63 protein-coding genes and 1 riboswitch (2 of these 64 cut by a window edge) are annotated in these 54350 nt (G+C 61.1%); of the genes, 20 read left to right on the top strand and 43 right to left on the bottom strand.

What is annotated here, in order from left to right; all coding sequences use genetic code 11:
* Together dapC and fdxA are read right to left on the bottom strand one after the other, a co-directional pair.
* Positions 1-856, bottom strand: the 5' portion of a protein-coding gene (dapC, locus tag RUH64_RS07965) for a succinyldiaminopimelate transaminase (RefSeq protein ID WP_313812677.1). Its footprint begins 260 nt before the window's first position; the window shows 856 of its 1116 coding nt (coding positions 1-856); it begins with the start codon at positions 854-856; its stop codon lies beyond the left edge, outside the window.
* A gap of 11 nt (positions 857-867) precedes the next feature.
* Positions 868-1191, bottom strand: a complete 324-nt coding sequence (fdxA, locus tag RUH64_RS07970; protein ID WP_313812678.1) for a ferredoxin — start codon at positions 1189-1191, stop codon at positions 868-870.
* A gap of 212 nt (positions 1192-1403) precedes the next feature.
* Here fdxA and RUH64_RS07975 point away from each other — a divergent pair, with 212 nt between their 5' ends.
* Both RUH64_RS07975 and RUH64_RS07980 read left to right on the top strand, forming a co-directional pair.
* Complete coding sequence (locus RUH64_RS07975; protein ID WP_313812679.1) at positions 1404-1658, top strand: acetyltransferase; 255 nt, start codon at positions 1404-1406, stop codon at positions 1656-1658.
* A gap of 89 nt (positions 1659-1747) precedes the next feature.
* Positions 1748-2266, top strand: coding sequence for a helix-turn-helix domain-containing protein (locus RUH64_RS07980; RefSeq protein ID WP_313812680.1), 519 nt, complete (start codon positions 1748-1750; stop codon positions 2264-2266).
* 43 nt (positions 2267-2309) lie between these two features.
* On the opposite strand, the gene RUH64_RS07985 is transcribed toward RUH64_RS07980, so the two are convergent.
* The 7 genes from RUH64_RS07985 to thiO all read right to left on the bottom strand — a co-directional run bounded on the left by RUH64_RS07985 (position 2310) and on the right by thiO (position 8680).
* Positions 2310-2744, bottom strand: coding sequence for a hypothetical protein (locus tag RUH64_RS07985; protein ID WP_313812681.1), 435 nt, complete (start codon positions 2742-2744; stop codon positions 2310-2312).
* Entirely contained in the window at positions 2725-4632 is a 1908-nt protein-coding gene (gene typA / locus RUH64_RS07990) for a translational GTPase TypA (protein WP_313812683.1), read from the bottom strand. The genes RUH64_RS07985 and typA overlap by 20 nt, the downstream gene beginning before the upstream one ends.
* A gap of 154 nt (positions 4633-4786) precedes the next feature.
* Positions 4787-5320, bottom strand: a complete 534-nt coding sequence (locus RUH64_RS07995) for a GNAT family N-acetyltransferase (RefSeq protein ID WP_313812685.1) — start codon at positions 5318-5320, stop codon at positions 4787-4789.
* A 4-nt stretch (positions 5321-5324) separates the two neighbouring features.
* Positions 5325-6467: a ThiF family adenylyltransferase gene (locus RUH64_RS08000; RefSeq protein ID WP_313812686.1), complete on the bottom strand. Its 1143-nt coding sequence runs from the start codon at positions 6465-6467 to the stop codon at positions 5325-5327.
* The gene (locus tag RUH64_RS08005; protein ID WP_313812687.1) at positions 6464-7291 is read right to left on the bottom strand and encodes a thiazole synthase; all 828 of its coding nucleotides are present in this window, start codon (positions 7289-7291) and stop codon (positions 6464-6466) included. The genes RUH64_RS08000 and RUH64_RS08005 overlap by 4 nt, the downstream gene beginning before the upstream one ends.
* Position 7292: 1 nt before the next feature.
* Positions 7293-7538 carry a sulfur carrier protein ThiS gene (gene thiS / locus RUH64_RS08010; protein ID WP_313812689.1) on the bottom strand — a complete coding sequence of 82 codons (246 nt, stop codon included), beginning with the start codon at positions 7536-7538 and terminating at the stop codon, positions 7293-7295.
* Positions 7535-8680, bottom strand: a complete 1146-nt coding sequence (gene thiO, locus RUH64_RS08015) for a glycine oxidase ThiO (RefSeq protein ID WP_313812690.1) — start codon at positions 8678-8680, stop codon at positions 7535-7537. Before thiO ends, thiS begins: the two co-directional genes overlap by 4 nt.
* A riboswitch (TPP riboswitch) is annotated at positions 8675-8779 on the bottom strand. It overlaps the preceding gene by 6 nt.
* 81 nt (positions 8780-8860) lie before the next feature.
* Between thiO and RUH64_RS08020 the strand changes: the two genes are divergently transcribed.
* Entirely contained in the window at positions 8861-9826 is a 966-nt protein-coding gene (locus RUH64_RS08020) for a GNAT family N-acetyltransferase (RefSeq protein WP_313812691.1), read from the top strand.
* Positions 9827-9920: 94 nt separating this feature from the next.
* On the opposite strand, the gene RUH64_RS08025 is transcribed toward RUH64_RS08020, so the two are convergent.
* The 5 genes from RUH64_RS08025 to RUH64_RS08045 form a co-directional block, all read right to left on the bottom strand.
* The gene (locus RUH64_RS08025; protein ID WP_313812692.1) at positions 9921-11144 is read right to left on the bottom strand and encodes a mechanosensitive ion channel; all 1224 of its coding nucleotides are present in this window, start codon (positions 11142-11144) and stop codon (positions 9921-9923) included.
* Between the two features lie 186 nt (positions 11145-11330).
* Entirely contained in the window at positions 11331-11762 is a 432-nt protein-coding gene (locus RUH64_RS08030) for an OsmC family protein (protein WP_313812693.1), read from the bottom strand.
* A 4-nt stretch (positions 11763-11766) separates the two neighbouring features.
* A complete protein-coding gene (locus tag RUH64_RS08035) occupies positions 11767-12231 on the bottom strand; it encodes a GNAT family N-acetyltransferase (protein WP_313812694.1) in 465 nt (154 codons plus the stop codon).
* A 90-nt stretch (positions 12232-12321) separates the two neighbouring features.
* Positions 12322-13179 carry an alpha/beta hydrolase gene (locus RUH64_RS08040; RefSeq protein ID WP_313812696.1) on the bottom strand — a complete coding sequence of 286 codons (858 nt, stop codon included), beginning with the start codon at positions 13177-13179 and terminating at the stop codon, positions 12322-12324.
* The gene (locus tag RUH64_RS08045; protein ID WP_313812698.1) at positions 13176-13901 is read right to left on the bottom strand and encodes a lysoplasmalogenase; all 726 of its coding nucleotides are present in this window, start codon (positions 13899-13901) and stop codon (positions 13176-13178) included. The genes RUH64_RS08040 and RUH64_RS08045 overlap by 4 nt, the downstream gene beginning before the upstream one ends.
* Positions 13902-13993: 92 nt before the next feature.
* Here RUH64_RS08045 and RUH64_RS08050 point away from each other — a divergent pair, with 92 nt between their 5' ends.
* Complete coding sequence (locus RUH64_RS08050; RefSeq protein ID WP_313812699.1) at positions 13994-15037, top strand: LLM class flavin-dependent oxidoreductase; 1044 nt, start codon at positions 13994-13996, stop codon at positions 15035-15037.
* Here the strand turns inward: RUH64_RS08050 and RUH64_RS08055 are convergent.
* Positions 15034-15729 carry a VOC family protein gene (locus tag RUH64_RS08055; RefSeq protein WP_313812700.1) on the bottom strand — a complete coding sequence of 232 codons (696 nt, stop codon included), beginning with the start codon at positions 15727-15729 and terminating at the stop codon, positions 15034-15036. The genes RUH64_RS08050 and RUH64_RS08055 overlap by 4 nt on opposite strands.
* A gap of 97 nt (positions 15730-15826) precedes the next feature.
* Between RUH64_RS08055 and RUH64_RS08060 the strand changes: the two genes are divergently transcribed.
* Together RUH64_RS08060 and RUH64_RS08065 are read left to right on the top strand one after the other, a co-directional pair.
* Positions 15827-16723 (top strand): GNAT family N-acetyltransferase, encoded by an 897-nt coding sequence (locus tag RUH64_RS08060; protein ID WP_313812701.1) that lies wholly within the window; start codon positions 15827-15829, stop codon positions 16721-16723.
* A 39-nt stretch (positions 16724-16762) separates the two neighbouring features.
* On the top strand, positions 16763-17260 hold the full coding sequence (locus RUH64_RS08065; protein ID WP_313812702.1) for a DinB family protein: 498 nt from the start codon (positions 16763-16765) through the stop codon (positions 17258-17260).
* On the opposite strand, the gene RUH64_RS08070 is transcribed toward RUH64_RS08065, so the two are convergent.
* The 5 genes from RUH64_RS08070 to RUH64_RS08090 all read right to left on the bottom strand — a co-directional run bounded on the left by RUH64_RS08070 (position 17250) and on the right by RUH64_RS08090 (position 22528).
* A complete protein-coding gene (locus RUH64_RS08070; protein WP_313812704.1) occupies positions 17250-18332 on the bottom strand; it encodes a tellurite resistance/C4-dicarboxylate transporter family protein in 1083 nt (360 codons plus the stop codon). The genes RUH64_RS08065 and RUH64_RS08070 overlap by 11 nt on opposite strands.
* Positions 18333-18354: 22 nt before the next feature.
* A complete protein-coding gene (locus tag RUH64_RS08075; RefSeq protein ID WP_313812706.1) occupies positions 18355-19128 on the bottom strand; it encodes an isocitrate lyase/phosphoenolpyruvate mutase family protein in 774 nt (257 codons plus the stop codon).
* 43 nt (positions 19129-19171) lie between these two features.
* On the bottom strand, positions 19172-19681 hold the full coding sequence (locus tag RUH64_RS08080) for a helix-turn-helix domain-containing protein (RefSeq protein ID WP_313812707.1): 510 nt from the start codon (positions 19679-19681) through the stop codon (positions 19172-19174).
* Positions 19678-21864 carry an MFS transporter gene (locus tag RUH64_RS08085; protein WP_313812708.1) on the bottom strand — a complete coding sequence of 729 codons (2187 nt, stop codon included), beginning with the start codon at positions 21862-21864 and terminating at the stop codon, positions 19678-19680. Before RUH64_RS08085 ends, RUH64_RS08080 begins: the two co-directional genes overlap by 4 nt.
* Positions 21865-22069: 205 nt before the next feature.
* The gene (locus RUH64_RS08090; protein WP_313812709.1) at positions 22070-22528 is read right to left on the bottom strand and encodes an acetyltransferase; all 459 of its coding nucleotides are present in this window, start codon (positions 22526-22528) and stop codon (positions 22070-22072) included.
* A gap of 155 nt (positions 22529-22683) precedes the next feature.
* Here RUH64_RS08090 and RUH64_RS08095 point away from each other — a divergent pair, with 155 nt between their 5' ends.
* The gene (locus tag RUH64_RS08095) at positions 22684-23577 is read left to right on the top strand and encodes an NmrA family NAD(P)-binding protein (protein ID WP_313812711.1); all 894 of its coding nucleotides are present in this window, start codon (positions 22684-22686) and stop codon (positions 23575-23577) included.
* Here RUH64_RS08095 and RUH64_RS08100 read toward each other — a convergent pair.
* From RUH64_RS08100 to RUH64_RS08120, 5 genes are all read right to left on the bottom strand, one after another.
* Positions 23574-24314 (bottom strand): class I SAM-dependent methyltransferase, encoded by a 741-nt coding sequence (locus RUH64_RS08100; RefSeq protein WP_313812713.1) that lies wholly within the window; start codon positions 24312-24314, stop codon positions 23574-23576. The two genes, RUH64_RS08095 and RUH64_RS08100, sit on opposite strands and share 4 nt — an antisense overlap.
* Positions 24311-24829, bottom strand: a complete 519-nt coding sequence (locus RUH64_RS08105) for a 2'-5' RNA ligase (RefSeq protein WP_313812715.1) — start codon at positions 24827-24829, stop codon at positions 24311-24313. Before RUH64_RS08105 ends, RUH64_RS08100 begins: the two co-directional genes overlap by 4 nt.
* Before the next feature lie 65 nt (positions 24830-24894).
* Complete coding sequence (locus tag RUH64_RS08110; protein WP_313812717.1) at positions 24895-25332, bottom strand: protein-tyrosine phosphatase family protein; 438 nt, start codon at positions 25330-25332, stop codon at positions 24895-24897.
* 102 nt (positions 25333-25434) lie between these two features.
* Positions 25435-27306: an alkyl sulfatase dimerization domain-containing protein gene (locus RUH64_RS08115; protein WP_313812719.1), complete on the bottom strand. Its 1872-nt coding sequence runs from the start codon at positions 27304-27306 to the stop codon at positions 25435-25437.
* A gap of 72 nt (positions 27307-27378) precedes the next feature.
* Positions 27379-28272, bottom strand: a complete 894-nt coding sequence (locus RUH64_RS08120) for a LysR family transcriptional regulator (protein ID WP_313812720.1) — start codon at positions 28270-28272, stop codon at positions 27379-27381.
* 74 nt (positions 28273-28346) lie between these two features.
* Between RUH64_RS08120 and RUH64_RS08125 the strand changes: the two genes are divergently transcribed.
* From RUH64_RS08125 to RUH64_RS08135, 3 genes are all read left to right on the top strand, one after another.
* Positions 28347-28946, top strand: coding sequence for a hypothetical protein (locus RUH64_RS08125; protein WP_313812721.1), 600 nt, complete (start codon positions 28347-28349; stop codon positions 28944-28946).
* Positions 28947-29008: 62 nt separating this feature from the next.
* Complete coding sequence (locus RUH64_RS08130; protein ID WP_313812722.1) at positions 29009-29350, top strand: hypothetical protein; 342 nt, start codon at positions 29009-29011, stop codon at positions 29348-29350.
* A 78-nt stretch (positions 29351-29428) separates the two neighbouring features.
* Complete coding sequence (locus tag RUH64_RS08135) at positions 29429-29656, top strand: hypothetical protein (protein WP_313812725.1); 228 nt, start codon at positions 29429-29431, stop codon at positions 29654-29656.
* Between the two features lie 69 nt (positions 29657-29725).
* Here RUH64_RS08135 and RUH64_RS08140 read toward each other — a convergent pair whose 3' ends face one another.
* Together RUH64_RS08140 and RUH64_RS08145 are read right to left on the bottom strand one after the other, a co-directional pair.
* Positions 29726-30166, bottom strand: a complete 441-nt coding sequence (locus RUH64_RS08140; protein ID WP_313812727.1) for a YtoQ family protein — start codon at positions 30164-30166, stop codon at positions 29726-29728.
* A gap of 121 nt (positions 30167-30287) precedes the next feature.
* Positions 30288-30845: an XRE family transcriptional regulator gene (locus tag RUH64_RS08145; RefSeq protein ID WP_313812729.1), complete on the bottom strand. Its 558-nt coding sequence runs from the start codon at positions 30843-30845 to the stop codon at positions 30288-30290.
* A gap of 83 nt (positions 30846-30928) precedes the next feature.
* Between RUH64_RS08145 and RUH64_RS08150 the strand changes: the two genes are divergently transcribed.
* Entirely contained in the window at positions 30929-32563 is a 1635-nt protein-coding gene (locus tag RUH64_RS08150; protein ID WP_313812731.1) for a bifunctional NAD(P)/FAD-dependent oxidoreductase/class I SAM-dependent methyltransferase, read from the top strand.
* A gap of 164 nt (positions 32564-32727) precedes the next feature.
* A complete protein-coding gene (locus RUH64_RS08155; RefSeq protein ID WP_313812733.1) occupies positions 32728-33216 on the top strand; it encodes an FABP family protein in 489 nt (162 codons plus the stop codon).
* A gap of 23 nt (positions 33217-33239) precedes the next feature.
* On the opposite strand, the gene RUH64_RS08160 is transcribed toward RUH64_RS08155, so the two are convergent.
* On the bottom strand, positions 33240-34226 hold the full coding sequence (locus RUH64_RS08160; protein ID WP_313812735.1) for a helix-turn-helix domain-containing protein: 987 nt from the start codon (positions 34224-34226) through the stop codon (positions 33240-33242).
* 121 nt (positions 34227-34347) lie between these two features.
* Here RUH64_RS08160 and RUH64_RS08165 point away from each other — a divergent pair, with 121 nt between their 5' ends.
* A complete protein-coding gene (locus RUH64_RS08165; protein ID WP_313812737.1) occupies positions 34348-34938 on the top strand; it encodes a cysteine hydrolase family protein in 591 nt (196 codons plus the stop codon).
* 115 nt (positions 34939-35053) lie between these two features.
* Here RUH64_RS08165 and RUH64_RS08170 read toward each other — a convergent pair whose 3' ends face one another.
* Together RUH64_RS08170 and RUH64_RS08175 are read right to left on the bottom strand one after the other, a co-directional pair.
* Complete coding sequence (locus RUH64_RS08170) at positions 35054-35992, bottom strand: DUF1254 domain-containing protein (protein ID WP_313812738.1); 939 nt, start codon at positions 35990-35992, stop codon at positions 35054-35056.
* 212 nt (positions 35993-36204) lie between these two features.
* Positions 36205-37029: a 2-phosphosulfolactate phosphatase gene (locus RUH64_RS08175; RefSeq protein ID WP_313812739.1), complete on the bottom strand. Its 825-nt coding sequence runs from the start codon at positions 37027-37029 to the stop codon at positions 36205-36207.
* A 116-nt stretch (positions 37030-37145) separates the two neighbouring features.
* Here RUH64_RS08175 and RUH64_RS08180 point away from each other — a divergent pair, with 116 nt between their 5' ends.
* Entirely contained in the window at positions 37146-37535 is a 390-nt protein-coding gene (locus RUH64_RS08180) for a VOC family protein (protein WP_313812740.1), read from the top strand.
* A gap of 111 nt (positions 37536-37646) precedes the next feature.
* Here the strand turns inward: RUH64_RS08180 and RUH64_RS08185 are convergent, their stop codons facing one another.
* Both RUH64_RS08185 and RUH64_RS08190 read right to left on the bottom strand, forming a co-directional pair.
* Entirely contained in the window at positions 37647-38045 is a 399-nt protein-coding gene (locus RUH64_RS08185; RefSeq protein WP_313812801.1) for a VOC family protein, read from the bottom strand.
* A gap of 138 nt (positions 38046-38183) precedes the next feature.
* Positions 38184-38600, bottom strand: coding sequence for an ester cyclase (locus RUH64_RS08190; RefSeq protein ID WP_313812741.1), 417 nt, complete (start codon positions 38598-38600; stop codon positions 38184-38186).
* A gap of 62 nt (positions 38601-38662) precedes the next feature.
* On the opposite strand from RUH64_RS08190, the gene RUH64_RS08195 reads away from it, so the two are divergent.
* The gene (locus RUH64_RS08195; protein WP_313812742.1) at positions 38663-39292 is read left to right on the top strand and encodes a TetR/AcrR family transcriptional regulator; all 630 of its coding nucleotides are present in this window, start codon (positions 38663-38665) and stop codon (positions 39290-39292) included.
* An 88-nt stretch (positions 39293-39380) separates the two neighbouring features.
* Here the strand turns inward: RUH64_RS08195 and RUH64_RS08200 are convergent, their stop codons facing one another.
* Genes RUH64_RS08200 through RUH64_RS08210 form a run of 3 tightly spaced genes read right to left on the bottom strand, consistent with a single transcriptional unit; the run spans position 39381 to position 42185 of the window.
* Complete coding sequence (locus RUH64_RS08200; RefSeq protein WP_313812743.1) at positions 39381-39896, bottom strand: ATP-binding protein; 516 nt, start codon at positions 39894-39896, stop codon at positions 39381-39383.
* A 55-nt stretch (positions 39897-39951) separates the two neighbouring features.
* Positions 39952-41037, bottom strand: coding sequence for a redox-regulated ATPase YchF (gene ychF / locus RUH64_RS08205; RefSeq protein ID WP_313812744.1), 1086 nt, complete (start codon positions 41035-41037; stop codon positions 39952-39954).
* Between the two features lie 50 nt (positions 41038-41087).
* Positions 41088-42185 (bottom strand): 4-hydroxy-3-methylbut-2-enyl diphosphate reductase, encoded by a 1098-nt coding sequence (locus tag RUH64_RS08210; protein WP_313812745.1) that lies wholly within the window; start codon positions 42183-42185, stop codon positions 41088-41090.
* Between the two features lie 120 nt (positions 42186-42305).
* On the opposite strand from RUH64_RS08210, the gene xseA reads away from it, so the two are divergent.
* Together xseA and RUH64_RS08220 are read left to right on the top strand one after the other, a co-directional pair.
* The gene (xseA, locus tag RUH64_RS08215; protein WP_313812746.1) at positions 42306-43577 is read left to right on the top strand and encodes an exodeoxyribonuclease VII large subunit; all 1272 of its coding nucleotides are present in this window, start codon (positions 42306-42308) and stop codon (positions 43575-43577) included.
* Positions 43578-43590: 13 nt separating this feature from the next.
* Entirely contained in the window at positions 43591-43818 is a 228-nt protein-coding gene (locus RUH64_RS08220; protein ID WP_313812747.1) for an exodeoxyribonuclease VII small subunit, read from the top strand.
* Here RUH64_RS08220 and RUH64_RS08225 read toward each other — a convergent pair.
* From RUH64_RS08225 to RUH64_RS08240, 4 genes are all read right to left on the bottom strand, one after another.
* Positions 43815-44678, bottom strand: coding sequence for a PPK2 family polyphosphate kinase (locus tag RUH64_RS08225; protein ID WP_313812748.1), 864 nt, complete (start codon positions 44676-44678; stop codon positions 43815-43817). The genes RUH64_RS08220 and RUH64_RS08225 overlap by 4 nt on opposite strands.
* A gap of 138 nt (positions 44679-44816) precedes the next feature.
* Positions 44817-46037, bottom strand: a complete 1221-nt coding sequence (locus RUH64_RS08230; RefSeq protein ID WP_313812749.1) for a pyridoxal phosphate-dependent aminotransferase — start codon at positions 46035-46037, stop codon at positions 44817-44819.
* A 57-nt stretch (positions 46038-46094) separates the two neighbouring features.
* Complete coding sequence (locus tag RUH64_RS08235; protein WP_313812750.1) at positions 46095-47012, bottom strand: glycine betaine ABC transporter substrate-binding protein; 918 nt, start codon at positions 47010-47012, stop codon at positions 46095-46097.
* Between the two features lie 74 nt (positions 47013-47086).
* Positions 47087-47554: an NUDIX domain-containing protein gene (locus tag RUH64_RS08240; RefSeq protein WP_313812751.1), complete on the bottom strand. Its 468-nt coding sequence runs from the start codon at positions 47552-47554 to the stop codon at positions 47087-47089.
* Positions 47555-47647: 93 nt separating this feature from the next.
* Between RUH64_RS08240 and RUH64_RS08245 the strand changes: the two genes are divergently transcribed.
* On the top strand, positions 47648-48148 hold the full coding sequence (locus RUH64_RS08245) for an Lrp/AsnC family transcriptional regulator (protein ID WP_313812752.1): 501 nt from the start codon (positions 47648-47650) through the stop codon (positions 48146-48148).
* A 61-nt stretch (positions 48149-48209) separates the two neighbouring features.
* Here the strand turns inward: RUH64_RS08245 and RUH64_RS08250 are convergent, their stop codons facing one another.
* Together RUH64_RS08250 and RUH64_RS08255 are read right to left on the bottom strand one after the other, a co-directional pair.
* Positions 48210-49013 carry a hypothetical protein gene (locus RUH64_RS08250; RefSeq protein WP_313812753.1) on the bottom strand — a complete coding sequence of 268 codons (804 nt, stop codon included), beginning with the start codon at positions 49011-49013 and terminating at the stop codon, positions 48210-48212.
* Between the two features lie 178 nt (positions 49014-49191).
* On the bottom strand, positions 49192-49818 hold the full coding sequence (locus RUH64_RS08255; RefSeq protein ID WP_313812754.1) for a GNAT family protein: 627 nt from the start codon (positions 49816-49818) through the stop codon (positions 49192-49194).
* Between the two features lie 41 nt (positions 49819-49859).
* Between RUH64_RS08255 and RUH64_RS08260 the strand changes: the two genes are divergently transcribed.
* The gene (locus tag RUH64_RS08260; RefSeq protein ID WP_313812755.1) at positions 49860-50462 is read left to right on the top strand and encodes a 5-formyltetrahydrofolate cyclo-ligase; all 603 of its coding nucleotides are present in this window, start codon (positions 49860-49862) and stop codon (positions 50460-50462) included.
* 59 nt (positions 50463-50521) lie between these two features.
* The gene (locus RUH64_RS08265; RefSeq protein WP_313812756.1) at positions 50522-51217 is read left to right on the top strand and encodes an RcpC/CpaB family pilus assembly protein; all 696 of its coding nucleotides are present in this window, start codon (positions 50522-50524) and stop codon (positions 51215-51217) included.
* Between the two features lie 3 nt (positions 51218-51220).
* Here RUH64_RS08265 and RUH64_RS08270 read toward each other — a convergent pair whose 3' ends face one another.
* Together RUH64_RS08270 and RUH64_RS08275 are read right to left on the bottom strand one after the other, a co-directional pair.
* Entirely contained in the window at positions 51221-51511 is a 291-nt protein-coding gene (locus RUH64_RS08270; RefSeq protein ID WP_313812757.1) for a hypothetical protein, read from the bottom strand.
* A protein-coding gene (locus RUH64_RS08275; protein ID WP_313812758.1) for a DNA helicase crosses the window boundary here: on the bottom strand, positions 51495-54350 show its 3' portion. The gene runs 1164 nt beyond the window's last position; the window shows 2856 of its 4020 coding nt (coding positions 1165-4020); its start codon lies off the right edge, out of view — the gene reads right to left on this strand; the stop codon is at positions 51495-51497. The genes RUH64_RS08270 and RUH64_RS08275 overlap by 17 nt, the downstream gene beginning before the upstream one ends.

Consider the following 54350-nt stretch of genomic DNA (forward strand, 5'->3'; position numbering starts at 1 on the left):
CCCGATAAATCTCATACTGGGTGGTGACGTGTTCGTCATCGTTCAGCGCCACGACCATCGCGTGTTGGATGGGGCCGGGGACAATCATGCCTGCGTGCTTGCGGCTGTTGACCAGTGTCGGCATGAGATTTGGTGCACCTGCGACGAAGGCGGCGCGGTAGCCGGCAAGGTTCGACTGCTTTGAGAGCGAGTACAGCGCAAAGAGGTTATCGAGATTTCCGCCGTTGACCCGTGGGTCGAGAACGCTCGGGATCTGGGACTGATACTCGTCCCAGCCGAGTTCGGCATAGCATTCATCGGACGCGACCACGGCGCCAAGCTCGCGGGCGGTGTCAACGATCTGCCGCAGCTGCTCGACGCTGCGCACCTTGCCGGTGGGGTTGCCCGGGGAATTGACCCAGATGAGTTTGACCCTAGAGCGTTCTTCGTTGCTCAGGGTTTCCAGATCATCGGTCGCAATAGGGGTAGCACCAACCAGCTGGGCACCGATGTCATAGGTCGGGTAGGCGATGGTTGGCCGTACCACGATGTCCCCCGGTCCGATTCCGAGGAACAGCGGCAGCCAGGCCACCATTTCCTTGGAACCCACCGTGGGCATCACGTCTTCAAGGCCAAGGCCCGTCACATTGCGACGGCGGGCGAACCAGTCAACAATTGCCTGCCGCACTTCCTTGGTTCCCTGAGTGGTGGGGTAACCGTGAGAGTTGGCGGCCTGGAACAGAGCATCCTGGATGATCTGCGGAGTGTCATCGATCGGGGTGCCGATCGAGAGATCCACGACCCCTCCTGGGTGCTTTGCTGCAAGCTCGCGATAAGGTGCGAGCTGGTTCCAGGGGTAGTCGGGGAGCTCAAGCATGTGTAATAAACCTAGCCTTGGTTCTGAGGTGGCAAGGCAGCGACAAATGGGTGGTCGTTGCCGGTATTACCAATCTTAGCGGCGCCGCCGGGCGAACCAAGTTCGTCGAAAAATTCTACGTTGGCCTTGTAATAGTCAGCCCACTCATCTGGCACATCGTCTTCGTAGTAGATCGCTTCTACCGGGCACACCGGTTCGCAGGCACCGCAGTCAACGCACTCATCTGGGTGAATGTAGAGCGAACGGTCGCCTTCGTAGATGCAATCAACCGGGCATTCTTCGACGCACGCCTTGTCTTTCACGTCGACGCACGGCTGAGCGATGATGTAAGTCACGGGAGCTGCGACCTTTCCTTGCACATTGTGGTTTCAACTAAAGCCCGTTGGATCCCAATATGCTCATTGAATCCTTTACAAGCTCAAAGTACAGTCTAGTCCTGTTGCTAGGACTTCCAAGGTCCTTCATGACAGCTGTGACGTAACCGACCATTCACATTTCGATTATTGTCACTTCAGATGAATTCTTTTTACAGAAATATGACTAGGGCATGCTGAATTTCAATGATTTATCACCTGGTGACCGTATTGTTCTCCGCTTTCGCTTGAGCGAATCGACGTCGTCCGGTGCCACGCTCAGCGATGCCATCGGATATGTCGTCGAGGTGGCAGACGAAGATATCAGCGTGGAAACTCGACATGGAATTGTCAAGATTCAGCGCTCGTTGATCACCCATGCCAAGCGCGTGCCGCCGGCTCCCCCGCGGCGTGGCTCGCGGCTGACGTCACAGTCGGACCAAGGGTAATCGCCCCGAAATATATTCGCTATCAATGAGTGTCCGACATGTGATTTGAAACTACCAATCACTGAGTGTTTTTCGCGTATGCTGGCACTATGCCAACCGATGAACTCGTTCAAGCCCGTGCACGCGCCCTCAGCTCGCCGCTGAGACTGCGAATTCTCCGCCTGTGCTTGCATGAGTCACGGACCAATAAGGAAATTGCGGATATTCTCGACCTAAATCCCGCCACTTCCCTGCATCATGTGCGCACCTTGGTCAACAGCGGTTTTCTCGAAGCCGAAGAGCCGCGCCGCGGCAATCGGGGCGCCAAAGAAGTTCCCTACCGCAGCACAAAACTCTCTTGGGGTACCCGCATTCCCGATGCTGCCCCCATGCTGGTGGATACATTCCTGCAGGAAATCGATGGGCTGGCGCCGCAGGAAATGCAAATCGTCCGAGTCGGGCTCAAGCTCAGCGAGGCATCGCAGAAGGAAATGATGGGGCGCCTGCGCGAGGTCATCGAAGATTACGCAATGCGCGATCCCGAGGAGAACGGGGTGCCGACCTCGTTGTTCCTTGCCCACCACCTCGACCTGACGGGCAACGACCGCCAGGAAGAACAAAGCGAATAACCAAAAAATATGGTGTCCTTCGGTTTGAAGGACACCATATTTTTTATGCTTTGCGGTTTCTGCGTCGCATTACGCGCAGTGCAGTGACCAGCGCGATCACCGCAGGAACAACCATTCCGTACATCCATAGCAGGGATGCAAGGGTGGGTCCCGGCAGGTACTGGAAGTACGCCGGGCTGAGAATCAGCTGGTCATACCCGAGGTAGGAGATCACTCCGACCGTAACGTAGCAGCCGATGAAGGCGATGGCTCCGGACCAGATCTTCCCTGAGGAGATCGCCGCCCAGTACACCAGCAGTCCCAGCAACAGCCATGCCACGGCAACGCCCCAAATAATCGGAACGTCGCCGATGTAGAACAGCGATGCGTGAATGCTGGTGCCGAAAAGTCCCGCCGCCAAGGCGGCAACCACACCGCGCAATACTGCGCCGAGGTTGCCGCCCTGAGAAGTTCGCTGATTAGGCGCGGGCGCGGGCACGGGTTGCCTTGGCGCGGTCGTTCGCGTTCAGCAGCACCTTGCGGATGCGGATAGCCTCCGGGGTGACCTCAACGCACTCGTCTTCGCGCGCGAATTCGAGGGACTCTTCGAGGGTCAGGGTCTGCGGTGGGGTCAGGTTCTCGAAGCTATCCGAGGAAGCAGCACGCATGTTGGTGAGCTTCTTTTCCTTGGTGATGTTCACGTCCATGTCATCTGCACGCGAGTTCTCGCCGACGATCATGCCCTCGTAGACCTCTTCGGTGGGCTTCACGAAGAAGCTCATGCGCTCCTGCAGGTTGATCATCGCGAATGGGGTGACGACGCCTGCGCGGTCGGCAACGATCGAACCGTTGATGCGGTATTCGATCGGGCCGGCCCATGGCTCGTAGCCTTCGGCCAGCGAAGCGGCAATGCCGGCGCCACGGGTTTCGGTCATGAAGCGGGTGCGGAAACCGATCAGGCCGCGGGCGGGAACCATGAATTCCATGCGAACCCAGCCGGTGCCGTGGTTTGCCATGTTGGTCATGCGGCCCTTGCGCGATGCCATCAGCTGGGTGATGGCGCCCAGGTACTCGTCAGGCACGTCGATGGTCATATGCTCCATTGGCTCATGCACCTTGCCGTCGACCATCTTGGTCACAACCTGCGGCTTGCCCACGGTCAGCTCGAAGCCTTCGCGGCGCATCTGCTCAACGAGGATCGCCAGGGCCAGTTCGCCACGGCCCTGAACCTCCCAGGCGTCGGGACGCTCGGTTGGCAGCACGTTCAGCGACACGTTGCCGATCAGTTCCTTGTCAAGGCGGTCCTTGACCTGGCGTGCGGTGACCTTGGCGCCCTTGACCTTGCCTGCCAGCGGCGAGGTGTTGATACCAATGGTCATGGAGATTGCCGGTGGGTCAACGGTGATCAGCGGCAGCGGCTTCGGGTTCTCCAAGTCGGTGAGGGTTTCACCGATCATGATGTCTTCGATGCCTGCAACTGCGACGATCTCGCCCGCGCCCGCTTCTTCAGCTGGAACGCGCTGCAGACCCTTGGTGGCCAGCAGTTCGGTGATCTTGACCTGCTTCAGGGTGCCGTCCTGGCGGGCCCAGGCAACCTGCTGGCCCTTGCGCAGGGTGCCGTTGAAGATGCGCAGCAGCGCCAGACGGCCGAGGAATGGCGATGCGTCGAGGTTGGTCACGTGGGCCTGCAGAACTTCACCCTCGGTGAAGGTCGGGGCTGGGACGTGCTTGATGATGGTTTCGAACAGCGGCTCGAGGTCTTCGTTGTCCGGCAGCTGGCCGTCGCCTGGCTGGTTCATCGAAGCGTAGCCGGCCTTGCCCGAGGCGAAGACGACAGGAACGTTCAAGATGGCGTCCAGGTCCAGATCTGGTGCTTCATCGGCCAGGTCGGAGGCCAAGCCCAGGAGCAGGTCCATGGAATCGGAGATAACCCCGTCGATGCGGGCATCGGCGCGGTCGGTCTTGTTGACAACGATGATCACCGGCAGGTTGGCAGCCAGCGCCTTGCGCAGCACGAAGCGGGTCTGCGGTAGCGGGCCCTCGGAGGCGTCGACCAGCAGGACAACACCGTCGACCATCGACAGGCCGCGCTCGACCTCGCCGCCGAAGTCAGCGTGGCCTGGGGTGTCGATGACGTTGATGGTCATCTTCTTGCCGTTGGCTGCTGGACCTTCGTAGAACACGGTGGTGTTCTTGGCCAGGATGGTGATGCCCTTTTCGCGTTCCAGCTCGCCGGAGTCCATCACGCGGTCTTCGGTTTCACCGTGGCTGTCGAAAGCGCCGGTCTGCTGAAGCATTGCGTTGACCAGGGTGGTCTTGCCGTGGTCAACGTGCGCAACGATGGCTACGTTGCGCAGTTCGTCGCGGCTCGTGATGTTATCTGACATGCGTGAAGGCTCACTTCTGCTCGAGTTAAGGGTCTACGGAGTCGGGGCCGATCACGACCCAACGTTCTATTTTACGCCCTATGGAATGTACAACTGTTGATCTGTGGCAAAACATACAGAAAAAAGCATCTGTAAGTCCGGTGAACGCGCGAAATTAGCTGGTGGGAACCCAGAATCTCAGTTCTTCGACGCCCTCGGCGTTTCGCACCGACGGCAGCCGCGGGTCGAGGACTCCCCCGCAGCCCAGGATGGTTGCTTTCGACCCTTCATTATCAGCATGGCAGGTGATCAGCGCCTTGGCCACCCCGGCGGCCGCGAGCTCTTGCAGGCCGTAGCGGCACAGCGCCGAGGCGACGCCCCTGCGGCGGGAATCGGGCAGCACCCCGTAGCCGATGTGCCCTCCCACATGCTCAAGGGATTCGTTCAGTTCGTAGCGCACCGATACCCGGCCGAGAATATAACCGTGTTCTACGGCGACGAAGAAGCCGGTGCGCACCCAGCCGTCGGGCAGGTGTTCCCCGCGGCGCCAGGAGGACATCCGGCAGGTGTAGTCTTCCCAGCTTTCTCCGTTGCTCGTCCAGAACAAGAACTGGAAGTCCTCTTCCAGCATTTCTTGGTGTGCATCCAGCGCCTGCTGTTCGTCGGCGCTGTTTAGTTCGCGGAATTCAAGGTCCTCGTGGCGGATCATCTCCCTAGTATGTCAGCTGCTCGCCGCGAATCTCGCCGTACCAGCTGACGGTGCCGCCCTCCAGGTTCAGCACCTTCACGCTGGAGTCGGCCCGAGCCAAGACCGCGGCGGCCTTCAACGAACGGACTCCTGACTTGCAGGCGATGACCACCTTGCCCGGCGCAGGCTCCCCGATCGCCGCCCAGCTCTGCTCCAGCACCCGCTGCAGCGGAACGTGGATGCTGCCCGGGATGGCTGCCAGGGCCCGTTCCCAGTCTTCGCGCACATCGAGCACCAGCACCTCGGCTGATTCGCGCAGCGCTTCGAGCTGCACCGCGTCGATCTGCTCGATGACAGGGCCCACCGCGCAGGACACCGGCTGGTAGTCGCCCAGCTCGGTGACCGGCTCTCGCTGCGGGTCGCGCTCAAAGCCGAGCGTACGCGCGGTGGCATTCAGCGCATCGTAAAGCCAGAGCCGTCCCGAGAGCGTCTGCCCCACCCCGGTGATCAGCTTCAGCGCCTCGGTGGCCATGAGCGATCCGACCACACCGCACAGGGCGCCGAAGACCCCGCCCTCGGCGCAGCTTGGCACCGAGTCGGCATCCGGGATGTCCGGGAACAGGTCGCGCAGCATCGGGCCGGTGCGCGGATCGAAGACCGAGACCTGGCCGGAGAATTGGAAGAGCGTGCCCCATACCAGCGGGGTGCCGGTGATTTCCGCTGCATCGTTGGACAGGTAGCGGGTGGCGAAGTTGTCGCTGCCGTCGATCACCAGGTCGTACCCGGAGAACAGCTGCACCGCGTTCTGCGCGGACAGCCGCTGGTTGATGGCGATGACCTGCACCGAGTCGTTCAGGTCGGCGGCGAGTCGGGTCACCGAGTCGACCTTGCGCGCCCCGACGTCGCGCTGCCGGTGCATGCTCTGGCGCTGCAGATTCGAGAGTTCCACGGTGTCGTCGTCCATCACCGCGAGCGTTCCCACGCCGGCAGCCACCAGGTAGTTGGCGATGGGGCTGCCCAGCCCTCCGGCGCCGATGACAAGCACCTTGGCGTTGGCGATGCGGCGCTGGCCGCTGGGACCGACCCCGGGCAGCGTCAGGTGCCGGGAGTAGCGGGCCAGCTGGGCGCCGGTCAGCTCCGCCCCGGGTTCAACCAGCGGGGTGCTCATGAGAAGTCACCCACCAGCGTCTTCATGAGCCCTTCGCTCGGGGAGGAGGCCAGGGCCATGTCGCGTACCGGGATGCGCCCGGCCAGACGGGCGGCGCGGCCTGCACGCACCGCGTCGCGCATGGCAGCGGCCATTAACGGTGCGTTGTGGGCGCGGGTCACGGCGCTGGCAAGCAGCACCGCATCGCAGCCGAGTTCCATGGCCTTGGCGGCGTCGGAGGCGGTGCCCACCCCGGCGTCGAGGATCACCGGCACCGTGGCGCGCGAGACGATGGTGGCGATGTTGTGCGGGTTCAGGATGCCCATCCCTGAGCCGATCGGCGCACCGGCCGGCATGACGGCGGCGACCCCGGCGTCCTGCAGCCGCAGCGCCAGCGCCGGATCGTCATTGGTGTAGGCGAAGACCTCGAAACCGTCGGCCACCAGCTGCTCGGCGGCGGCGAACAGCTCCAACGGGTCCGGCAGCAGGGTGTGCTCGTCGGCGATGACCTCAAGCTTGACCCAGTTGGTTTCCAGCGCCTCGCGGGCAAGCTGCGCGGTGAGCACCGCGTCGCGGGCGGTGAAGCAGCCGGCGGTGTTCGGCAGCGGGGCGACGTTGTTGCGCGCCAGCAATTCGTAGACGCTGCCCCCGGTGGATGCTGCCCCGGCGCCGAAGTGGCGGATGGAAACGGTGGTCAGTTCCGTACCGGAGCCGACCAGCGCGGTTTCTAGGGTTGCCAGCGAGGTGGCCCCGCCGGTGCCGAGGATCAGGCGGGAGCCGAAGCTGCGCCCTGCCACCTCGAACGGGTCGTTGGCGGCGGACAGTTCGTGGATGGTGTCGCTCATATTAGCCTCCCTGGGCTGCGGTGACGAGTTCAATGCTGCAGCCCTCGGCCAGTTCCTTGGCCGCCCAGCCGCTGCGCGGTACGACGGCCCCGTTGACCGCGGCGGCGATGCCCAGCTTGCTGCCGTCGGCCGCCTGGCCCGCATCGTTCAGTTCCTTGCCGATGTGCCCGGCGATGATCTGGCGCAGCGTGGTGCCCTCGGGCACCTGCGTGGGCTGCGAGTTGAAGTTGATTGCGATGGTGTTCATCGGTGCATCTCCAGAAAGGTTGGTGTCGATGGTTCGTTCTCGGTGCCCGGTGCGGTGAACCGCGCGGGATCCACCGCCCTGGCGTGGGCTGCATTGTGGTCGGCGTTCTGCACCAGGTCTGCGGTGAGCGCGGATCCGAAGGGGGCCAGCAGTACTCCGTGGCGGGAGTAGCCGGTGGAGAGCACCAGCCCCTCGTCCACCCGTCCGATCAGCGGACGGTCATCGGGGGTGCCGGGCCGAGCCCGGGCAATAACCTCATTGAGCGAGCAGTCCACGATGCCCGGGACCAGGCGCTTCGCGTTGTCCAACAGCTTGTGCATCTGGCCGATGTTGACCGCCGGGTTCTCGTCTTCGCGGCTGCTGGCCCCGAGCACGATGCTGCCGTCCCTGCGCGGCACCAGGTAGACCGGTTCGCGATGCACGATGCCACGGATGGTGTGGCTGATCAGCGGGAAACGGTCGGGCCCCTGCATGCGCAGGATGTCGCCGTAGACCGGGCGCAGCGGCAGCGCCGGTGCCCCGTGCACCTGTTGCAGCCCGGTGGCGAGCACGATCTGATCACCCTCGACGATGCGCCCGCTGCTGGTTTTCACCGCCCGGGTCGCACCGTTGCTGAAGATCAGTTCCTCGACTTCTTCGGCGATGATTCGATCGGCGAAGTAGCCTGCAAGGATTGCGGTGACCGAGCGCGGGTCGATCTGGTGGTCGTCCGCGCACAGCACGGCGCCGGAGATGTTGCTGGCTAGGGCCGGTTCCAGGCGGCGAGCGGCGCTGGGCAGCAGCACCTGTGCGCTGAACCCCAGGGAGTTCTGCAGCTGCACCAGATCGTGCAGGGCTTCTCGGTCTGCTGGTTCGGCGGCGACGACCAGAGTGGAGTTGCGGATGTAGTCCGGGCGCCGGCCGGTGTGCTCTTCGATGCGCTGCACGAACTGCGGGTAGCGTTCGTTGGAGGTGCCGAGCAGCTCGTGGAGCGCTCCCTGGCCCCAGGTGGTTTCCGCGGCGGGGGCGAGCATGCCAGCGGCGGCGCGGCTGGCGCCGTGGCCGCTGCCGGGATCAATCAGGGTGACTTCACACCCACGGGTGTCCAGTTCAAATGCTGTGGCTAGGCCGATGATTCCGGCCCCGACAATGACAACGTGCATCGAGCACATCCTTCCTACGGCGGCATGACCCGCATCAGGTGTGGCGGTCGGCTCGGTGCCCTCTCAGCCTGGTCTCTTCAGGCTCCCGCGGAGGTTCAAGCGATTATAGGCATGAGCTGCGGCACAAAAGCCAGCCGAGGCGCTTTTACCGCGTCATCTTTGGTGTAGTAGGTTGCTGACATGGAGAAAAGCACCATCGCAGGAGATTTGTCGCCCAGCTCCGAGCTGGGGCTGTTAATCATCGAGCATGAGCAGCGGCTGCTGCGCACCCAGACGCGCGCGAACAGCACCGAGCTTGAGTTGCTGCTCCACGAGCGATTTGAAGAAATCGGCAAGTCGGGCAGGCACTTTGACAGGCAACAGATCATCGAAGCCCTCGCCCTCGATCCGGTGATTGATTCAGGCGATAAGTCGCCCCATCCGGGATTGGCCGATCCCCGGTTGCTGCAGTTAAGCGAGTCCTGGGTCCTGTTGCGTTATCGACTGGTCACAGACCCTTCAACGCGCCGCTGCTCACTGTGGGTCAAGGAGTCGAATCGCTGGCAGCTCTACTTCCATCAAGGCACCACAAGCCCAGGTTTCCCGGCCCTCGCTGCCGCAGCTGCCGCTCCCGCTGCCTCCAGCCACGGCGCCTACTTGCGCCCACTGCATCCCAGCGACGCGCCGGCGCTCCTGGAGGCTTTTGACTCTGCGCCGGATATGCTGCGCCAGGGCGAGGTGACGACATTGGAACAAGCCCGTAGCTACGTGCAGCTGCTGCTCGCAGATTCCCCCGAGCAACTGCCCCTGGCCCTATGCATCGAGGGTCAGCTGGTGGGGCTGGTCTGCGCCCGGGTTGATCGCCGCAATAGGAATGCGTGGGTTTGGTACTGGCTGCATGCGGCGTTTCGCGGCCGCGGCCTGACCGTTCGGGCTGTCCGCGCTCTGGCAGCACTGCTCTTTGAACGCCAAGGCATCCAGCGCCTCGAACTGGGATTGCGGGCGAATAATCCGGCGTCGAAAAAGGTCGCGGAAGCTGCAGGATTCCTGCGCGAGGGGGTGGAGCGCGGAAAGTTCCTCATCGACGGCGAGCGCATTGACGTCTTGACCTATTCCCGCCTGGTTAATGATCCAGTCCCCGAGGGGGAGACGCTGAGGGTGATTTAGCCGGCGGCGCCCGAAAACACGACAATGGTGGGCGGCGGTTCCGAAGATCCCGCCGCCCACCATTGGGTCGAACTAGGTGTCCCTATTGATCTGGTTAGAGTCCAGTTGGTGGGGTTGGATTCGATCCGGCTGGCCCGTCAAAGGGCTGGGGGTCGTTGTCCAGTTTTTCCAGCGCCTTGGCCGCCGCGGAACGTCCGCCGAGGCCGAAGGCCAGTGCGGCTGCCAGTGCGGCACCGATGACTACCGCGCCGAAGGCCATGTTGATGATTGAGTCGGCAATGCCCATGTAGCTCAGGCCCATCGCAACGAACAGCGCGATGGCAGAGTAGCGGATGATCTTGGAGGCCAGCGTCTCGCCGAGGAATTTGCCGATGACGTTGGCCACGACGAAGCCTGCTGCGATGATTGCCGCGCCGAAGACGATCTTTCCGCCCAGCCCCAGGACCTCGTTGAGGATGTGGGTGATGGCAGGGAAGTTCAGCATGGACGCCGCCATCACACCGAAGAACAGGACAATGGCGATCTTGACGATGCCGACAATGATCCCCGAAGCGCTCTGGCCCTCGGGGACGATGCCCCATCCGTCAACCACCCGGTCGGTGCCCACCGAGTGCAGGGTGGACTCGAGCAGCTGCCCGACGAACTTGGCGATGAGGAAGCCCACGGCCAGCAGCGCCAGTGCGATGAGCACGTTCGGGATCGCGGTGAAGACTACCTGGAGCATCTGCTCGGCAGGCTGAGAAATCGCGGAGATGCCCAGCACCTGAAGGGCGGCAATGGCCACCACCAAGAGGATCAGTGCAAAGACGATGCTGGCGATGATGTCGACCGTCTTGTTTTGAACCTCCTGGGCCTTGACGGGGTCAGGTTCCTTGTCGCTGGGGGTGATCTTGTAGAACAGCGCACCAAAATTGACTGTGCCCAAACCGGTTTTCAGCAGCTGACGAACGATGTTCGCGATGACATAGCCGATGAAGAAGATGAAGCCGGCGCCGATGACATTCGGCAGGAATGACATCACTCCGGCCAGCATGCTCTGCACCGGTGTGAGCACCTCTGACAGCGCGAAGACCTGCAGGACTGCCACCAAGCCGAAGAGCCAAACGATCAGGCCGGCGACCTTGCCTAGGGATTGGCCGATCTGTTCTCCGTCGTTGCCCTGCTTCTGCAGGAATTTCACCCTTGAAACCAGCTTGGCAGCCGCCCAACGAACCAGTCGGGCAATGAGCCAGGTGATGAGGAGGATGATCAGCGCGATGACAATTTTCTGTAGCATCGACGCCCAATCGATATTGCCTAAAACGTTCTCAGACTGCATTGCTGCTCCTTTAACGTAGGGACAATTCCGACACTACGATGTGCATACGTAGCTGACTAGAGGTTAATTACCCCTTTCAGCCAACTGACAGTTTTTGCCACCAATGAATTTCTCGGCGTATGATTCCGCCAAAAAGGCAGGCACCGCCAGAGAATTCTCTGACGGTGCCTGCCTTTTACGGTGAGTCTATTTGTTGACTTCGCTGGTGACCTTGGCGCCAAGCTCCACGGTGCGAGAGACTGTGCAGTATTTGTCGTGCGAGAGCTTCACGATGCGCTCGACCATGCTTGCCGCCTTGCGGCCCTCTTCAGTGTCGGGGAATTTCAGGTCGAAGCCGAGGTGGATATCCTCCATGCGGCTGGCCCCGTCTTCGGTGAGCTTGTAACCGGAAGCGGCGACCTCGAACTTTTCCGGTTCGCTCTTGCGCGTGGTGGCAACGTCAACGTCGATGGACGAGCAGCCGGCAATTGCTGCCAACAGGAGTTCTACCGGAGAAAGCAGACCTTCGCCCTGTCCGAATTCAATGCTTGCACCACTGTCGAGGCTGGTAGCCAGGTATTTGCGGGATTCGGTGCGCTCGACTTTAACTTCGCGCAGTGCGCGGGTATTTTCACTCATGAATCTATCGTGCCACGTCGCGGGCGCCGCTTGGTACGTGCCGCAGATCGATGCGGACCGGGTCTCTGCCTGGGTCCTTGGCAGGGTCTTTCTCAAATCCGTGGTCGGTGAAGAACTCAAGTGTTTCTCGGCTTTGTCCATTGATTTGTACGCACAGACCCGGCGCCAGTTCGAGCATGTCCTTCAAAAGCCTGCTGCCGATGCCCTGGTGCCTGTCATGGTGGACCACCCATAACAGCTGGATCCTTTCGGGGCTAAAGGCAGAGAATCCGACGATCCGGTCGCCTATTTCAGCGATGCGGACACGGACCTGCAGTGTGTACACGGCTTCCAGCGCGGCAGCCACCGCGTCGATATCTGCAGCCGAGAGAAGGTCCCGGCCACCTTCCACCGAATTTCTCCAGACATCCAAGAGTTCCGGAACCTCATCAATGCTGCTCCAGTCGCGAAGAACAAGCAGATCTTCCATTGCCACTCCTTCAGACCATTCATGACAGCATGCCATTATTCGAAATTTATCGCCGATGCTTGACACGGCACAAGCACGGATTGGTAACAACTAGATGCCAGAGTCGGCCACGTCCTGAGCGTATTCAACGACGCCGGCGGCCCACGCGGCGAGAGCCTGGTGCGTGGCTTCGGGTGCGTCGAGATGCAGGTTGTGTCCTGCCTTGACCAGCACCCGGTAGTCGGCCTTCGGATAACGCCTCAGCAACTGCAGCTGGTCCTGAAAGCCGCAGATATGGTCCAGTTGACCGCAGAGAATCAGCGCTGGAATATCTGCGACGCCAGCTCGCTGCACCGGCGGCGGTTCGAGATAGTAGCGCTTCGATAATTTAGCCAGCGCCCGTAGGTTGGCGCTGCGAATTCCCGGAAGCGCAAAGTCTTTGAAGCTGATCCAGTTTTCGAAATTCTGCACGACCGACATCTCCCGATAGGCAACAGCATCCTCGGCTGACAGCCGGTTCCAGAGCCCGGCATCGCTGGATGCAATCTGTCGTGCGGGGAGGTTGCGTTCCTTGCTATTTGGAAACACCACCGGTGCAATCAATGCCAGGCCAAGGATCTGCCCGGGGAACCTGTCGGCCATTTCTTGAGCCAGTACACCGCCCATGGAATTACCCAACAGCGCGAACCTCCGCCCCTCGGCGATCCTGCGGATGCTGTTTTCCAGCCACTGGGCATACTCGGGCAATCCCCCGGCTCCCGACAGCGGGGGCGTCGTTCCCATCCCCGGCAGGTCAAGGTAGATGCGTTCAAAACCGCGGCCGCGGTCAAACACCGGATCCAAGGGCAGCAGCAGGCGGTGGTCCACCCCCTGCCCATGAATCATGAACACCAGTACCCCATCACCGGTCGCAAGCTTTACCTCGGGCGCCTGATACCGGTTCAGATCCATATGCTCCGCGCTCTTCATTGTTCGCTCCCCGCCAGAAACTGTTCGTCCCGATCCTTGTTCACGATGCCGATGACCAAAAGAAGCTGCCCCACAACATAGGTCAGCATGATCCACAATCCTCCCAGATAGATTTCGACGTCGGTAAAGGAACGAAGGGCAATCAACGAATCGGAGAGCAGGAAGACCGCCCCGCCGAGACCGCCCACCACACCCAGCCCGGTGGAGAGCACCGCCATGCTCACCAGCGCCAGCCCGTACACGATGATCGGCACCAGCAGTGCACCTGCCCCGCCGGCACAAAATGCAACCAAGGCCAAGAACACAGCGGCATAAGGAATCAGCCACAGCGGACGTGTGAGAACCGATGAACCCGCCCAGCGCAGCAGCAGCGCAATGTAGAAAATCTGGGCGATCAGGAAACAGCCGACCATCGCCAAGAAACCTGCGTCCCCTTCAAGGAAGCGGGGAACAGTATCGCCCATCCAAGAGCAAAGAAGCACCGTCACCGTCAACACGATGCTGCGGCTGCGCTTGCGCGGAACCGAGACCAACACGAAGGCAATCATCCACGGCACCAGCAGGACCTGGGTCATCTGGCTCATCAACCGGTCGGGGGCAGTGATCTGCGCAAAGAAGTGCAGCAGGCTCACGATGCCCAGCCCCAGCAAACACGCCCTCCCGGCTTTACTGAGTCCTTGATGCATCTTTCCCCTGATCTCCGAGTGAAACCGCTGTGACATGCTTCGTTATATTTCATGCCGAATTGCCTCGGCACGGGGCTACGATGGGCCTAGCCTCAGACCGAACGAAAACTCACACACAAGGATTGAGTATGCCACTGTCGGGATCGCCGCTGCGCAAACTGGGATTTTTGACCATCGGATTATTCGACCCGAATAATCCGGCGCCGGGACATGCCAACACCCTGGAGATCATCGAACTCGGCGAACAGCTTGGTTTCGACAGCGCCTGGCTGCGCCACCGCCATCTTCAATTCGGCATCTCATCGCCCATCGCAGTCATGGCCGCCGCCAGTCAACGCACCACCCGTATCGAATTAGGCACCGCCGTCACTCCCCTAGGATGGGAAAACCCACTGCGCCTTGCCGAAGATCTGGCAACCGTCGACCTGCTCTCGGGAGGACGCATCAACTCGGGCATCAGCGTCGGAACACCGATGAACTTCGATACGGTCAAGGATGAACTCTACCCCGACACCGCCGACCTAGAAGACTTCAGCTTTGAGCGCGCCGAACGCCTTGCCCGCTATATCGCCGGTGAAAAGATCCGAGAATTTTCAGGCAAACAAGGCGTGGTTGAAGAGTTCTCGGCCCGCGTCGAACCGCACTCCCCCGGCCTGCGCGAACGCCTCTGGTACGGAGCCGGTAGCCTGTCCTCGGCGCGCCGTGCAGGCGAACATGGATTCAACCTGCTGACCAGCTCGGTGCTCTTCGCCGATCCCGAAGACAGCAATCCGCACTTCGGCCTCGCCCAACAAGCACAAATCCTTGCCTTCAAGGAAGCAGCGGCGCTCAACGGACACCGCCAACCCCGGGTATCCCAGGGCCTGGTGGTCATCCCCACCGACTCGGCGAGCGCCGAGCAGGTCCGCCGCTACAAGGACTATGTCCAGCTGCGGACCGGGCGGACCACAGCGCCCCAGGGGCCGCACGGCATGCTCTTCGCCAGGGATCTGATCGGCACCAGCGAACAAATCGCCGAACAGCTCTATTCACACGCCGGATTCCAAGAAGTGGACGAGGTAGCGTTTGCCCTGCCGTTTAGCTTTGAACACCAGGACTATTTGCAGATCCTGCACGATATTGCGCAGAAGCTCGGCCCTGCCCTGGGCTGGAAACCTGCCTCCGCGTCCTAGCTCGACGGGGCGGGAAGGATGCAGAACTCGTTGCCCGAAGGGTCCTGAAACACCTTCCACGGTAGCTGGCCCCACTCAGTTTCCAGCTCGTGGCCACCGTTGGCCTCGACCAGCGCATAGATCTGCGCGGGATCGTCGTCAGCTTCAAGGCGCAGATCAAGGTGCATGGAATTCTTCACGCCCGCGGGCTTCGGCTTCTCTTCCTGATAAAACGCCAGCACCGGGCTGTTCACGCTCAGTTGCATCAGGATAGAGGTGCTCAGATTGTCCACCGGCTTCCAACCAGTCAACAACGACCAAAACTGCGCGTCGCGATGCGGATCCGCCGACTGTAGCTCCATGGCTTCAAGCCGTGCAACATCCTCACGATACTCGGGACCCTCGATGTCCGCCCTGAAAAGATGCCCGCCCGGATCCTCGAAGGTCTGTACATTCAGGCCGGGAGCAACCAATCGTGCTTCGCGGAACAACTCCTGCCGTCCGCGCAGCAGCAGCCTGAGCCGGCCAGTGCGCTCGGGAATCTGCTCCACCGTGGGGAAGCACAGGTCAAGAGCGAAGTCTGGGTCGAACCTCGCCCGGGTTTCATAACCGTGCTCCGAGTCGGTCAACTGGGTGCAGCCCAACAGCCTCTCGAAAAACTGCCCGTAGTCCCTGGGCCGCACAGCATCAAAAACAATATTCTCCAGGTACATGCGCTTCACCCTACCGGCAAATACCGCCCAACTGAATAATCCCTGCGACCTGTCGCCCGCCCTTGAGACTGTCCGTGCCAAATGTTTGAATGGCCAAATGGGACTGCAAATGATCACCCCCACCGCAAGCGATGTACCACGGGCCGCCCAGGAACTAGCCAGTTGGCAGGCAGACGGGCTGCCGGTACAGCTTCACCCAGGAGATCTTGGCTGGTATTCACTGCGCGGCCTCGACGCCACCGCACAAAGCCTGCGGCTGTGGGTCAAAGACCGAAGGATCGTGGCCCTTGGCCTGTTGGACGGCCCGAGCCTGCTCCGTCTGGGAATCAACCCGGCCCTACGCGAGGATGAAAAACTCGCCGCCCAAATTGCCTCGGACCTCAACTCCGTAGCGCGCCGTATCTTCACCACGAAAACCGTCTCCGTGGAGGCTCGCGGCGCTCGCCGGCTGGGCAGACTGCTCTTGGAGAGCGGCTGGACGGCCGGCGAGCAATGGACGCCGCTGCGGCGCAGCCTAGCCTCTGAGATTCAGGTGCCCTTGCTGCGCGTCACGGCGATCGATTCCAGCAAGGCCCGCGACTGGGTGGCGGTGCATGCAAGCGCCTTCCGCGGCGGGCATGCCTCGGGGCAGGAATTGGATCTGCTGGAAGAAAGCTGGCTCAGGATGGCGGGCAACCCGCTGTATGCCGAGGGCCAGTGCCTGCTCGGCTACAACGGCCGCGGTATTCCCGTGGCCGTGGCTGCCGTGTGGTCTGCTGGCCCCGGCGCCCCGGGGCTACTTGAACCCATCGGCGTTCACGCGGAGCACCGCGGCCATGGCTACGGTCAGGCGATCACGCTGGCGGCCGCCGCCCAGCTGCGCAGCATGGGCGCTTCCAGCGCAGTGGTGGGGACGCCGAGTGATAACTCCACCGCCGTGGGCGCCTATGTGTCGGCGGGGTTCACCGCAGATGCGCCGGTCGCCGATTTCGACCTCCAGCGGACCACGACCTAGGGCTGACATACCCTGCTGACGTGGAGCACAATGGGCTACATGAATATCAATGAGATTCTCAGCGGCATGGCCCACCGTCCCATCGATGCTGCGCACAACTTGCGTCCGCTCACGGTTCAGGAGTTGAACGCGCACCCGGGCGAGCACCCGAATTCAATTGCGTGGCTACTGTGGCATACCGGTCGCGAGGTGGACGTGCAGTTGGCTCAGCTGCGCGATGAGCCGCAGTTGTGGGAATCCTACAGGGACCGTTTCAACCTCGGGGAGTTGGGCGACTCGGTGGGCTACGGCCATACCTCCGATCAGGCGCGGCAGATCGTCGTCGATGACCAACAGCTGCTGGTCGAGTATGTCGATGCCTCGCTCAATGCGCTGGAAGATTATGTTGCGACGCTCAGCGTTGAGGAGTTCGAGCAGGTAGTCGACAGGAGGTGGGAGCCGCCGGTGACCCGTGCGGTGCGCCTGGTTTCGATCGTCGATGACGCCACGGCGCATGTAGCCCAGGCGGCCTACGCCGCAGGAGCGCTCAAGAACTAGCAGTTCTGCCGCGCCACCACACCAGGAACACGTGGCGCAGCATTGCGACAAAGACGATGCACCAGACGATCAACGCCACCACCAGCGCGCCATGGCCCACCGCCTCCACCACGGGAAGCTGGTCCACCCGTCCCAGGTTGATCGACGCGACGGAGAACATCCCCAGCGGGAAGACGATGGACCATAAGGTGGGCACGTATTTCAGCGGCACCTTATGCACCAGGTGCCGCCAGATGCCGGCACCGATGAGCATGGGGATCAACCAGACGCAGAAGCTCCAAAACATCGCCACGGTGGCGGCGATCAACAGCCTCGTCGCGTCGATCATCGGCGTGGATTCCATTTCCACGATCTTGCTGCCTGCCACCACCGCGATGGCCATGGCTCCCATGGACACCCAGTAGGGAGGCTCGAATTCCTTGGGGGTGATGCCGAAGTGCACCACGCGCAGCAACACCAGAACGGCGATTCCCACATATAGGGCCACGCCCACCGACCATGACATGACCGCCAACAGGCCGATCAGGTATTTTCCGGAGGTGACATAGGGCTGGATGACGCTCATGCCGATGGCCACCGACTGGCTGGACACCGCCCAAATGAACCAGGTGCCGTTGGTTCTGGCCAGGATCGGCCTGCCGTCGCGGGTCATGAGCACCTGCCAGGGCAGCAGGTAGCCGAAGACGAACCACAGGGTCGCGGCGAAGAGCACCAACGGGAAACTCAGGTCCATCCACCCGCCGGCGCCGAGCCGCACCGCCAGCACGCCCGTGCCTGCCACCACGGTGAAATAGGCGAAGGCGATATCCGGTGCGCGCAGGTCGGCAAGCATTGCCTCCCGGTAGGCGATGGCACGCCAGATATACAGCACCCACAACAGCACATAGCTGATGGCGGCGATGGCCAGCAACACCAGTGAGATCGCTTCCTGGCCCACGTCGTGCAACCCCACCGAGATGATTCCGGTGCCCATGACCAGGGCGAAGTAGCCCGGTGAAAGGTGCTCCAGCTCGCGCCGCAGCCCGGTATTTTCAATGTTCGGGCCCGGTTCTGCTGGTTTCGGCTGGTTCATGCCCCTAGCCTATGACCGCTGCCTAGGCTGGGGAAAGCCAGCTGACCAGCTGGTTAGCAGAAACTTCAGCCAGCCACTTCTGCCACAGCGGGCCGAAGCTGACCCTGCGCACCCCGAGCTGCTTCAGGGCCGGCAGGTCTCCGGCTCCGTGGCCGGTGACGGGGTGGGCCGTGACATTCACCGGCACATTCACCGCCTGCACCACCGCCGCCACCTGGTCGGCGCTGTTCAGCGCCACCGGATACACGCTGCGGGCACCTGCCTGCTCCATGAGCTTGATCCGCGCGATGGCTTCTTCCAGCGGATCGGCGAACATCGAGGTTCCTGCCTTCACCGCATCGGTGCGGCCGTTGATGACGAACGGTACGCCCGCCTCGTCGGCGGCTTGGCGGGCCGCGGCAATGTAGTCGGCATGTTCGCTGCGCTCGCGCAGCCTTCCGCCCTCGCCGTGGACCGAGTCTTCGATGTTCGCCCCGCTGGCGCCCGCCTCCAGCAGGCGGTTGATCAGTTCATCTGGGGCAAGGCCGTACCCTGATTCAACATCCACGCTGACCGGAAGACCCACCGCGTCGACGATGCGCCGGGCGATGCCCAGGTATTGGGCGAAATCCATCTTTTCGCCGTCCTGGCTGCCAATGGAATCCGCCACCGGGTGGCTGCCGATGGTCAGCAGGCTGAAGCCCGCCTCGGCTGCAACGTTCGCACTAAAGACATCCCACACCGTGGGCATCACCAGCAGCTTTCCCGATGCATGCTCCTGCGCTAGTTCCTCGGTGCGTGACAACAGACCGGCCATGGGAAGTTCCTCTCAAGAAAGCAGTGTGGGTACTTCCCAAAGCCTAGGGGTTGTCCCGAACGCAGGCAATGGGTTTACCGCCGAGCTGACCTGAATCCTCGATATCCTGCACCAGCTTCAACAGCAGTTTGCCCAGCTGCGCAACGTCCTGCTCATCCCAGGAGCCGAGCAGATCCCGGTACAGGGCAAAGGTGCTGCGCTTGAGCTGCCGGTAGCGCTCCTGCGCCAACTTCGTGGGGAGCACCTGGAATACCCTGGCGTCCTGTGTGGAGCGCTGCAGTTTGATCAGCCCCCAGCTTTTTAGATCGCGCAGCTGGCGGGAGACCACTGACTTGTCCATCTGCGTTTCGGTGACAATGTCGGAGACCGAAAGCATCCGTTCGGGGCTGCGGGCAGCGTTGATCAGCGCCATGCGAAGCACCGTGAATCCGGCGCTGCGCAGCTGCGGGTGGAAGTCGCTGGCCGACTCGGCCATGCGCACCTTGATCAGCGGCCCGAGCCGCGCAAAGGCGATCTGGATGTCATCAAGGGCGCTGGCCGATCTGCGGGTCATGGCCGCTCGGGCTCCGCCGAGGGCTCATCCTTCGGCTGCTCTTCGCCGGCGGCGTCCACCGCTGGCACCGCCTTTTCTTCCTTGTCGGCCTTCAGCTCATCGAGCGCCGCATGCCGCCCCTGAAGGCGCAGTTCCCTGCGGTCCTCGTCCAGGCGCTCCAGGCGCTGTTCAAGTTCCCGCTTTTCACTGTCGGTCACGCGCTCGCTGAGCAGGTTCAAGCGCTCGTCGTAGGCGTCTAGCGCCGCCTTGGCGTGGGTGAACTGGGCTTCGATCTGGGCGTGGGCCTCGCGCGCCTGATCCAGCGCCCCGGAGAGTTCCTCGATCATGACCTTGGCGCGGCCGGCTTCATGCTGGGCGTTCAGCTCCGCCTGGGCAAGGGTCAGCGTGGCTGCCTCGTGGTTGCGCAGCACCTGTTCTGCCAGGTCCCGTTCGTCCATGCGGCGGGCCTTGCGGTTTTCCACCCGGGCGGCTTCAAGTTCCTGCTCGTCCGGAAGGGTGATCGCCCCGGTGGCCACCAGTTCGTTGTAGCCGCTGCCGCCGCGTTCTGCTGGTTCAAGGGCCGAAAGTTCGGCGCCGAGTTCTTCCTCGATCTGCTCCGACGCGGTCTTGCGGGACAGCGGCTTATTGGGCAGCAGGATGGCACAGATCAGGGTGACCACTGCCAGCGGAACCACCAGCAGGAACAGGTAGGCGATGGAATCGCCATAGGCACTTTCAACCACGGTGCGCACCGGTTCACACAGGTCGTTGACCGCTGGAACCTGACCGCTGGTCAACGCCTTGAGGCTGTCCGCGCAGTCGGGGTGGTCGATCAGCAGCTGCGGCGCGCCGGCCGCCTTGTTGATCTTCTCCATGATGGAGCCCATGCCGTCGGACATCTTGGTGGCCACCTGCGTGCCGAGCACCGAACCGAGGATCGACACACCGATGGTGCCGCCCAGCGAACGGAAGAAGGCGATGGCGCCGGAACCGGCACCGAGCATGCGCGGCGGCAGCGAGTTCTGCACCACCAGCACAAGGTTCTGCATCAGCACGCCGGAGCCCAGACCCAGCAGGAACATGCCCAGGTCGACGAACCACAGTTCGGTGTCGTAGCTGATCAAGCTCATCACGTACAGGCCAGCGGTCAGCACGACGCCGCCGCCCACCACGTACTTCTTCCAGCGTCCGGTGCGGGAAATCAGCTGGCCGACGACGATCGCGCCGAGCATCGAGCCGAGCACCATCGGCAGGGTCTGCAGGCCCGAGTGGGTTGGGGTGAAGCCGCGTGCAAGCTGCAGGTACTGACTGAGGAACACCGAGGTGCCGAACATGGTCACGCCCACGGCGATGGAAGCTACAGATGCCAGGGCAAAGGTGCGCTGTGCGAAGAGGCGGATCGGGATGATCGGCTCCTTGGCGAAGTACTCCCAGACAACGGTGGCGATGATCAGGACCGCCGCTGCGGTGGCCATCAGGATGCTCTGGGTCGAGTCCCAGGCAAAGCCACCGGACTCGGGGGTCTTGCCGCCCAGCGAGATCCAGATCAGCAGCAGCGAAATGCCGCTGATAATTAGCACCGAACCGAGGTAGTCGATCTTGGTCGAGCCCTTGATCTGGGTGATGTGCAAGGTCGTCTGGATCAGGATGATGGCCAGGACTGCGAAGGGAACGCAGACATAGAAGCACCATTCCCAGCCCCAGGAGTCGGCGATGACGCCGCCGAGCAGCGGGCCGCCGATCTGGCCGACGGCCATGACCGCGCCCATGATGCCCATGTACTTGCCGCGTTCACGCGGGGAAATGATGTCGGCGATGACCACCTGGCCGAGGGCCATCAGGCCGCCGGTACCCACCGACTGCACCAGACGCCAAGCGATCAGCCAGGTCATGGCGCCCTCGTGGGAATCGCCGCCGATCTGGCTGGAGAAGCCTGCCGCCACGGTGCCGACCACGAAGATGACCAGACCGATCTGCAGCATGAGCTTGCGGTTGAAGATATCCGAGAGCTTGCCCCAGATCGGGGTGGACACAGTCATCGACAGGAAGGCCGCAACCAGCACCCAGGTGTACTGGGTATTGGTGCCGTGCAGGTCGGCGACGATCTCCGGCATTGGAGTCGCAACCACGGTGGAGGAAACCAGCACCGTGAACATTGCGGCCATGATGCCCGAGATGGAAAGCATTACTTGCGATGGTTTCATCGCAGCGGGCTGTTGTGGCCCGGCTTGAATCGGTGGCGCAGAAGTTGACATTACTCAACTATCTAAAAAGTAGTTGAGTCTTGTCAACTTGTTACATAGTTGCACTATGCACTATTCGGAGTGCAAAATCATTACTAATACCCAAGTCAGGGCAATGCGCCCTCCTGACCATCGCACAACCAGGCGTGAATGTGATTTAGGATTCTCAGTTAATTTTCAGGTGCAGCAAGGGGTAAGGTTTACCTGCCGAATCCACATCACTGCGCCCAACCACACTGAATCCCGCATGCTCATAGAATCCCAGCGCCGCAGGATTCTGTTCGTTGACATCTACCGTTCGAACGTTCTCCCGGGAAATCACGTGCTGCAGTAGCGCCGTCCCCACGCCCCGACCGCGCGCCCTGTCGTGCACGAAAAGCATCTCAAGACTTCCCTCGGCCGTCCCTGCAAACCCAACCGGCTCACCGCCATATTCTGCTACCGAGAGGCTGACCTGTGGAAAGTAGTCGGAGGCCAGGTGAGATTCGATCTCATCCCGATCAGCAGGCAGGAGAAAATCGTGGGTTGCGTCGACGGCCGAACGCCAGATGGCAACTAATTGGTTATATTCAATAGGACCTTGGCAAGGTCGAATATTGATTGAAGGTATTGATTTATCGCTCATGCATCAAGACTACAGACATGCGTCAATTCCGTGCCAAAAGCTCCTCAATTCGCCATCGGGTGAAAAGAGTTTTTCAGCGCGCCCCTTTTCCTGCAGAGGGTTTCTCGGAAGACTAGAAATCACCCTGCAAAGTGATCCCAATAGAAGGTGCCGATATGTCGAACAACCCTGAACGCGTGCTGGTTATCGGAGCCACCGGTTACATCGGCCGATTCGTCATTGCCAATCTCAAGTCCCAGGGCTATCGGGTGCGCGCGGTAGTACGCGATCAGCATCGTGCCCAGGAACCCGGCAATTACCATGCGCCCGCCTTGAAAGGACTCGTCGACGAATGGGTCGTCCGCCCATCAAACGATCAGCCGCTGGATCCAAAGACTATGGACTCGGTGGACCGGGTGGTTTCAACACTGGGAGTCACCAGGCAGAAGGCCGATCCCTGGGACATCGATTTTCGCCTTAACCTTCGGTACCTCGACCTCGCCGAGCAGGCCAAGGTGAAGTCGTTTTTGTATGTGGGAGTCGTCAAGGCCGCTAGCGGTACCTCCGCTGTGGCACGGTCCAAACACGCGTTTATTGAGATTCTCCGCCGTTCACCCGTCACTTCGCAGATCATCAATCCTTCAGGCTATTTCTCCGATTTATCTGAAATCTTTGCGATGGCGCAGCATGGGCTTGCCGTGGGATTGGGCGATGGCACAACGCGCCTCTCCCCCATTCACGGGGCCGATCTTGCCGACTTCTGCGTTCAAAAACTCAGCGAAGACCGTGGCGTGTGGGACGTCGGCGGACCCGACGTCTTGACCTACCGCCAGATTGTCGATCTTGCATTCAGCACTCTTGGAAAGAACGAACGCTACCTTCGGCTGCCAGAGTCAATTTCAACGCCGGCAACCTGGGTTGCCGACCGCATCAGCCCGCGCGCGGGGTCGTTGACTCGCTTTTTCCTCGAAGGCCTGCAAACCGATGCCACGGCGCAGCCCTTTGGTTCAAGAAAGCTTGACGACTATTTCGAGCAGCTCGCACACGAGCAGACCCATGGCGCCTCTTAGTTATCGTCAGCTGCAGGACGTGCCTCAAAAATCATGATTCTTTGACTGCCATCGAAATCACTTTGGTCCCAGTCTCCCCACACATTGAGCACCTCGAATCCGGCCTCTCGAAGGTCTGCGATCACCTGCCTTTCGCCTCGAAAGCTCAGCACAGACTCTTGGACTACGACTTCGCCGGTCTTCAGAAACTGATTTTTGACGCGAAGCCGGACCTGGCCTTCCCCCAGCTCTTCAACCTCGCACCATTCTTCAATTTCACCGTACTGGGTATTCCGAATTTTCTTGAGCTCCCCTGCCCACCGCTCCCATGCCCGGTCCTGAGGATTACGACTCTCAAACGCCAACAGCGCATCTGGCGCGGCAACGCGCCTTAGGTCTTTCAACGACCTGACCCATTGGCCTTCCGGAATATGTTGGGCAACGTTGCCAGACATCACCATCAGGTCATAACGACCCTGCGGAATAGAGCCTGAATTACCGAGGATCCATCGCACGGCATCGGCACCGGCCCGATGTGCGGCAAAGTCCAACATGGTGGCAGATGGGTCGACGCCGACGACGCAACGTCCCGGCTCTGCAAATGTCACGGTAAGAATTCCGGTGCCGCATCCAAGATCTAAAATTTGCCGTGCGCCCGTTGCTGTGGCAAGCCCCCGATAGTAGTCGTGGTCGGGACCGTCTGGATTATCTTCGTCGTAGAGGTCAACGATTCGCGGATCGTAACCTATATGGCTCATGCCTCGACTCCCGCCTGGGCGAGTACCCTAAGTTCCTTCACCTGTGGGCGCCAGTAGACGGCTCTAACTGCGGTCAGTTCCTTCAAATGGGGCGAGGTCAGCTCGTCCAGCGCACGAATGTAGTCGGGCACAATTTCACGGGGCAAGCGCAGACCCATCGTCAGATGCGGGGTCCAACGTGGTCCCCTCCCCTCAGGGTTCAGTGCGCTGATGTTCCTGGCCGCTATTTCCAACTCGTCTCCAGCCTCCAACAACCAGGCCACCGTCTGCTTCCGTTTCGTTCCGAAGACCACCGTTCCGACCCGAGCCAGGGTGGACGGTATTGCTGCAGGCAGCAGCTGAGATGCGTAATTAACGACTTCCTCAGGCATGGCTGGTGCAAAGGTAATAGAGATGTGTGGTGTTTGCTGCTGATGAGGGAATCCGCGTTCTTCAAGCCGGGCGAAGAGTTCGCGGATCTGGATTTCTTCGCGCTGGGGCAGATGCAAAAGAATGTTCTCCGGCGACCTGCTCATCAAGAGTCTCCCCTGCTGTCTAAAAGTGACTTTCTCAAACTTAGCAAGCAACCTACCTGTTGTTTTCAAGGTTCTAGCAAGGACTCTGCTTTGCGTATCCATCGCTTTTGCTGCCATGTTTCAACTGCATGGTTCCGATAATTCTGCCGCACCCATCTCACCGCATCCTTGGATGGGACTCCGCTTAGCATTGCCAATACCGCCAGCGCGGTGCCTGTGCGTCCTGTACCGCCATGACAGGCAATTTCCACGCGTTCATATGCTGCTCGTTGGTGGGCCTGCTTCAAAATGTCCAGCGCCTGATCGGTGGATGTTGGAAGCCTAAAGTCCTTCCAAGGAATCCAGAGCATCGGCCAATTGCCTACCTGCGGTTCACGCCCGAGGAGGTAGACGCCCAATTCAGGATCCTGACCTACCTCGGGTGACTTGCCCAGGCCGCGTCCGCGCACCCGACGCCCGTCGGGAAATTCGACGATGCCTACCCCTAACTCCCAGCATCCCATGGCACTTGCCCCCTATCCGTCGGCGTACGCAGACAACGTTAATAGCGCAACGCGCCCACCACCGGTGACAGTGATGGGCACGAGGCGTTCAGCGAGAGTCCCTTATGGGGTCACGATGGCAAAGTCTGGGTCCCCTGGTTCAACGACCGAAAGCAGCTTGCCGACAACCGATACGTCGCCGTCAATTTCGATGCCCTCAGACTGGGTATCCCCGCCAGCTAATTGCAGCAGCCGTGGTTTGCTCAGTGACAGGGTCACGTCAACGTCGCCCTTGCCGTCTTCCAAATAGACCAAAGCACCATTGTGCAGTGTCAACCGGAAGCTGCGGTCAAGATCGGTGACGTTGATGCGGATCGCCAGGTCCAGGTCCCACGCCTTCGGGCCGTTGATCTGAATGGCAATGGCGTCAAAGAGCATCTCCGGCGAGAGTTGTGCGACGATGGCTGGAGCATTGGTGACGGTCGGCGTTCCGAACTGTCCGTCGCGCAGCTCCGTGGCGCCGGCAAGGTAGAAGTTGCGCCAGGTGCCGTTTTCGGAACCATAGCCCAACTGCTCCAAGGTATCTGCATACAGCGCACGTGCAGCAGTGTGGTTAGCATCGGTGAACACCGCGTGGTCCAACAGAGTCGCCGCCCAGCGGAAATCGCCCTCATCGAAGGCTTCCTGAGCAACCTCGACAACGCGATCGATACCGCCAATAGCTTTCACATAACGCTTGGCGCCCTCTTCCGGAGTGTGGGCCCACAATCTTGCAGGGTTGCCGTCGAACCAGCCGAGGTAGCGTTGCACAATGGCCTTGACGTTGTGGCTGACCGAACCGTAGTAACCGCGGGCATGCCACGAGTTTTCCAAAGCTGGAGGCAATTGGAAAATTTCTGCTGCTTCGGCGCCGTTGTAGCCCAGGTTGATCAGCCGCAGGGTCTGATCGTGCAGGTAGGCGTAGAGATCGCGCTGCAGGCCAAGGAACTCGCTGATGTTTTCGGCACCCCAGGTCGGCCAATGGTGCGAAGCGAACACCACGTCGGTCTTGTCGCCATAGCGGTCGATCGCCTCGCTGAGGTACTTGGACCAGACGTGTGGGTCGCGGACCACAGCGCCGCGCAGGGTCAACAGGTTGTGCAGCGTGTGGGTAGCGTTCTCAGCCATGCACAATGCCTTGAACTTCGGGAAGTAGAAGTGCATCTCCGACGGTGCTTCTGTACCGGGCGCCATCTGGAACTCGATCTCTACGCCGTCGATGGTGTGGGTCTCGCCGGTGGTGGCGATCAACAGCGTAGGCACGATCAGGCCGATTTCGCCTCCGGCCGAGGTGGTCTGGCCGAGCCCGGCGCCGACTGCACCGTGGGCGCTGCGTTCAAGGGCCGCACCGTACATATAGCCGGCGCGGCGTCCCATCGCGGTGCCTGCATAAACATTTTCGGATACCGCGTGTTCAACGAAGCCTTCCGGTGCGATGATCTGCACCTTGCCTGCATCGACGTCCTCCTGCGAGGTCACGCCGAAGATGCCGCCAAAGTGATCAATGTGTGAGTGGGTGTGGATGACAGCTGCCACCGGGCGCTCGCCACGGTGCTCGCAGTACAGCTTCAGGCCTGCGGCGGCAGTCTCGCTGGAGATCAACGGGTCGATCACAATGATGCCGGTGTCGCCCTCGATGATCGTCATATTCGACAGATCGAAGCCGCGCAGCTGGTAAATGCCTTCAACGACCTCGAAGAGGCCAGCCTTGGCCACGAGCGTTGACTGACGCCATAGGCTTGGGTGCACTGTGTCTGGTGCCTCACCGGTCAGGAACGAGTAGCTGTCGTTGTCCCAAATCACCTTGCCTTCACCATTGTGGATGACATTCGGCGTCAGTTCCGCAATCAACCCTCGCTTGGTATCTTCGAAGTCGCGGGTGTCGTTGAACGGCAAAGCTGCACGGGCAGCTTCTTGCTGAGCGCGGATTGCCGCGGTAGCAGGCTTGTGCATCATCAGAAATCTCCAATCTAGGGTGATGCTTCATTCCTATCGCGCACCACACGCTCCTAGGTGGCGGCTCATCCTTTAGGGGTTAGGGCGATAAATATCGTTTCCCTGGCTTGAAAGCAACTGTAGAAATGCCTTGGCCGAGGGTGATTCGGGCCGGTCCGCAGGCGTTGCCAGGACGAGGTCCCGGGCAATCGCCGGTTCAATCTCAACGCCGACGACGCCGGCGACGTCTTCCAAGGGGCCAGGTGGAACCAGCGCAATACCTAATCCGTGGCTCACAAGTTTAACCAGCTCCGCGATGTCATCGATTTCGCAGCAGATGCGCCGTTGCAGTCCTTCGGCGGCGTACACGGCATCGAGCCGAACCCGCAGCGATGAGTCTGCCCTGAACTCAACGAAGTCTCTAGACTGCAATTGTTCCAGGCTCACCTTCCGCTGCTTCGCCAATGGGTCATCCGAGGCAACGGCCAGCACCAGCGTTTCGCTGCCCAGCGCTTGCATGTGGGCGGTACGCGGATCGAGTGGTCGATCAACTATTGCCAGGTCGAGCTCACCGGTACCGATCGATTCCATCAGCGAATCCACGCTGTCGTGGATCACCGAGATGGTGATCCCCGGATACCGGTGGTGATATTCGACCAGCAACGATGGCAGATCGACGACACCCAAAAACTGGATGCAGCCAATCGTCAGGCTGCCTCGAAGCACTCCCTGCACCGCGTCGACCGCAGCTTGCCCCTCTTCCACGGCTGATAGTGCGCGACGTGCTGCCGGTAGCAACGCCCGTCCCGCTTCTGTCAGTTCTACTCGCCTGCTATTTCGGATGAGCAAGGTGCTGTGAAGCTCCTTTTCAAGGCTCCGAATCGAGGCAGATAAACTGGGCTGGCTCAGGTGTAATTTGGCCGCAGCGCGTGTGAAATGCCTCTCCTCGGCGATAGCGAGGAAATGCAACAGCTGTCTGAGTTCCATGTATAGATCGTATCTATTCAGCCAATCGAAACAAACAGTTGGACTGATGATTTGTTTCCCGGGAATCTTGAATCATGAGTATTCCGCAGAAACCAGAGCCACCCCGCGTTCAACCGACGTCTACTCATGAACAGCGGACAAAGAGCCGTCCCGCAGTTAACCCATTAACACCGCCGCAGAGCTTGGCCGAACGCCGTGGCATTGTCCTAGCAGCAGCTTTCGCCATCGCAGTCTTGGTCACCGCAGTATCGGCAGTACTTCCGCTGAAGAACTTAGCCGATTCGCTCGCGCCAACACCTACATCTTCCCATCAGATCACCGCCAGTGTGATTTCAGAAGAAGTCGCCGACTCTGTAGATGTGACTACGCAAACCATCGAATGGTGGTGGAACGGCCACCGCTTTATAGATCAGCAGCACTTGTACCAGGACCAAGATTCAAGCAATGAAGTCGCGATCGAGATTGACGATGCAGGTCAACGTATCAAGGCACCCATCGCAGATCTCAATGCTTCGGCGCTGACGTTCTTTTTCATCATCGCTTTAGCTGCGATAGCCGTCTGGATTTTGACAACCGTTCGCCGGACCTTGTCTTGGTGGCTCATGAAGTGCCGCTTGGATTCCTGGGCCATCGAGTGGGAACAGTTCAACTCCTCCCGCCCAGAACAGTTATAATCGGCAGTTCGGCCATAGACTGGCCCCACAGATCTGACATTTAGATTACGTGCGAGGAACACATGGCCCAGTTCATTATCTATTTCCATCAGCAGTGGGTTGGCGATCACAGCGAAGAATGGTTCGCCAGCCGCGGCCCGTTGGCGAATGCAGTAGTTGAAGAAGCCAGAGACGCAGGGATCCTAGTATCCGCAGCAGGAGTCGAAGAAGACCTCAACAAAGCGATGACAGCCGATGCGACTAGTGGGTCGCTGGAGTTCAGCGCGGGACTCTTCGCACCCGAGGAGCAGCACCTCGGCGGCTTGATGATCATCGACGTACAGGATGAAGAAACAGCGAAGATCTGGGCAGGAAAAATTGCAGAAGCCTGCGGATGGCCGCAACAGTTGAGGCGACTTTACTAGACCTTGCGGGGAACGTTTAGGACTTGGAATTCTCCCTAATTTGTCAATCTTCGACCCACCCATGGTTAGGCTCCAACCATGGAGCAGATCGAGATGTTTTATTGGCCGGTACCCGATAACGACGTAGACGGTCCCATACTCGCTGCCGAAGATGTTCGCCCGTGGATCGCGCAAGAGTCAGAAGTGTTATCGGTAGTTGACGTGCCTTCCGAAATTCATATCGGCTGGTGGGCCATATTGGAAGATCTATTCGGCGGGCGTACTTACCTTATCGATCACAGCACGGGAGAGCCTGCCGACAAATAAGTCTGCTGCAGGTCCTTGAAAATAAGCTGCCGCCGAAGATTCTCCATCTCGGCGGCAGCTTATTTGGTATTAGGCCTGAAGCACGTAGCGCAGGGTTTCAACCACCTGATCGGTGGTCTTGCACCATCCCTGGGCGTCAGCATCCACTTCCTTCAGCGGGTGCACGATGTCCTCATCATGCAAAGTCACGTATGGCTTGCCCAGCGCCGAGCAGTAGCCTGCGTCAAAGGCTGCATTCCACTGCTTGTACTTGTCGCCGAAGCGAACCACGACGAAATCCGCCTTCTCGATTAGGGTGCGCGTACGAATGGCATTGATCTTGGAAGACTGGTGATCGCGCCAGAACCCGGGGGTGGTCTCGCCCAGGTAATCGCCCGCGGCGTCGCTGGCAGGGTGGTCGGTAACGGGTGCGGTGAAGACAACGTCCAAGCCGGCGGCTTCAGCACCGCGCTGAATCTCTTCGCGCCAGTCGGTATGGATCTCACCGGACAGATAAACATTGAAACTCATGGCTAAGGGCTCCTTAAGTTGAGTCGGACCAACTCGGCAGGTCCTCGAAATTCCCATCCTATTAGCTCGCTCCAGAAGTTCAGCGTTGAGCGGTTCATCGTAACTTAACATTTGGCAAGCACTATTGCTCGCCGTCGTGCCGGTGCACGGTATGCCCGTCTTGGTCGAAGATCATGACCAACTCTGCGGGGCCACCATCGGCGATGAATGCATGAGGAGTCATCGTCGCGAACTCCGCAGCTTCTCCCGCCTTGACGGTGACTTCCCGATCTCCGAGGAAAAGCTTGACCGCACCTTCAAGGACAAAGAACCAATCATGCCCCGGGTGCACCCGCTGCTCCGGCGCAGACGGCGTTGGTTCGAGCCTCACCTTGAGTGCTTTCATGTTGCCTGTGGCTTTGGACAGCATCCAGGTGGTCCGTGATCCTTCTTGGCTCGGCATCGGACGGATGATCACATCTTCGTCACTGTCGTTCTCCAGCAGGGTCTCGACATCGGTGCGCAGGGCACGCGCGAGCGGCAGAAGAACGTCGAGGCTGATTGCTCTTTTACCTGTTTCGATACGGCTGATCGTCGAGGCACTGAGATGGGAACGCTCGGCGAGCTCATCCAGCGACATCGACTGCGTCTGACGCAGGCTGCGCAGGCGAGTACGTACTATTTGCTCGATCTCCGACATGCTTTCTCCTCAATACCAACTGTCATTCTTGCGAATATTGCAAGCCTCTTTGCAGTATATGCCAAGATTGCTATCGTGGAATCATGAACACCACGGACGCCCATTCCCCACATTCACACCATGGCCACCATCCCTCACCCGAGCAGCGAACCATCACCCGACACGTCGATGTAGCGATCATCGGAGGTTCCGCCGCGGGCCTTGCCACAGCCCTGCAGCTATCGCGCCAGCGGCGCTCGGTGATCGTCATCGACTCCGGGGAACCCCGCAATGCGCCGGCGTCGTCGATGCACAGTTATCTGGGCCATGAGGGACTCCCACCCGCAGAATTCTTGCGCATTGCGCGAGCCGAAGTCCGCGCCTATGGCGCCGAGGTGCTCGCGGGTCGAGCTACCAGCGTTTCCCGACAGGCAGAGGGCTTCCAGATCGAGCTGACAGGCGGCCACCGAATTAATGCGCGCCGCGTCGTAGCAGCAACCGGGCTGACCGATGAGCTCCCCGAGATTCCCGGCCTCGCCCAACATTGGGGCTCCTCGGTATTCCACTGCCCGTTCTGCCATGGTTACGAAGTGCGCGACCAACGCATCACCGCACTTGTCACATCCCCCGCTTCACTGCATGCGCTGCCACTGCTGCGCCAGCTCACCGCACAGCTGAGCATCGTGGTCCATCAGGGGGTGCCCGAAGATGACCCCCAGTTGAAGATTCTCGAAGCTGCAGGGGTTCGGGTGCTTCACTCCCGCGTCGAGCAGGTACTCAACAATGAAACCGGTGAACTTCGGGCACTGCAACTGGCCGACGGAACGGAAGTATCAACCGATGCAGTCCTAGCTGGATCGCGTCTGCATGCACGACTCGACGCCTTCGCATCGCTCGGACTCACCGCCAGCGAACACCCCAGCGGTCTGGCAACCTATGTAGAGGCAGATCCGATGACCGGCGAAACTGCCATTCCGGGGCTTTACGCGGTCGGAACGCTGACGGAGCCAATGCTTCAGGTCTTGCCGACGGCGGCAGCCGGAACCCGCGTTGGCGGGATGATCAGTTTCGACCTGGCCAATGAGGACCTCCAGGCAGCAGCACGCCCCGTCGCACACGCTGCTGACTGGGAGGGACGATACAGCGGTGCAGTACAGTGGAGCGGCAATCCGAATGGCTCCCTGGTGGCCGAAGTTGCCGATTTGGCACCGGGCACCGCACTGGATATTGGTGCAGGCGAAGGCGGGGACGCCATCTGGTTGGCCAAGCGCGGATGGACGGTCACCGCGAATGATATCTCGCAGCGGGCGCTCGACCGAATTATCGCCGGTGCGCAGCAGCAGGAAATATCGGTCAAGACCATTCAGGCAGATGCCAATTCGGCCAACCCATTTGGCGGCCGACGCTATGATCTTGTCACTGCTTCCTATGCTTCTATCCCGCGCACGCCGGATGGACGCGGCGTTGCAAACTTCCTGAATGCCGTCGCCCCAGGCGGAGTGCTGCTGATTATTAATCATGATGCGCAGGAGATGAGCGAAGTTCTCGCCACGATGGACCATGAGATATCCCGCCCATTCGACCACGGGGCTTTCGTCTCGACCCAGGATTTCGTAGAGGCGCTGGAAACCTCTCCCGAATGGGAGGTAAACATCAATGAACGCCGAGAGCGTCCGAGTGGAGCGGTGTCGAACCATCACATTCACGACATCGTGCTGCGTGCCCGTCGGGCAAAATAATCAACCACGGGCAGCTTTCGTCGAATCGTTCTGAAGATTTCCCGCTCGTCCCAAGTCCACAGCGTACGTCCCCGGCTTCACTACGAAGCCGGGGACGAATGCAGGACTAGGCTAGGTGACATCGCTGATACCAAGCGCATCGACTAACCATAGGAGCATGTTCCATGGCACTTCACCCTGGACTCGCGGCGTTCGCCGATCTCGTCGGCACCTGGCGAGGTGAAGGACACGGCGAGTACCCGACAATCGCCGCGTTTAACTTCATCGAAGAGGTCACCTTCACCGATGTGGGCAAGCCCTTCCTCCACTACTTGCAACGCACATGGTCGCCCGATGGGGCTCCCATGCACACCGAAACAGGATTCCTTCGTCTCATTGACGAGACGTCGGTGGAATTCATTCTGGCCCAGCCTACCGGCCAAACGGAACTTGCCGAGGGCAATCTAGAGTCCAACCCTGAGGGCTTCATCTGCACGCTCACCTCCCAAATGCAGAATTCGGCGAGCGCGAAGCAGGTCGATGCAACGCAACGACAACTAGAGCTCTCCGGGAATACTCTGACTACCAAGTTCGCTATGGCGGCGGTCGGCATTCCGATGACGCACCATCTGAAGTCGGTTATGTACCGGAAGGATCCGCATCCGGAGTCTTGATCAACGCTGTGCGTGAAAGGCTTTCAGCCAATCCTGAATCTCCGCCGATACTCCCCCGGAGTAACGCCGAGAGCACGCTTGAACGCCCGGCTCATGGTGTCGACCGTTCCAAAACCACACAGCGCCGCGACCTTTCCAAGTGTCTCGTCACCTGCTTCCAGCCGACTGCGTGCGGCTTCCACCCGCGCCGATTCCACGTAGGCTGCCGGCGTTGTTCCCAGCTCATTCTTGAAAACTCTGGTGAGCTGCCGGTCGCTGATATGCAGCGACTCAGCGAGGCGCGCCACCGTCAGCTCCTCAGTTAAGTGTCCTAGGATATAGTGCCGCAGCTCGTCCACCCGTCGGGTGGTTGAGATCGGTTCCAACGGTACGCTGAATTGGCTTTGCCCTCCCGGGCGTTTCAAGTAGACCACCAATTGTCTCGCGACCTTCTGAGCCAGCATCTCGCCGAAGTCATCCGCGACCAGGGCCAGTGCCAGATCGATGCAGGAACTGATGCCTGCGCCGGTCCAGATGTCGCCGTCACGGATGAAGATCGGATCAGAATCCACCTTGATCTGCGGATACTGCTCAGCCAGTTGCGCAGCGGTCGACCAGTGCGTGGTGGCTCTCCTGCCGTCCAGCAGTCCGGCAGCGGCGAGGATGTGGGCGCCCACGCATACCGAAGTCATTCTTCTGGTTCGTTCATAGAGCTTGGCAACGTGTCCGACGATGCCCGGATCTACCAGTGCGGCAACCCGGCCGCCCTCCTCAACCGTCACCGCCCCAGGGACCACGACCGTGTCGATGGCACGCCCCTCGAGTTCTTCGAACGTCACATCCGGCAGGAGCCTCACGCCTGCCGAGGTGGTCACGGGCTCAAGAGTCTGGGCAACCAACAGCACCTCGTACCCGGTCGGCTTGTCCATTTCCCGCTGGAGCAGTGCGAACACCTCTGGAGGTCCGGTGACATCCAAAAGATCCACCTGATCAAAGACCACGATTACTACCAACTTATCGCCCCTGCTCACACCATCCCCTTTTCACAATGTCTGTATTTGCAGGTTATACGACATTGCCGACACCATGCCGGCGTCATAGCGTTAAATTGCCCGCACAGTGGCGGGCTGACACACGAAGAGAAGGCAATTCATGGCACGCACTACCCTGCGCGAACTCAATGGTTTCGATAACACCCCGGCCTCCTTGCAAGACTCAACACTCGTGTTGGTCGACTACCAAAACACCTACACCCAGGGCATCATGGAACTCGAAGGGTGGGAGACGGCGCTCAATGCGGCCGAAGATCTGCTGGCTAGAGCGCGTGTGGCCGGATCGAACATCATCCACATCGTCAATGACGGCGGCGAAGGCACTCCCTATGACATCAAGGCCGAAATCGGACAAATTCATCCAAAGGTAGCGCCCATCGATGGCGAAGAGGTGGTCGTCAAGGGAGCCCCTAATGCCTTCGTCGGCACTGAGCTCGGCGAGCTCATCAATTCAGCGGGCAATACCCACATCGTGATGGCGGGATTCATGACAAATATGTGCGTGCAGTTCACTGCCGAAGGTGCATTCATTGCAGGTAAGAAACCCACAGTAGTCGCCGACGCCTGCGCCACCCGCCCATTGGACAGCGGAGTCGTTCCCGTTTCTGCGCAACAGTTGCACGATGCGGCACTGGCAACCATCGGCGACCTCTACGGCGTTGTCGCCAAGACCGCGGATGAGCTGCGCTAAAGCGCATCAGAACACGACGACCGATATAGAAATTAGTTCTCCAGTGCCTGCCGAGAGATGGCACTGGAGAACTAATTGCCTGTGAGGCGAGTTCCCGACTCGCTAGGAGGGCACTCTAGACAGTCTTTATTTCAGGAATTTGCCATTGCTCGAGCTCCACAAGACGTGGACGGTAAAGTCGAATCAGCAGATTCCACCCTTCGGGCAATTGGATCCTGTTGGCGGTACCATCCGCCCAGTCGCCAAGGCGCACCGTCACCGATCCATCGTCGTTTTTGTCGCCAAATACAGAGTTTACGTTGGTCACGAGATCATCGCCCGGCTCAAAGTACCCTTCGCCGTTGTACACGCTGAGCGACCAGAACGCGTCGGCAGGTACATCCGTAAACGTCATTTCGTATTTTCCCTGTGGCAGGCGAGGGCTGACGTTGATATAGGAGGCTTCAGCGTCGGGCAAACCGCCCCATCCCAAAGCTGTCCCCACTAGATGGCGGATCGGGTCAACGTTCTCCTTTCGACCGAAGCTGCCGGCAAGGCTGCTGACTGTGTTGCCTAGGACCAGCAGAGCATCCCGCACCTCCTGATGCGACCGCTGGTCGTATTCCGGATTCTCGAACGGCTTCTGATTACCGACGTGCAGGAGGAGACCATCTTGTACTGCATGCACGGAATCTAGGTCTGCAGGGTCTGCCGGATCGAAAAGAATGCGTGCGGCAACGACTACATAATCGGTGTCGAATTCTTCTTTGGTCAGCGCATAAGTACCCGGCGAATGGAACACCTGGTTGATGTAGTGGTTCTGATTGATGACCATTACGGAGAGGTATCGCTGTCCCGTTTCGGGGATGGTGAGCTTCGCGCCGTCGGTGACATCAACGATGGCAAACGAGTACAGCGTGTCGCGATTCTGCCGGATGACTGGCTGGCGGTCCAACGGCGCCAATTCGCGATCATGAAAAAATTTGGCTTCGCTGCCCGCAGTTTTCAAGAGTCTGTCGATCATTGTGTTCGACTCGGCACGAGTGAAGTTATCTATTGAGACTGGGATGCCCATGGCAATCCTTTCCTAAAAGAGTCAATGCAGACTGCGAACTACGAGGACCAACGTATATCGTTCGTTCTCAGGTTCTTTCAAAGAATCAGACGTCGGTATTCAAAATGAATATTATGATCATGTAATAATCAGGACGATAATTTACCCACTGGATGAATCCGACATTACTGGCGATACTTGTACCAGTCAACGTCCCACCTATAGACAAAAGTTCAATCGCGCAGAGAATCCTGAAAGGCACCCGAGTCCAATACCGGCACCGTTGGAGAATCGTTCAACGCAGATGCCACCTCGATGTCGACACCGAATCCTATGCCCTGCAGTTCTTTCGCGCTCTCGCACGCGTGCATAAGCTCGCTTAGTAGTGGGCGTCTTGAATCGAAGTAGTCGGCCACTGTCAAAGCCCTGGGACTCATAATCCCTTGGTAACCGTGTCCAGCGAGCTCTGAAAAGATGGCTCCAGCACCGAGGTGGTCCTCTAGCGCAAGACGTAGCGTTCCTTCTTGCGAACATAGCTCGCCTGTGGCAACGATCCCCACCGAGTCGCCATGATTGATACGCTCGGCCAGATAATCAGCAACAGCGGTTGCATTGCGCAGGCACCCCGCGATAACGGAAGCGCCTGAACTCTCAAGTTGATGCGAAATCGTTGATCCATTAGGCGATGGCAGCACAATCCGCGAAGCATACGGGCCAGTTTTTAGTGCATCCGGGGATAGTGTGAGGGCGGTGTTCGTCCCCAGCTCAGTCGCTTCGAGCCGGCCAACGGCCAACACCGCATCATGAGCACGCGCGAATTCTTCGGCCTGTCTCCCCTCCAATGGGAACGGGTACACAGATATTCCCCGCTCGACGGCAACGCAGACCGAAGTCGAAAAGCTTAAGACATCAACGACTACCGCAATATCAGTGTCCAGCGTACGGGCACCCACCACACCCCAACCGAAACGCACCTGATGCCGGGACTGGTCCAATTCTGTATCTGATGACAAGTTCATCGCGTCCTCCTGTCCCGCCGCAACAACGACTTCTCGCATATGTGCAGCCCAATCCAATCAGCACACTCCCAACGGTTCAAGATGGAGGCCAAGGCTGGCAAGGAGCACACGATGAACGGTGTTCGCCGTCGGGTGTCGGGTGTTAGCATCCGACTATGGCCAAATTTCGGACTCCGCAAATTGTCCTATTTACCCGCGACATCGACCGCGCGGCGGCTTTTTATGTCTCCCTCGGCTTCAGTGAGGTGTTCCGCACTCCGAAGTCCGGTACGCCAATTCATATCGATCTCGTGCTCGACGGCTACCGGATCGGACTGGCTACCGAGGTAAGCACTCGTGATGACCATGGTCTCGCTCCCGTTGCTGTCGGCCAACGCGCAGCGGTCATCCTGTGGACCGAAGATGTTCCATCGGCTTACCGGCAACTCATTGAGCTCGGCGCGGTCGCCGTCAAGCAGCCTTCCGCGTGGCTTGATCATCTGCTCATTGCGTGGGTCGAAGATCCCGATGGACATTTAGTTCAGGTGGTGCAGAATGTCGAATGAAGCCAACTTAATTGGCGGTGCCACAGTTAGCTGGCTACCTACTGTGGCGCACAGCCTGCATTTGCTACCTGCAACACGCTCACCCCGATACCTGCAATAATATTCAATCGTTCACTGCGCAGCATCGGGCTTCACCCAAAACGGCGAATAATGGTAGCCGTCGTGATCATCGAACTGGCGCTGGTACATAAATGGGTACTCGTCGGTGTCGCCGATTCGCCCGCCGGCAGAGCGTGCCCGGTCAATGAGTTCGTCCACCGCCTCACGACTTTCCATGTCGAAGGATATAGTGATCTTTGATGGTGTGTCAGGTCCGCCGATCAGCTCCTCAACACCACCGACGCTCGCGTACATCTCACGACTGCCGAGCATGACGTACTGGTTGTCCGCTATTGCGTAGCAGGCGACATCATCATTGGACATTTCGTTATTTTTCGCCCACCCGAGAGCCGTATAGAAAGCGGCAGCTCGCTCGACATTCTGGACTGGGCAGGTAATGAACAAACTCATGATGCCATGATTCTCACTCGATGAATCGATGTCAATGAAGTTATCATTTTCCAGCAAATCGAACCGCCATTTTTGGGCGGAGCCGTACCGCAGTGAAAGCATTAAGTCTTCTGCACCGCTGCGATACGGCTTCAGCCGTCATTCACCGAGCGCTGGCAACACGCCCATTCGCCGCATGGCCCCGAGCTCGTCGCGCACACCCCAGTGCTCGGCAAGCTTCTCGCCCTCGGTCCGGAAGATATGGATGGTTGCCATCTCATACTCGGCTCCGACAGCTTCGGGACCGTGGAATTCGGCTGCTCCAATGCCCCGCGCTACCGCCCGAACCACGATGCGATCTTCGGTGGAAAAGACGTCCTCCAGGGTGTATTTGATTTTCAGCACCTGGGTCACGAAGGTGAGGATCTGTGTGTACCCTTCAAACCCCGGAGGAATGGGAATCGGCGACCCATGGTCGACGAAGTCCTCGGTGACGCACTCCTTGATACATGACAGGTCGCCCGAGTTGATCGCGTCGAAGACTCGCCGAGCGGCTGTCATGGCAATGTTGTCCATGTACCCTATCCTTTCAATAGAACCCGATTCCAATGGAATAAGATTCCAACGAAAGTACGGCTGTGTCAAGACGCAATTATGATCTCTCCAATCGAGCCGAAGCCGCCCGGGAAACTCGTCGCCGCATCCTCGACACTACCTACCGGCTGCTTCTTGAAAAGGGCGCAAAATCCTTGTCGATGTCCGGCTTGGCCAACGCGGCAGGTGTCAGTCCTCAGACGATCTACAACTCGATCGGAGGCAAGGCCGAGGTCATCAAGGCCTGCTATGACATCACCATTGCAGGAGACGACATCGACGCACCGCTGAGTGAACGCCCGGCATTCAGATCAATTTGGGAAACGACTGAATCGCAAGAGTTCTTCCGCCGATATTCCACCTGGGTGAGCACCCTGAGCAATCGGGTGGCTCCACTCCTTGCAGCCCTCGTTCGCCCGGGTCAAAGTGATCCAGGAATCGCCGCGTTCGTGGAAACCATCGAGGCCGAACGCCGCATCGGTTCAACCAATGCAATGAAGCACTACCGGGAACGCTTTGGCCTGCCCGAAGGCCTCACCCTTGAGCAGGCAGTAGACATCACCTGGACGCTGAATTCCCCGGACGTCTACGACCGATTGGTTGGACGCTGCGGCTGGAGCCCCGAAGAATACGAAAGCTGGTTGACTCAGCAACTGGCCGCCGCCCTGCAGTAAAACTGTCACCCTTCCGGTGACGGAGCGCCGAGAATTAACTTTGAGCAGCCCTGTAGTGGTACAGCGAAGTCGAGGGCAAACCTGCCGATTAGCTCACCACTACCATTGGCCCTTCCTCGGGAGTTGGGGGCTCGAATCTGGCGAAGTATTCACTCGCCGTTTCCGCAGTCAGCGGCCAATCATCAGCCCGCCTGCCGTGCCGCTTGCCGATGCGGCTCAGGATGGTTTCCAGATCCGTCGCTAGGTAAACGGTTTCGGGAATGACACCCACAGGGTTGAGCAGGGCGCGGTATTCATCGCGTTGGCGACGGAACCAGAATCCGAAGTCGAGGACTACGTTGTTCCCCTCTCCTACCAACTGCATCAGGCGCCCCTTGAGCTCGGCGGCGACCTGGCGAGCTTCTTCAGAAGTAGGCATCGAAGTGATGCCGCGCTGCCAAAACTCCACCTCGAACGACAATCTCGTCCATCCTTCGAACTCTAGCTTTTTTGCATAGGTTGTCTTGCCTGCACCACCCGGACCGCACATCATTACGACGCGGGAACGCTGAACCTTCGAAGCCACCATCCAACCAACGGTACCCTCCCATTTGGCGACCATCATGCACAAACGCCCCGGCTTCCATAGGGAAACCGGGGCGTCGCCAAAGCATGATGACCTACACGTTGAAGCGGAACTCCACGACGTCGCCGTCCTTCATGATGTAGTCCTTGCCTTCAATGCGAGCCTTGCCGGCAGACTTGGCATTGGCTACCGAACCCGCTGCGACGAGGTCTTCAAAACCGACAACTTCTGCCTTGATGAAGCCACGCTGGAAGTCGGTGTGGATCACGCCCGCCGCCTCCGGTGCGGTGGCACCCTTGCGCACGGTCCAGGCGCGGGATTCCTTCGGGCCAGCGGTCAGGTAGGTCTGCAGGCCCAGGGTATCGAAGCCGACGCGGGCCAGCTTGTCCAGGCCGGACTCCTCGATGCCTGCATCCTCCAGCATCTCCAGTGCTTCGTCCTCTTCCAGCTCGGCCAGTTCGGCCTCGAACTGCGCATCAAGGAAGATTGCCTCGGCGGGGGCAACCAGCTCGGAGAGCTTTGCCTGCATCTCCTTGTCCGCCAGGCCAGCCTCATCGGTGTTGAACACGTAGATGAACGGCTTGGTGGTCATCAGCTGCATTGGGGCCAGCTCGTCCATGTCGATGCCGGCTGCCTTGCCTGCGGCGAACAGGGTCTTGCCCTCTTCGAGCACCTTCTGGGCTGCGAGCAAGTTGTCCATGAAGGACTTCTCTATCTTCTTGCTGCGCAGTTCCTTTTCAAGACGCGGCAGCTGGTTCTCGATGGTCTGCAGGTCAGCGAGGATCAGTTCGGTGGCGATGGTCTCGATGTCCGATTCCGGATCGACCTTGCCGTTCACGTGGATCACGTCGTCGTTCACGAACGCGCGGGTCACCTGGCAGATGGCGTCGGCCTCGCGGATGTTCGCCAGGAACTTGTTGCCCAGGCCTTCACCCTCGGAGGCGCCCTTCACGATGCCTGCGATGTCAACGAAGGACACGGTGGCAGGCAGGATGCGCTCGGAACCGAAGATTCCCGCAAGCACCTTCAGGCGCTCGTCCGGCAGCGGCACGACGCCCACGTTGGGTTCAATGGTTGCGAAGGGGTAGTTGGCCGCCAGTACCTGGGCACGGGTCAGCGCGTTGAACATGGTGGACTTGCCGACGTTGGGCAGTCCGACGATTCCGATAGTAAGAGCCACGGGAGAAAATTCTACCTTTGTTAGGAGGACTAAGTGAAAGTGAAGCTGATTTAGCGCGCCTCGGGGCGGGCGCCGCGTCCGCCCAGGGCACGGTCGTCGTCGCCGGCTTCCTTGAGCTTGCCGCGGATTTCCTTGGGCAGCGAGAAGATGATGTCTTCCTCCGCGGTGGTGACCTCGGCGACGTCGTTGAAGCCGTACTGGGCCAGCAGGTCAACTACCTCGCGCACCAGAACCTCGGGCACCGAGGCTCCGGAGGTCACGCCCACGGTGGCCACGCCCTCGAACCAGGACTCGTCCACCTCGTTGGCGAAGTCCACGCGGTAGGAGGCCTTGGCGCCGTGATCCAGCGCCACCTCCACCAGGCGCACCGAGTTCGAGGAGTTGGCCGAGCCGACCACGATCACCAGATCTGCCTGCGGGGCGATGTTCTTGATCGCTGCCTGGCGGTTGGTGGTGGCATAGCAGATGTCGTCGCTGGGCGGATCCTGCAGGTTAGGGAAGCGCACGCGCAGCCGGCGGACGATCTCCATGGTCTCGTCAACGCTCAGGGTGGTCTGCGAAAGCCAGATCAGCTTGTCCGGATCCTTAACCTGAACGGTGTCGGCCTCTTCGGGGTTGTTCACAATGGTGGTGACCTCCGGCGCTTCGCCGTAGGTGCCTTCCACTTCCTCGTGGCCCTCATGGCCGATCAGCAGGATTTCGTAGTCGTTCTTGGCAAAGCGCACCGCCTCGCGGTGCACCTTGGTGACCAGCGGGCAGGTGGCGTCGATGGTGCGCAGTCCGCGGTCTTCGGCCGACTGCACCACGGCCGGGGAAACGCCGTGGGCGGAGAATACGACCAGCGCACCCTCGGGAACCTCCTCGTTTTCCTCCACGAAGATCGCGCCGCGGGACTCAAGCTCGGAAACCACATGCACATTATGCACAATCTGCTTGCGCACGTAGACCGGCGGGCCGTAGTGCTCCAGCGCCTTCTCCACCGCTACCACCGCACGGTCGACGCCTGCGCAGTAGCCACGCGGAGCTGCCAGCAAGACCTTGCGCTCGGTAACCTCTGGGGAGGCTGCGAAGATCTCTGCAGGGGTGCGTCGAACGCGTGGAATGCGGGGTACCGGCAGGGACACCGGAACGGAAGTGGAAGTAGCCATACCTCCATTCTACGAAGTGCATGCAAGTTAGCCCATGCTCATATGAGCCGAACCACATGCGGCGCCCTGTGAATTCTGCCTCTACCTCGACTGTCGCACCGATGGTGTAGCGTCGCGTGTATGGAAAACCAGCAGCCCGCGTCCTCCCTGCCGCCCACTGCAGCGCAGACCAGCGCCGAGAACCCGTGGCCGCTGCGAGTTCTCTCCGAAAAGCTGAAGATCCACATCGAGAACTCCCCTGTCACCTGGGTCGAAGGCCAACTGCTTGAAGCCAACGTGCGCAACGGCCACGCCTACCTGACCCTGCGCGACGTGGACGTGGACAACTCCTTTTCGGTCACCGTGTGGGCCTCGGTCATGCGCACCCTGGACTCCACTCCGCAGGTGGGCTCCCGCGTGGTGGCACGGGTCAAGCCGAGCTTCTATGCCAAGACCGGAAGGCTCTCGCTGAACGCCTCCGACCTGCGCCCTGTGGGACTGGGCGAACTGCTCGTGCGCCTTGAACGGCTGCGCCAGGCGCTGGGCGCCGAGGGCCTGTTCGATGTGGAGCGCAAGCGCAAGCTTCCGGTGCTGCCCGGCAAGATCGGGCTGATCACCGGGCGCGACTCAGACGCGGAAAAGGACGTGGTGCGCAATGCGACGCTGCGCTGGCCGGCGGTGCAGTTCCGCATCATCAACACCGCGGTGCAGGGCGTGGACGCGGTCCCCCAGGTGATCAATGCACTGCATGAACTGGACGCCGACCCCAGCGTGGAGGTCATCGTGATCGCCCGCGGCGGCGGTGCGCTGGAAGACCTGCTGCCCTTCTCCAACGAAGACCTGGTGCGCGAGGTGGCCGCCGCACACACCCCGGTGGTTTCCGCCATTGGCCACGAGGCGGACCGTCCGATCCTCGACGACGTAGCGGACCTGCGGGCTTCCACCCCCACCGATGCCGCCAAGCGCATCGTGCCGGACCTGAACGAAGAATTCGCCGGGCTCGACGCCGCCCGGCAGCGCCTTGACCGTGCGGTGAACACCATGCTGCAGCGCGAGAGCCAGCTGATTGCCTCGCTGCGCGCCCGCCCGGTGCTGGCAAACCCTCAGGTCATGGTCACTTCCCGCGCCGAAGACCTGGGGCGCTGGCGCGAGCGCGCCACCGCCCTGTTCAGCCATCGGGTGCAGCGCGCCAACGATGAGGTCGGCCATCTGCGGGCACAGATGCGCGCGCTCTCCCCGCAGCAGACCCTCGACCGCGGCTACTCGGTGACCCAGCTGGCCGACGGGCGCGTGCTGCGCGATGTGCGCGAGGTCCAACCGAACGACCAGCTGCGCATCCGCGTCGCTGCAGGCCAGCTGACAGCAGCCGTCCACAACATCTTCCCCGCCGAAACCACAGCACAGAGCAACTAGTTTGGAGCCAAGAATGACTGCCCAGATCCCCCAGGACATTGCCGAACTTTCCTACGAGCAGGCCCGTGAAGAACTGATCAACGTGGTCAACCAGCTGGAGACCGGAGGCGCCCCACTGGAGGCATCGCTGGCGCTTTGGGAACGCGGCGAGGCGCTGGCCGCACACTGCGAAAATTGGCTCGCGGGCGTTTCCCAGCGCCTCGACGACGCACGCGCCAAGCACGAGGGCGAACAGGACTAGCGCGCAGCCTCCAGGCGGGCCCTTTCCGCCGCCACGTCGAACTTCGCCGCCGGCCACTGAGGGTCGATCTCCTGCAGCTGCGCGAGCAGCAGTTCGGCGACGCACAGCCGGGCGCGCCATTTCTGGTCCGCCGGGATGATGTACCACGGCGCCGCATCGTTATCCGTGCGATTGACCGCGATCTGGTAGGCCTTCTGGTACTCATCCCAGAGCAGCCGGTCTTCCACATCGCTGGCCGCGTACTTCCAGTACTTATCGGGGCGTTCCAGGCGCTCGGAAAGCCGCGCAAACTGTTCGTCCCGGCTGATGTGCAGCATAACCTTGACCGGGTGGATGCCGCGCTCCTTCAGCCGCTTTTCAAATTCGACGATCTTGCTGTAGCGCGCCTCGACCTGTGCCTGCGTGCTCAGCTTCTGCACCCGGTGGATCAACACGTCCTCGTAGTGCGAACGGTCGAAGACTCCGATCCTCCCCCGGGCCGGCAGCCTCTTCTCGACGCGCCACAAGAAGTCGTGCTCGCGCTCCTGGGCTGTGGGCGCCTTGAAGGCGAAGTGCTCGACGCCCTGGGGATCGAGCATGCCCATGACATGGCGCACGATGCCTCCCTTGCCCGAGGTATCCATGCCCTGCAGGATCAGCAGCACCGAATCTTCGAGTTCCTCCTGTAGGGCTTGGGCGAACAGCCGTTCCTGCAGGTCGGAAAGCTGCACAGCCAGCACCTTCATCCGTACCGCCGCCTGCTTCTTATCCTGCGGTGCATCTCCGGGCCACCATGTCGGATTCTTGGTGGCGCGCTGCTCCAGATGCACCCCCGGCTCGGCACGCAGGCACATCAGCAGATTCTCGGGATACGAACTCATCGAGTCTTCCTCACTCATCGACAGCTGCTGTTGGCTCAACCCTAGCCGCTTCCCTAGTCAGACGGGAAGACGCCGATTAAATGCGTGAACGCCGCGAGAGTCGTCGACTCTCACGGCGCTCCGGCATTCATCAGCTGGCTAGGCCTTGGCCCGCCAATCGGACAGGAAGCTGCCGATGCGGCCCACCGCGTCGGTCAGGTCCCGCACATTCGGCAGGGTGACCAGACGGAAGTGATCCGGGCGCACCCAGTTGAAGGCGGTGCCCTGGGAGATCAGGATCTTCTGGCTCTTGAGCAGCTCCAGCGCAAACTTCTCGTCGTCGTGGATCGGGTAGACCTCGGGGTCGAGCTTCGGGAACATGTACAGCGCGCCCTTGGCCTTCTGCACCGAGACGCCTGGAATTTCCTGCAGCAGGTTGTAGGCTGCATCGCGCTGCTCCAGCAGGCGGCCGCCGGGCAGGATCAGGTCATTGATGGACTGGTAGCCGCCCAGCGCGGTCTGGATTGCATGCTGCGCGGGAACATTCGCACACAGACGCATGTTCGTGAGCAGGTTGATGCCTTCGATGTAGTCGGCGGCCTGGTGGCGCGGGCCTGAAATAGCCATCCATCCGGCGCGGAAGCCGCAGACCCGGTAGGCCTTGGACAGGCCGGAGAACGTCAGCACCAGCACGTCGTCGGCCAGGCCCGCGGTGTTGATGTGCACCTCATCGTCGTAGAGGATCTTTTCGTAGATCTCATCGGAGAAAACAATCAGGTTGTGCTTGCGCGCAAGCTCCAGGATGCCTTCGAGGGTCGACTTCGGATAGACGGCACCGGTGGGGTTGTTCGGGTTGATGATCACGATGCCCTTGGTGCGATCGGTGATCTTTGCTTCCATATCCTCCAGGTCGGGAAGCCAGCCCTCTTCTTCGGTGTTCAGGTAGTGCACCGGGGTGCCGCCAGCCAGTGAGACCGAAGCGGTCCACAGCGGGTAGTCCGGGGCCGGGATCAGCACCTCGTCGCCGTTGTTCAGCAGCGCGTTCAGGCTCAGGGTGATCAGCTCACTCACACCGTTGCCCAAATAGACGTCGTCGACGCCGATGGACTGGATGCCGCGGGTCTGGTAGTACTGAGAGACGGCGGTGCGTGCCGAGAGGATGCCGCGAGAGTCCGAATAACCTTGGGCGTTTGGCAGGTTGCGGATCATGTCGACGAGCACCGCGTCGGGCGCCTCGAAGCCGAACGGCGCGGGGTTGCCGATGTTCAGCTTCAGGATGCGGTGCCCCTCAGACTCCATGCGGGTTGCGTGCTCAAGCAGCGGTCCGCGGATGTCGTAAAGCACGTTGTGCAGTTTCGTCGATTGTTTGAATTCTGCCATGGGTACACTTTCTCACGTCAGGCACGTTCCTCGTGCCTTGGTTACCGTCTGGTTTCGTTAGTTGTCGATGAGCCATTTCCAGCGGCCGGCCGCATCCTGTGGTGATACGCCATCCGGCCCCTGGACCAGGCGGTTCAAGCCAATGACCGCCTCCTGGCTGAGCGTGCGGGTGACCTCCTTCACGCCCTTCGCGGCGTCCTCGTCCACCGCCGTCCCCATCAGCGGCATGTAGGGTTCCGCGTCGAACAGCTGGGAGCTGCCGTCGACGGTCTTGAATCCTTCATCCCCGATCAGCGCATCCTGCGCCTGGAGCGCCACCACCTGATCCACCGCGGTGCGCAGGGTATCTGGCAGGTCTTCGGTCTTTTCCGTGGTGAATTGCGGGGTGTCGCATCCGGCCTCGGCCAGCACGGTCTTCAACCCGGAGCTTGGCTGCACATCGTCGACGAAACCCACCTTGGTGCAGGCCGCCGCCAGTGTAGGCAACGAGTCGATCTTGTATTCGGCGGCCTCTGCTGCCGAAAGCACCATGACCTTACCGGCGTTGGCGGCGCTGAGCGGGGCGGCGGTAAAACCGAGGTCCTGCTGGTTGATGGTGTTCACCAGGTCGGCGGATTCCTGCAGGGACAGGATGCCATCGGCGCCGCGGGGCTTCGCAGCCGGCACCAGGCTCACCGCCTGAGCCGCCGTGTCGATGGCCAGGTCGGCCTTGCCCTCGGCCACCTGCTGGTACGGGGCACTGGAGGACTTGGAAATCTTCACCGTATAGCCCAGGCGTTCAAGTGCGTCAGCGTAAACGTTGCCGATGGCCTGCCCTGTTGGATCTGCCGGTACAGCAAGCGTCAAGGTGATGTTCCGGCTGGGCTGCGGGCTCGCCGATTCCTGCGCTCCGGGCGTGCTACAGGAAGCCAGCGGCAGGCTCAACACACACAGGGCCAGGGCCGCAGCGGCACGGGGGGAATGTACAAACTTCATCTCCCTATGCATTTTAGGCCAGCGCAGCCGGGTTCTGCGGTAGTGCGCGCCGAAATTGCCGGATTCCCGGAAGGTTATTCTTCGTCGGCCAGCCGCAGCATCGCGTCAACCCGTTCGATCCGGTTCAGCTGCTTGACTTCTTCGCGGGTAAACCAGGCGGCCTGGCTGGTGGAACCGTTTTCTTCTGCGCGCAGTGCTCCCCCTGCCAACCGCGCACGATAGGTGACGGCGACGGTCTGCATCGGGTGCCCATCGCCCGAATAGCGCTTGGCGGCGGGGATAACCCCGGTGCTCACATCCAGCAGTTTCAGCGAGTCGACCTCGTAGCCGGTTTCTTCACAAACCTCGCGCCGCACGCCATCCTGGATCTGTTCCCCCAGTTCGACGCCGCCGCCGGGAAGCGACCAGCGCGGGATGAACCGCGGGTCACGGTGGCGCATATCCCACAGGGTCAGCAGCACCTTTCCTTCGTGCTCAATCAGGGCATAGGCCGCCAAGCGGGTATCGAAAAGTTCTCCGGTAAGCTCGCTGCGTCGTGTCATGCCTACCAATATATCTGCATGTCGTAGAGACATTGTGTGTCCGAGCGGATCGAAGTAGTGCCCGTGTGGCGCGGAGTGTGATGAAATATTCTTATGTCATCGCAATCTGAGCAGTACCACGGCGCCGATCTCGACGAGATTGACCGAATCATCATCGACGAGCTGGTAGCCAATGCCCGCATTTCCAATGCGACCCTGGCCCAGCGTGCGGGGATCGCCCCGTCGACGGCACTGTTGCGCACTCGAGCGCTGGTGGAGCGCGGCATTCTCACCGGCTACCACGCAGAAGTTTCGCTGCGCAGCGTGGGGCGCACCGTGCAGGCGCTGATCTCCGTGAAGCTGCGCGCCCACGACCGTGAAAAGATCGACGCCTTCGTCGCACGCATCCCACAGCTGCCGGAAGTCCTGTCGATGTTCCATGTATCGGGCGGCACCGACTATCTGCTGCACATCGCGGTGAACAGCACCGAGGCCCTGCGCGACTGGGTGCTTGACAATCTTGCCACCGACGAGTCGGTGGGACACACCGAAACCACCCTGGTCTTCGCCCACCACCGCGGCAACCGCGGTCCGCTGCCTGCCGAGGACGAATAAGCTTCACGAATCAAAAAAAGGAAGAACCCTTGCGGGTTCTTCCTTTTTTATTCAGAATCTTCTAGGCCCGGCGGCGCTGCATCACGTCGTCCAGGTTCAAACGGCCCTTGGTGGCTGCCGGCTTCTGTTCTGGCTCGGCGGGCTTTTCGACAACCTCCGGCACTGCCGGGGTTTTGACCTCATCGCGCTTGGCGGCAACGCTGGCTACCGCCGCCTGATCTTCGGCCGACACTTCGCTGGCGATGCGCTTGGCTCCCTCGGAAGCCTTCAGGCTGATCTGCTTGCTTGGGCGCAGCGGCTCCGACACCGGCAGAGGCTGCAGGCTCAGGCGGGAAGAAATTTCCTTCTGGGTCGACTCGCGCACCTGCACGTAGGTGGGCAGCGGAACCTTCTTCGGCTCCCAGGTTTCAGGCTGTTTTACGCCGCCCAGGCCGTGGGCCACGCGCAGCGCCTCCGCCCGCAGTTCTTCGGCGGTAATGGCAGGCGCCTTCAGCGAGGATCCGGGGCGGGCGTCGAAGACTTCGTCCTGGGTCTGATTGCGAACAACCACCTTGTTTGCTTCCTCGGCAATGGCGGGGGTCTGCATGGCCCGCTGGCGCGTTGCCTCCAGGTTCTGCAGCAGGCGGCGGTTGCGGTCCCGCACCGCGAGCATGCGCAGCGAGGCGAAGGAGCCGAAGCCCACGAGGAAGAACAGTCCCACCGCCCCGAAGGTCAGCGAGGTGAAGGGCGCAAGGATCAGGCCGACCACAGTTGCCAGCAGCGCCAGCACGCCCAGCAGGGCTAGGGATAACCGGCCATAGCGCACACGAATCTTGTACTCAGAAGCAACTTGTGCCTTCGAAGTGCTAAGTGACGTGCCAGCCATGTGGGTCCTCCATCACCGATGGGTTCGGTCAGTTCTCAAAAGTGGAAGCCTGGTGCGACTCCTCACGTCAACACTATGCAACACCGGTTGTATGACCACGCACATGTGTAGGCGTGTTGCGAAGTTTTCACTCACGATATGCGCACCTCAGGTGCCAGTTTACGGTTTCTGTACGAAATCATCCGGATCGCTCGGAGATATGTTCGAGCATTGTCGTGTCGAGTTCTTCACGGTTCAGTGCAAAGGTTCGATGATCGCGCCACTGGCCGTCGATGTGCAGGTAGCCGCGGCGCAGCCCCTCGTCGCGGAAGCCCAGCTTGTGCACCACCCGCAGGCTCGGCTCGTTTTCGGGGCGGATATTTATTTCAAGCCGATGCAATCCCAGCACGCCGTAGCAATAATCGATCACCAGCGCACAAGCCTCTGGCATCAGTCCGAAGCCCGCGTGGCTGTGGTCGATCCAGTAGCCGATGGACGCCGTGCGCGCCGCACCCCACTGCACCCCCGACACGCTGACCTGCCCGATGATCGGTGGATTGCTGCTGTGCAGCTGCGGCAGGGTGATCACCCACGAATAGCCGGTGCCCTCCCGCGCCGCCTGGTTCTTCGCGCGGATCATCTGCCGGTAGGTCACGCTCGGCGGCGGCCCCACCGGGGTGGTCGGATCCCAGGGTTTGAGCCATGCATGGTTGTCATAGCGCAGCCGAGAGAATTCGGAGGCGTCGGCAAGCGTCAGCTGACGCAGCAGCAGCCGCTGGGATTCAAGATCTGCCACGCCAGCACCGCTGCGCCATAAACCACTCATGAGCACCATCGTATAGTCAGCGGGTGCGTACAGTGGTGTGCATGGATCCACTGTCGAAGAAATCGGCGCGCGCCGCGGTGCGTGCAGCACGCAAGAACATTCCGGAGCACCTGCGCGCCACCCGCGCCGAACAGCTGTGCTCCACCGTGCGCGAGTACCTCGCGCAGCTGACCCCCGTGGTGCGGGGGGTCGCGTTGTACTATTCCTCCCCCGAAGAACCTGACACCGAGGCGCTGATGCGGCAGCTGGTGGACGACGGCATCCATGTCTACCTGCCGGTATGCGAAGCCGAGCACCGGCTCTCCTGGGTCCGCTGGGAACCGGGGATCGAACTTGAACGCAGCGCCCACGCCCCGGTCATGGAACCGGTGGGCCGGCGCTACGGCGTCGAACTCTTCGAACAGGAGGAGGCGATCAGCACGCTGTTCATCCCGGCGCTGTCCATCGACTCCAACGGCCGGCGCCTGGGTCAGGGCGGCGGCTACTACGACCGCTTCCTGCCGCGCATCGAGCACACCCCGGTGCAGATCGCCGCACTGGTTTACGACGAGGAATACCTGCCCGCCGGCAGCTTTGAGGTGGACGCCCACGACGCCCCGGTGGATCTGGTGATCACCCCGAGCATGGTGCACCACATCATCTAACTTTCCACAGCTCGCCGCCCATTAAGCTCCGCCCGCGCTGGACGCGTTGTACTTGGCTCATGAGCCGCACCGCCAAATCCCGAGCCCCGAAAATCCCGCGCCCCAAGCTGCGTCCGGCGCGCACCCGCAGCGAGCTGCTACGCCGCTACCGGCGGCCTGCCGGCATCGCCTGCCTGCTGTTGGCAGCGGCGGCCGCCCTGAATCTTCTGGCTTCGGGGCAGCTGGGTCAGCGCAGTGTGGTGGTGGCGGTCGGCGATCTTCCCGCGGGGGCCGTGTTGACCTCCGGTGATGTGCAGCTGCAGCAGATTCCCGCCGATGCCAACGACCGGCAGCTGATCACCAATGCGCAGGATCTGATAGGCCAGCGGCTTGCCATCGCGGTCCCCGCGGGCACCGCCCTGCGCGACTTCCTGCTGGTCGGCCCGCAGCTGCTCACCGGCTCGCCGCAGGGCACCGTGGCCGTCCCCATCAGGCTTTCCGACGCCGCAACCGTCGCACTGATCCACCCGGGGCAGTTGGTGGACATCGTCTTGACCACGGGCGACGGATTTGAGAATGAAATCCGCTCGGAAACCATTGCAAAGTCGGTGGCGGTGCTATGGGTGCCTGCCGCGGAAAGCAGCGAATTCGGCATGCTCGGCGCCGGCGCTAGCCCGGGCGAGGGAATCATCGTGGTAGCGGCCGCCTCCACGCTGTCCGATGACTTGGCGGGCGCGATCACCCGCGGCAAGGTCTCCGCCGTGCTGGTGAACTAGGCACTACCCCCAGTGCGGGGGCTTCTCGCGCTTCATGGCCTCAATCAGATCTTCGGTTCCATCGCCCCAGCCGTGCGGGTCCTCGTCCTTGGCCCGCAGGCCCGCCAGCGGATCTTCGGGCGGGGCCTTGGGGTGCTGCGACTTGGCCAAAGCCTCATCTACCGACTTCGAGTGCTGCACCGGGGTGTAGCTGCCGGTCAGTGCCACCGGGTTGGATAGGTGCTGCGGCGGCGCGATGACCCGCGGGCGCTTGGTGCGCTTGCGCGGGCCATCGGCGTTATTTGGCTGTGCCACCCTTGGCCGTGCTTTCTACCGCGGCGACGGGCTTGGGGGTTTCCACCTTTGCCTCTTCCTCCGGCTTCGCCGCGGCCGGCTCACTTGCGACCTTGCTGGCGGGTACCGGCGGGGCGGGAGCCACCGCGGCGCGTGCTGCTGGCTCCTGGGCTGCGGGGCGTGCAGGCTTCAGCTGAAGGTAGCGGGCCAGACGCTCGGTCACGGTCCCCGGATCGGTGAACACGTCGATGGTCCACAGCGGAACGTAGCGCCAGCCGTGGTTCTCAAAGAAGTCCGGGCGCAGCCGGCTGCGTTCACGCACCGTCAGCTCCGCGTAGTGCTCGGTGCCGTCGTAGACCACCGCCAGCGGGCGGATGTCCTTGCCGTCCACGTCGAATGCGTGGGCCGCAAGATCCAGCACGCCGCGGTAGTCTTCGGAGACGATGGCGCCGCGTTCGCGCAGGCGGCGGGCCAGGTCGGAGACCAGTGCGTCGAAGCGCGGATGGTTCAGCGAAGGCATCCCCGAGTCTCCCGCCTGAACACGGGTGAACAGGTCGAAGAAAGCCTTGGCCCCGTGGTGCAGGCGCGAGGTTTCCAGTTCTGCCGGCTGCAGGCTGGAGACCAGGGTCAGTCGGGTGCGCGAGCGGGTCACCGCTGAAACGAACAGCTGCTCGCCGTGCTTTGCCGACAGGTCGCCGAATTCGTGCAGGGTCTTGCCGTGCGGGGTACGTCCGTAGCCCCAGGCGAAGATCACCGCGTCGCGGCGCAGGCCGATCAGCCGGTTCACGGTGGTGACAACGAACGGCTCGCGCTTGGAGCGCAGGTGCTCCATGGCGTACTTGTGGTTCGGCAGCTGCACCCGGATGGCCTCGGCAATGGCCGCGGCGTGGCTGCGGTTCGTGGCGATGACCGCCAGCGACTCTCCGGGGCGGGTTGCGAAGTGCTCGAAGACCAGGTCGACGATGCGCGCCACTTCTGCGGCGGTGGTCTGTACGCCTTCCTCGCTGCTCGACAGGGTGCCGGTGGCGTCCGGAACGTAGGCGGCGGTCAGCTGGTCGCTGTGCGCTGCGGTGGCGATGGCCTGCGGCAGGCGCGAGATCGCCCCCTCGTAGTAGTCGTCGGACAGCTGCTGCACCAGGCCTTCGTCGATCCCCCGGTACACGGTGGACAGGCGGCCGGAAACCAGGACCTTGTTCAGGGCCGCTAGGGCCGAACGGTCCGCGTCGCGCTGTCCCAGGCGTGCGGTGGGGTCCACCGACACCTCGAAGGGCCTTGGGCCGCCGAGCATTTCATCGCCGATCGCGATGACCTGGCGGGAACGGCGCACCGCGTCGAGGACCTCGCGCAGGGTCAGGTAGTTCGCTTCAAGCAGGATCACCGCGTCGAACTCGGTGTCGTCGGGCAGCGCCGTGCCCAGCAGCAGCGGGGCGGAGACGAACACGGGGGTTAGCGAATTGACCAGCTTCTCCCCCAGCGAGAGCACGTCGGCGATCGAGACCGAGCCCTCCTTGAGCATGTCGCGCAGCGCCTTAGAGGCCGCACGATGGTCGTTCAGCGCAGCCTTCCAATTCTTGGCCAGTTGCCAGCGGATCCGCCCCGGGCCCGCGGCGATGTGCGCGCCGTCGGCCAGCCGGTAGTCGGCCTCGATCTTTTCGAGCCGCGCGCCGTCGTTCATCGCCAGGAAGTCGTCCCCGGAAATCATCGCGTCGAGCACCGACTGCCACCAGGACAGCTCCAGCTCGGCATCCACCGCGTCGGTGTCGATCTCCCGCTCGGCGAAGTCTGCCAGCAGATCGCCCAGCCCAGCCTCGGCCAGCTGTTCGGCGATCAGCGTGCGCTCGGGCAGCTCTGTCAGGTCTTCCTTGTGGTCGACGAGTTCCGCGATCAGATCCAGCAGTTGGGCGATCGGCATCTCGCGCAGCTGCGATCCGGTGCGCACCGGCAGCATGGAGGCCAGCTTGTCGATGCGGGCGCCCGCGTCGTGGTAGCCGGCTTCAACATCCAACAGGCCGCCGGGAACCTGGGGGTTGCGCTGGGAGGTGGCGTGGGCGCGCCAGGCATCGCGCTGCAGGGCTACCGCATGCAGGGCAGCCTGCAGGTCGGGCACGTGCATGCCGGGGCGCACGTATTCCTTGGCGATCTTGCGCAGGCGCGAACGCACCAGCGAACCCATTTCCACACCGTGTTCGCGGCGCCAGGCGCTTGTGGCGGTGGCGGCGATCAAATCGTCGATGTCGCCTTCGAAGATGTCGGCCTCGAACTTGTCCAGCGAACCGCGCACCGCTACGAGCAGCTGCAGCTGGTCGCCCCACTTGTCGTAGCTGTCCTCCAGACGGATCTGGGACTGCTCGGCGATCTTGAGCATGTGCTCATGCAGGATCGGCAGGTCGCGGCCCAGACCGCTGGCGAGGTTCAACGCCTGCGCGGTGGCTTCCTGGTTGCGCAGCGGCGCACCATGCCAGGGGCTGGTAGTGTGCGCCTTGGAAAAGGCTCCGAGCTGGGCGGCGCGCTTGAGCTGCGCCGCCACATGGCCGCGCTGCCCCATCGAGTCAAGCACCGAACGCTTCAGCCGTACTGTGGTGCTCGGCGCCGGGTTCAGCGCCGAAAGGCGTGCCAGTTCCTGCATGGACTGGTACGGCGAGCAGCCCCAGCGGCTGCGCACCGAATGCAGCGACTTCACGTGCTCGCTCAGCGCATGGCGGGATTCGCGCAGGCGCTTGAACAGGCTCCCGAGCTGCGGCTCGGCTGCCCGCTCGTTGCGCAGGATCGCACGGGTCAGCTGCTTGCGCACCGCATCCGGATCCTCATTGGGTTCCAGCAGCAGGCTTGCCGCATCCAACTGGTCGTTAAAGCGGGCGAC

This window comes from Glutamicibacter sp., from assembly GCF_032154645.1.
Lineage (GTDB): Bacteria > Actinomycetota > Actinomycetes > Actinomycetales > Micrococcaceae > Glutamicibacter.

Coding starts and splice junctions, on each gene's coding strand:
- RUH64_RS08120 (WP_313812720.1), bottom strand. CDS start 28,272: ATGGAACTCAGACAGCTGTTGCATTTCCTCGCTATCGCCGAGGAGAGG.
- RUH64_RS08210 (WP_313812745.1), bottom strand. CDS start 42,185: ATGGCTACTTCCACTTCCGTTCCGGTGTCCCTGCCGGTACCCCGCATT.
- RUH64_RS08255 (WP_313812754.1), bottom strand. CDS start 49,818: ATGAGTGGTTTATGGCGCAGCGGTGCTGGCGTGGCAGATCTTGAATCC.
- RUH64_RS08085 (WP_313812708.1), bottom strand. CDS start 21,864: ATGAAACCATCGCAAGTAATGCTTTCCATCTCGGGCATCATGGCCGCA.
- RUH64_RS08125 (WP_313812721.1), top strand. CDS start 28,347: ATGAGTATTCCGCAGAAACCAGAGCCACCCCGCGTTCAACCGACGTCT.
- typA (WP_313812683.1), bottom strand. CDS start 4,632: ATGTCAGATAACATCACGAGCCGCGACGAACTGCGCAACGTAGCCATC.
- xseA (WP_313812746.1), top strand. CDS start 42,306: ATGGAAAACCAGCAGCCCGCGTCCTCCCTGCCGCCCACTGCAGCGCAG.
- RUH64_RS08250 (WP_313812753.1), bottom strand. CDS start 49,013: ATGGCTGGCACGTCACTTAGCACTTCGAAGGCACAAGTTGCTTCTGAG.
- RUH64_RS08055 (WP_313812700.1), bottom strand. CDS start 15,729: ATGTACCTGGAGAATATTGTTTTTGATGCTGTGCGGCCCAGGGACTAC.
- RUH64_RS08095 (WP_313812711.1), top strand. CDS start 22,684: ATGTCGAACAACCCTGAACGCGTGCTGGTTATCGGAGCCACCGGTTAC.
- RUH64_RS08060 (WP_313812701.1), top strand. CDS start 15,827: ATGGGACTGCAAATGATCACCCCCACCGCAAGCGATGTACCACGGGCC.
- RUH64_RS08045 (WP_313812698.1), bottom strand. CDS start 13,901: ATGTCACAGCGGTTTCACTCGGAGATCAGGGGAAAGATGCATCAAGGA.
- RUH64_RS07995 (WP_313812685.1), bottom strand. CDS start 5,320: ATGATCCGCCACGAGGACCTTGAATTCCGCGAACTAAACAGCGCCGAC.
- RUH64_RS08000 (WP_313812686.1), bottom strand. CDS start 6,467: ATGAGCACCCCGCTGGTTGAACCCGGGGCGGAGCTGACCGGCGCCCAG.
- RUH64_RS08170 (WP_313812738.1), bottom strand. CDS start 35,992: ATGGGCATCCCAGTCTCAATAGATAACTTCACTCGTGCCGAGTCGAAC.
- RUH64_RS08175 (WP_313812739.1), bottom strand. CDS start 37,029: ATGCGAGAAGTCGTTGTTGCGGCGGGACAGGAGGACGCGATGAACTTG.
- RUH64_RS08165 (WP_313812737.1), top strand. CDS start 34,348: ATGGCACGCACTACCCTGCGCGAACTCAATGGTTTCGATAACACCCCG.
- RUH64_RS08240 (WP_313812751.1), bottom strand. CDS start 47,554: ATGACACGACGCAGCGAGCTTACCGGAGAACTTTTCGATACCCGCTTG.
- RUH64_RS08230 (WP_313812749.1), bottom strand. CDS start 46,037: ATGGCAGAATTCAAACAATCGACGAAACTGCACAACGTGCTTTACGAC.
- RUH64_RS08030 (WP_313812693.1), bottom strand. CDS start 11,762: ATGAGTGAAAATACCCGCGCACTGCGCGAAGTTAAAGTCGAGCGCACC.
- RUH64_RS08245 (WP_313812752.1), top strand. CDS start 47,648: ATGTCATCGCAATCTGAGCAGTACCACGGCGCCGATCTCGACGAGATT.
- thiS (WP_313812689.1), bottom strand. CDS start 7,538: ATGAACACCATCGCAATCAACTTCAACTCGCAGCCCACGCAGGTGCCC.
- RUH64_RS08180 (WP_313812740.1), top strand. CDS start 37,146: ATGGCCAAATTTCGGACTCCGCAAATTGTCCTATTTACCCGCGACATC.
- RUH64_RS08005 (WP_313812687.1), bottom strand. CDS start 7,291: ATGAGCGACACCATCCACGAACTGTCCGCCGCCAACGACCCGTTCGAG.
- RUH64_RS08225 (WP_313812748.1), bottom strand. CDS start 44,678: ATGAGTTCGTATCCCGAGAATCTGCTGATGTGCCTGCGTGCCGAGCCG.
- RUH64_RS08110 (WP_313812717.1), bottom strand. CDS start 25,332: ATGGGATGCTGGGAGTTAGGGGTAGGCATCGTCGAATTTCCCGACGGG.
- RUH64_RS08260 (WP_313812755.1), top strand. CDS start 49,860: ATGGATCCACTGTCGAAGAAATCGGCGCGCGCCGCGGTGCGTGCAGCA.
- RUH64_RS08020 (WP_313812691.1), top strand. CDS start 8,861: ATGGAGAAAAGCACCATCGCAGGAGATTTGTCGCCCAGCTCCGAGCTG.
- RUH64_RS08080 (WP_313812707.1), bottom strand. CDS start 19,681: ATGACCCGCAGATCGGCCAGCGCCCTTGATGACATCCAGATCGCCTTT.
- thiO (WP_313812690.1), bottom strand. CDS start 8,680: ATGCACGTTGTCATTGTCGGGGCCGGAATCATCGGCCTAGCCACAGCA.
- RUH64_RS08155 (WP_313812733.1), top strand. CDS start 32,728: ATGGCACTTCACCCTGGACTCGCGGCGTTCGCCGATCTCGTCGGCACC.
- RUH64_RS08235 (WP_313812750.1), bottom strand. CDS start 47,012: ATGAAGTTTGTACATTCCCCCCGTGCCGCTGCGGCCCTGGCCCTGTGT.
- RUH64_RS08190 (WP_313812741.1), bottom strand. CDS start 38,600: ATGGACAACATTGCCATGACAGCCGCTCGGCGAGTCTTCGACGCGATC.
- RUH64_RS08025 (WP_313812692.1), bottom strand. CDS start 11,144: ATGCAGTCTGAGAACGTTTTAGGCAATATCGATTGGGCGTCGATGCTA.
- RUH64_RS08145 (WP_313812729.1), bottom strand. CDS start 30,845: ATGTCGGAGATCGAGCAAATAGTACGTACTCGCCTGCGCAGCCTGCGT.
- RUH64_RS08050 (WP_313812699.1), top strand. CDS start 13,994: ATGCCACTGTCGGGATCGCCGCTGCGCAAACTGGGATTTTTGACCATC.
- RUH64_RS08265 (WP_313812756.1), top strand. CDS start 50,522: ATGAGCCGCACCGCCAAATCCCGAGCCCCGAAAATCCCGCGCCCCAAG.
- RUH64_RS08200 (WP_313812743.1), bottom strand. CDS start 39,896: ATGATGGTCGCCAAATGGGAGGGTACCGTTGGTTGGATGGTGGCTTCG.
- RUH64_RS08115 (WP_313812719.1), bottom strand. CDS start 27,306: ATGATGCACAAGCCTGCTACCGCGGCAATCCGCGCTCAGCAAGAAGCT.
- RUH64_RS08185 (WP_313812801.1), bottom strand. CDS start 38,045: ATGAGTTTGTTCATTACCTGCCCAGTCCAGAATGTCGAGCGAGCTGCC.
- RUH64_RS08135 (WP_313812725.1), top strand. CDS start 29,429: ATGGAGCAGATCGAGATGTTTTATTGGCCGGTACCCGATAACGACGTA.
- RUH64_RS08150 (WP_313812731.1), top strand. CDS start 30,929: ATGAACACCACGGACGCCCATTCCCCACATTCACACCATGGCCACCAT.
- RUH64_RS08220 (WP_313812747.1), top strand. CDS start 43,591: ATGACTGCCCAGATCCCCCAGGACATTGCCGAACTTTCCTACGAGCAG.
- RUH64_RS08130 (WP_313812722.1), top strand. CDS start 29,009: ATGGCCCAGTTCATTATCTATTTCCATCAGCAGTGGGTTGGCGATCAC.
- RUH64_RS08070 (WP_313812704.1), bottom strand. CDS start 18,332: ATGAACCAGCCGAAACCAGCAGAACCGGGCCCGAACATTGAAAATACC.
- RUH64_RS08075 (WP_313812706.1), bottom strand. CDS start 19,128: ATGGCCGGTCTGTTGTCACGCACCGAGGAACTAGCGCAGGAGCATGCA.
- RUH64_RS08040 (WP_313812696.1), bottom strand. CDS start 13,179: ATGAAGAGCGCGGAGCATATGGATCTGAACCGGTATCAGGCGCCCGAG.
- RUH64_RS07980 (WP_313812680.1), top strand. CDS start 1,748: ATGCCAACCGATGAACTCGTTCAAGCCCGTGCACGCGCCCTCAGCTCG.
- RUH64_RS08140 (WP_313812727.1), bottom strand. CDS start 30,166: ATGAGTTTCAATGTTTATCTGTCCGGTGAGATCCATACCGACTGGCGC.
- RUH64_RS08035 (WP_313812694.1), bottom strand. CDS start 12,231: ATGGAAGATCTGCTTGTTCTTCGCGACTGGAGCAGCATTGATGAGGTT.
- RUH64_RS08100 (WP_313812713.1), bottom strand. CDS start 24,314: ATGAGCCATATAGGTTACGATCCGCGAATCGTTGACCTCTACGACGAA.
- RUH64_RS08090 (WP_313812709.1), bottom strand. CDS start 22,528: ATGAGCGATAAATCAATACCTTCAATCAATATTCGACCTTGCCAAGGT.
- RUH64_RS08105 (WP_313812715.1), bottom strand. CDS start 24,829: ATGAGCAGGTCGCCGGAGAACATTCTTTTGCATCTGCCCCAGCGCGAA.
- RUH64_RS08065 (WP_313812702.1), top strand. CDS start 16,763: ATGAATATCAATGAGATTCTCAGCGGCATGGCCCACCGTCCCATCGAT.
- RUH64_RS07975 (WP_313812679.1), top strand. CDS start 1,404: ATGCTGAATTTCAATGATTTATCACCTGGTGACCGTATTGTTCTCCGC.